This is a genomic window from Limimaricola sp. (genome assembly GCF_016125575.1).
Classification (GTDB): domain Bacteria; phylum Pseudomonadota; class Alphaproteobacteria; order Rhodobacterales; family Rhodobacteraceae; genus WGLM01.
On sequence record NZ_WGLM01000002.1, the window covers coordinates 671,321 to 727,144 of the forward strand.

Sequence of the window (55,824 nt, forward strand, 5' to 3'; positions counted from 1 at the left end):
CCGGGGGCAAAGCCCTCGCCCGCCGTATCGAGGGCGGCGCCGAGGGTCCGCCCCTCGATGAGAGCTGCGACGAAAGTGGCGGCGTCCGGTTCGATCAGGTGCAATTCCGGATCGTATCCCGGGCGCAGGATCAGCACCGCCTCGGCCCTCGGGGCGGGGGGCGGCGCGACAGGTTCGGCATGCGCGCGGTGGATGCTGCCCACGGGATGGGCCGAGCGGACCAGCCGCAGCGCCGGGGCCAGTTGCAGGCGCAGATCACCCAGACGCTCGGACGGAAGCGCGGCCAGCGCGGCGGGATCAACGGGGTCCGCATCCGCGGCGTGGTAGCTTTCGCGCAAGGCCAGTTCCAGACGAGCGACATCGGGCAGGTAGGGCAGGTGGGCCACCGGCGCGAAGCCTTCCAGAAAGCCCGGCATCTGCCCGCCGTAGAACATCATCAGCGGCGAGGCGGGCGGATGGGCGCTGACAAAGACCTGCGCCATGGCGCGAAAGAACGCCTCGCCCACCAGCGCGCGCAGGGTCGGAAAGGCCACCTCCAGCGCGTCGCAAAGGCCCACGGTCACGTTGTTGCGGTAGACGTCGTAGCGCCGGCCGGCGCGGCGGCCTTTGCCGTCGATCAGGCCGCGGGGGGCGGGGCTGTCAGGGTCCAGCAGCCCCGCGGCAAAGGCGTTGCGGCTCATGCCGTCACCCGGTCAAGGAGCGCGGCGGCGCGGGCGGCTTCGGCGGCCAGCGTGGGCCAATCGGGCACATCGTTGTCCCATTCGATCAGCACCGGGCGCGGGCCGGTCAGCGCAAGGGTGATGTCGAGCAATTCCCAGACCGGGTTGGCGACGGGCGCGCCGTGGCTGTCGATCAGCAGGGGCGCGCCATGGTCGTCGGTCTGCGTGTCATAGCCGCCCAGATGCATCTCGGCCACCGCGTTCAGCGGGAAATCGGCGATGTAATCCTGCGGCGTGAAGCCCAGGTTGGTGGCCGAGACGAAGACGTTGTTGATGTCCAGAAGCAGGCCACAGCCGGTACGCCGGGCGATCTCGCGCAGGAAATCTGGCTCGGTCATCTCGCTTTCGGAAAAGGCGAGGTAGGAGGAGGGGTTTTCCAGCAGCATCGGGCGGCCCAGCGCATCCTGCACCTGGTCGATGTGATCGGCCACGCGGGCCAGCGTTGCAGCGGTGTAGGGCAGCGGTAGCAGGTCGTTGAGAAAGGCGCCGTCATGCGTGGACCAGGCCAGGTGTTCGGAAAAGCTCGCCGGTTGCAGCCAGTCCACAAGGTGTTTCAGCCGCGAAAGGTGATCGGCATCAAGCGGCCCTTCGCCACCGATCGACAGGCCGACGCCGTGGACCGAGATGGGAAAGCGTTCGGCCAGTGCGCGCAGCTGCGCCAGCGGCCGGCCACCCGCGCCCATGTAGTTCTCGGCATGGATTTCCAGCCAGGCGACCGGGCCGGGATCGGCGATGATCGCGGCATGGTGCTGCGGCTTGTAGCCGACACCGGGCTTGGCAGGCAGGGCAGGATACGGGGCGTCGAACATGGCAGGGCCTCGATGCATCGGGGGGAAAGGTGGGCGCAGGGCAGGCGGGAGGGGGCCCGCCCCGCGCGGCCGGGCTACATGGTGACCGCGGCCAGACCGTCGGTCGAGGTGCCTGCGGGCAGATCGCGGGCGATGCCGTACTTGCCCTCGGCCTCGAGCGCGGAGGCCAGCATCCCGTGACGGCCGCCGGGCAGGTCCATCGTGGTGCAGGTGCCGGCCGGCACGAGCTTCCACGCATTGCCCTGATAGTCGACCTTGGAGGTGCCGGCGCAAGTGGTGCCGGGGCCGGCGGCGCAGTCGTTCTGGCCGGCCAGCGCCACGCCGAAACACTTTTCCTGCGCGCCGGCGGCGGCGGCGTCATGGGCCAGGCCGGCCATCGCGGTGGCCAGCGCGGAGGCGAGGATCATTGTCTTGGTCGTCATCTTGGTGTCCCTTTCGGTTGCGGACATGAGTGCAAAATCACCGGTTCGAGGTGATGTCCGCAGCCTACTGGGATCGGCCATTTTTGGCCTATTCACGCAACGGTGACTCGCAGCGGCGTGAGCGCGCGCGACCCTGCGACAGCCTGTCGCAGGGCGCGGAGGGCCGGATTCGGGGCCATTCGGGTGAAAAAGTCGCCCGGCTGTTACAGCGCGGGCGGCCTATTGTTTCAGCGCCAGGCGTCAAGGGCGCTGCGAATCGTGCATGCAGCGCCCCAGCTCACGCTTTGTTACAGCGGCCGGTCAGGCGCGCCGCAGGTCGGGCGGCGTGGCCTCAAGGGCCAGGTCTTCGACCACCTTGTCCAGCGGGGCGACATCGCTTTGCCCCTCGCCAAGGCGGCGAAGACTGACGGTGCGCGCCTCGACCTCCTTGAGCCCGATGGCGAGGATCACCGGCACCTTGGACAGCGAATGCTCGCGGACCTTGTAGTTGATCTTCTCGTTACGGGTGTCGGCCTCGGCGCGCACGCCGCGCGCAACCAGCGCCTCGACCACTTCGGTCACGTAGGCATCCGCCTCGGAGACGATGGAAGCGACGACGACCTGCCGCGGCGCCAGCCAGAACGGCAGCTTGCCCGCGTGCTCCTCGATCAGGATGCCGATAAACCGCTCGAAGCTGCCCAGCGTCGCGCGGTGCAGCATGTAGGGCCGGTGTTTCGCGCCGTCCTGCCCGATATAGGTGGCGTCCAGCCGTTCGGGCAGGTTGGGGTCTACCTGCAGCGTACCGCATTGCCAGTCGCGCCCGATCGCGTCGGTCAGTACGAATTCCAGCTTGGGCCCGTAAAAGGCGCCTTCGCCGGGGCTCACCTCGTAATCATAGCCCGCTGCCTTGGTGGCGTTCCCCAGCGCTGCTTCGACCTTGTCCCAGCTTTCGTCCGAGCCGATACGGGTTTCGGGCCGCGTCGAAAGCTTGATGCGCCAGTTGGTAAAGCCAAGATCGGCATAGATGCGCGACAGAAACTCGATGAATTTCTTCGTCTCGCCCTCGATCTGGCTTTCCTCGCAGAAGATATGGGCGTCGTCCTGGGTAAATCCGCGCACCCGCATGATGCCGTGCAGCGCGCCCGACGGTTCGTAGCGGTTACACGAGCCGAACTCGGCCATGCGCAGCGGCAGGTCGCGGTAGGATTTCAGGCCGTGGTTGAACACCTGCACGTGGCAGGGGCAGTTCATCGGTTTCAGCGCGTTGATGGTCTTTTCGCGGGCATGTTCTTCGTCGACCTCGACGATGAACATGTTCTCGCGGTAGCTCGACCAATGGCCGGAGGCTTCCCACAGCTTGCGGTTGACGACCTGTGGCGTGTTCACCTCGACATAGCCGTCACGCTTTTGCTGACGGCGCATGTAGTCTTGCAGCGTGGTGTAGATGGTCCATCCGTTGGGGTGCCAGAACACCTGTCCGGGGGCCTCTTCCTGCATGTGGAACAGGTCCATCTCGCGGCCCAGCTTGCGATGGTCGCGGCGTGCGGCCTCTTCCAACCGGTGCAGGTAGGCCTTCAACTCGTCGCGGTTCTGGAACGCCACGCCGTAGATGCGCTGCAACTGCGCGCGATCGCTGTCGCCGCGCCAGTAGGCACCGGCCACACTCATCAGCTTGAACGCGTCCGACGGCACCTGCCCGGTGTTCTGCAAGTGCGGGCCGCGGCACAGGTCCTGCCAGTGGCCGTGCCAATACATCCGGATCTTCTGATCCTCGGGGATCGCCTGCACCAGTTCCACCTTGTAGGGTTCGTTCTGCGCCTCGTAGAACCGGATCGCGCGGTCGCGGTCCCAGACCTCGGTCGTCACCGGGTCGCGCCGGGCGATGATCTCGCGCATCTTGGCCTCGATCGCACCAAGGTCCTCGGGCGTAAACGGCTCTTCGCGGTCGAAGTCGTAATACCAGCCGTTTTCGATCACCGGGCCGATGGTGACCTTCACGTCGGGCCAGACCTCCTGCACGGCGCGGGCCATGATGTGGGCCAGATCATGGCGGATCAGTTCCAGCGCGGGGCCGGGATCCTTCATCGTGTTGATGGCAATGGCCGCGTCTGCCGTGATCGGCCACTGAAGGTCCCAGTGGGCGCCGTCGACTTGCGCGGAGATGGCGCGCTTGGCCAGACTGGGCGCGATCGCTGCGGCAACTTCGGCCGGTGTCACGCCGGGGTCGAATAGCCGCGAATTGCCGTCGGGAAAGGTGAGGGAGATTTGGGCCATCTTTGGGCCTCCTCGTCGTTTTGGCGCCTACGAAACGCCCGGTTGCGGGTTTGTGGGGTGGTCTTGCCCGCGCGCGCGGGCGGCGTCAAGCCCCGGCCTTGCCATCGTCGCGCGGCGCGGCAAAGGTGCAGCGGATGACAAGAAGAGGGTCACACCATGTCGGATTTCCTGACGACGCCGCAGGGGCGGCGCATCGCCTACGAGATGACGGACGGGCAGGGGCCCGCGGTGATGTTTCTGGGCGGTTTCATGTCCGACATGACAGGCACAAAGGCGCTGGCGCTGCATGACTGGGCCCGGGCCGAGGGCCGGGCGTTTCTGCGGTTCGACTATTCCGGACATGGCGCCAGCGAGGGCGCTTTTGTCGATGGCTGCATCGGCGACTGGGCGGCGGATGCACGGGCGGCCCTTGGCCTGCTGGCAGGCAAGGTCGTGCTGGTCGGCTCTTCTATGGGGGGCTGGATCTCGCTCTTGCTGGCGCGCGAAATGCCCGAGCGTGTGGCGGGACTGGTGACGATCGCGGCCGCGCCGGATTTCATGGAAGACGGGTTCTGGGCTGAATTTGACGACGCCCAACGCATGCAGTTGATGCGTGACGGACAGGTGATGGTGCCGTCCGAATATGACGATCCTTACCCCGTGACGCGCCGCATGATCGAGGATGGCCGGCAGAACATGGTGCTGCGCAGTCCGCTGCCGCTGCCCTTCCCGGTGCGGATGCTGCAGGGCACGGCCGACGCCGATGTCAGCCGCGAGACGGCGCTGCGGCTGCTTGATCACGCGGAAGGCCCGGACATCCGCCTGACGCTGGCAAAAGGGGCCGATCACCGCTTTTCGACGCCGGCCTGTCTTGACCTGATCACGGCCAGCCTGCGCGAGGTGCTGGCGCGACCGGCGTAAGCCCCGCGCGACTCCTTGCCATGCACGCCTGAAATATCTTGTCGGCGGGCCCGTGGCGGGCCAATCTGTCTCCAAAGCATAAGAAGTCGGGCAGGAGACACGGCGTGATGACCCCAAAGTGGGCCCGGGCAGGGGCCAGATGACCTATTGCAGGTCCCTTTTTCGATGACCGAGCCAATCCTGCTTTTGCCGGGGCTGATGTGCGACTCGCGGGTTTTCTCGGCGCAGATCGCAGCGCTGTCGCGGCGTTGGCCGGTCATGGTGGCGCCGCTGGGCCCCGGTGAAAGGATCGAGGAGATGGCCTCGGCCATACTGTCGGCAGCGCCTGCGAAATTCGCGCTGGCAGGCCTGTCGATGGGCGGCATCCTTGCCATGGAAGTGCTGCGTCGTGCGCCCGAACGGGTGACCCGCGTGGCGCTGATGGATACCACGCCACTGGCCGCCACCCCTGTCGAGATCGCGGCGCGCGATGGCTGGCTGGTCCGCGCAACGGCGGGCAAACTTGACGATGCGATGGCGGGCGAATTACCCGCCGATGCGCTGGCGCCGGGACCGGGCCGGCCCGGCATCCAGGCCAAGCTGGTCGCCATGTGGCGCAACCTTGGCCAGCAGGCCTACTTGCGTCAGGCGCGCGCGCTGGCGCGGCGCAAGGACCAGCAGGCGACGTTGCGCAAGGTACGCCAGCCGGCGCTGGTGCTGTGCGGCGCGCATGATCGTCTGACGCCGCCCAAACGACACGAATTCATGGCCGAGCTAATCCCGTTCGCGCGGCTTGCGGTGATTGAGAGCGCAGGCCATTTGCCCACGCTGGAGGCGCCGGCAGAGGTCACCCGCGCGCTGATTGACTGGATGGGGCAGCCGCTGGTGCTGAGATAGGCCTCAGGACGCCGCGGCCGCCGGGGGCACGGCGCGCGGACGGGTCCGCACCGGCGCAGCTTCGGAATTGGCGTCGATGAACCGCAGCACGAAGGGGCGGATGTTATTGCGCCAGCTGCGACCGGCGAAGATGCCGTAATGGCCCGCGCCGCCCTCGAGGTGTGATGCCTTCTTCGATTGCGGCAGCCCGGTCAGCAGGTCCAGCGCGGCAAGGCACTGGCCGGGGGCCGAGATGTCGTCCTCTTCGCCTTCCACGACCATGACCGCGACAGAGGTGATCTTGCCGATATCCACCTTGTGACCCGCCACGGTGAAATCGTTCCGGGCAATCTCGCGGCCCTTGAAGATGCGCTCCACCGTCGAAAGGTAGAACTCGGCCGTCATGTCCATGACCGAAAGATATTCGTCATAGAACTGGTTGTGCTTGTCGTGGTCCGAGGCCTCGCCCCGCACGACGCGGAAAATCTGGTCCTGAAAGGCCTTTGTATGGGTCTCGGCATTCATCGAGATGAACGAGGCCAGTTGCAGAAGGCCCGGATAGACGGCGCGGCCAACGCCCTTGTACTTGAAGCCCACGCGCTGGATCATCGTCTGTTCCAGCTGGCCCATGGTGACAGAGCGGCCGAAATCGGTAACCTCGGTATGGTTCGCCTCGGGGTCGATCGGGCCGCCGATCAGCGTCATGGTGCGCGGCTGCGCCTTGGGGTCCTGTTCGGCCAGGTAGGCAGTGGCGGCCAGCGTCAGCGGTGCCGGCTGGCAGATCGCGATGACGTGTAGATCCGGGCCGAGGTGTTTCATGAAATCGACAAGGTAGAGGGTGTAATCCTCGATATCGAACTTGCCTTCGCTGACCGGAATATCGCGAGCGTTATGCCAGTCGGTCACGAAGACCTCGCAATCGGGCAGCAGGCTGATGACGGTTTTGCGCAGAAGAGTGGCATAATGGCCCGACATCGGCGCAACCAGCAGCACGCGGCGCTTGCGCGGGGTGCGGCCGGGCACCTTGAAGTGGATGAGGTTGCCGAAAGGCCGCTCGACCAGCGACATGATGCGCACGGTATGATCCTTGCCATCCTCGACGGTGACGGTGGGAATGCCCCAGTCAGGTTTCGTGACCATCCGGCTGAACGCCCGCTCTGTCACTTCGCCCCATGCCTTGACGACCTCGACCCACGGGTTCACACCCCAGGACATGGCCGGATAACTGCCCCAGGCCTGTGCCGTCGCCCCCAGCCACTGGTTGGTGTTTCGGACGCTTTCCATCAGGTCGTAGGACATCATATACTTCATGGAATAGCTCCTGACCTTCGTGCGGCGCCGTGCCGCCTACAGCGCAAAGGAGGACTCGGGGCCCCGCCAATGCTGCGGGTGCAAACTAGGCCGAAGAGGTTAACATGACAACTAGTGAATTCGACGGCCCCGCGCCCGACGGAAAGAGCCTGACCAAGCTCGAAGAGAACATGGCCGAGTTGGAGCGGCTGAATGCCCGGCTTGTGTCGGTGCTTTCGCGCAAAAAGCCAGCGCCGCCCGCGCTGGAGGGGCCGAGCCCCATGCTCTATGCCAAGGCCGCTGCGGCCTACATGGAGGAATGGGCGACCAACCCGGCCCGCCTGATCGAGCATCAGACGCAGTACTGGGGCAAGGCGATGGCGCATTTCGCGGCTGCCCAAGCGCAGCTGGCGCGCGGCCTGCTGACCCCGCCCGAGGACGAAACCCCGCCGGACCGCCGCTTTACCAACCCGCTGTGGCAGACCAATCCCTATTTCAACTTCATCAAGCAGCAGTTCCTGATCAACGCCGAAGCCGTGCGCAAGGCGATCAGCGACATGGAAGGGCTGGACGAGCGAGAGCGCAAGCGGCTGTTCTATTTCGGCGAGCAGATCATCGACATGTTCAGCCCGACAAACTTCCTTGCCACCAACCCCGACGCGCTGACCCGCGCGCTGGAGACGGACGGCCAAAGCCTTGTCGACGGGCTGAAGAACCTGATTGCCGATCTCGAAGCCAACGATGGCGACCTTGTCGTCTCGCTCTCGGACAAGAACGCCTTCAAGGTGGGCGGCAACCTTGCCACCACGCCGGGCGAGGTGGTGTTCCGCAACCGCATGTTCGAGCTGATCCAGTACGCGCCGACCACCGAGAAGGTGCACAAGACACCGCTGATCATCTTCCCGCCCTGGATCAACAAGTTCTACATCCTCGACCTCAAGGCGCAGAACAGCCTGATCAAATGGATCGTCGATCAGGGCTTTACCCTGTTCGTGGTGTCGTGGGTCAATCCCGGGCCGGAATACAGCGATGTCGGCATGGCCGATTACATCGAAGAGGGGTACCTGACTGCGATCGCACAGGCGCGCGAGATCTGCGGCGTCAAGAAGGTCAACGTGGTGGGCTACTGCATTGCCGGGACCACGCTGTCGCTGACGCTGTCGCTGATGAAGCAGCGCGGCGACAAGTCGATCAACGCGGCCACGTTCTTTACCACGCTCACTGATTTCAGCGATCAGGGCGAGGTGGGTGTGTTCCTCGACAACGATTTCGTCGACGGGATCGAGGCGGAGGTGAACGCGCGCGGCGTGCTGCGGTCCTATTTCATGTCGCGGACATTCAGCTTCCTTCGCTCGAATGACCTGCTTTATGCCCCGGCGATCCGCAACTACATGCTGGGCCAGACGCCCCCCGCGTTTGACCTGCTTTACTGGAATGGCGACGGCACCAACCTGCCGGCGAAGATGGCGGTGGAGTACCTGCGCGGGCTATGTCAGGCGAACCGTTTCGCAACGGACGGGTTCGATCTTGCGGGCACCACGCTGCACCTTTCGGAGGTGGACGTGCCGCTTTGCGCCATTGCCTGCGAGACCGACCATATCGCGCCGTGGATGGCCAGCTATGCCGGCATCCAGCAGATGGGTTCGGCGGAGAAGATGTTCATCCTGTCGGGCAGCGGCCATATCGCCGGCATCGTCAATCCGCCCAGCAAGGTGAAATACGGCCATTGGACCAACCCCGACCTGACGCTTTCGGCCGCGGACTGGAAGGCGGGGGCCGAGGCGCACGAAGGCTCGTGGTGGCCGCTCTGGGGCAACTGGCTGGCGCAGCGATCCGGCCCGATGGTCGAGGCCCGAGAGCCCGGTGATTCGCGCCATCCGCCGCTGGCACCGGCCCCCGGAACCTACGTCACATCGGTCCCCGAAAGCTGAGCGCCGGCCGGGTTTCCCCAAGGGAATGCTGCAAGTGCCTGATATTGCTGCGCCCCTGAAACTGCGCAGGAAGTTCATGCTGCAGTGCAGAAAAAACTCTTGAAATGCTGCGCTGCAGCACACATATTCTTGTCATCACACAGACGGCATCCTCCCGCCGCCGCATAAACTCGAAAGGTTACGATCATGGCCACCAAGACCCAAGACTTCACCTCGATCTTCAAGGACATGCTGGGCGCGTTCCCGGTTGACACCAAAGCCTTCGAAGGTGCCTTCAAATCGCAAACCACGATGGCTGAAAAGCTGTCGGCGACCGCGCTTGACGCCGCCACCAAATCGACCGCGCTGAGCGCCAAGTGGACCCAGGACACCCTGTCCAAGATGGCCGAAATGACCAAAGCCAAGGCCGAACCGGCCGACTATGCCAAAGCGATGACCGATTTCGCCACCGCGTCGGCCGAATCCGCTGCCGAGCACATGGCCGCCTTCGCCGAGATCGCCAAAAAGCTGCAGTCGGAAACGATGGAGCTGATGATGGCTGCCGGCAAGGACATGTCCGAGGACATGACCGCCGCTGCCAAGAAGGCCAGCGACGATGTCACCGCCGCCGCCAAGAAGGTCAGCGCCGCCGCGAAGTAAGCGGAGATATCCGACCCGGCCCCGTCCTCCCCGGGGTTGGGCCACGACTGGGGCGGGCCGCATGATGCGGTCCGCCTCTTTTCGTTTGTCGCTTTCATTTCGTGCAATGGCGGCATAGGCTTCTCTGCACCGCAACATCGCCCGAGGAGGGATGCCGTGGCCGAGACCGACAAGCCGCTTCTGATCAAGCGCTACGCCAGCCGCCGCCTCTACAATACCGAGACCAGCGACTACGTTACCCTCGAGGATATCGCGTCCTTCATCCGGGCCGGGCGGGAAGTGCAGATCGTGGATCTGAAATCGGGCGACGACCTGACGCGGCAATACCTGCTGCAGATCATCGCAGAGCACGAAAGCAAGGGCGAAAGCATGCTTCCCGTGGACGTCCTGACCGATCTGGTGCGCAGCTATACCACGCAGGCCGGCTCGATCGTGCCGCAGTTTCTGGCCGCCAGCTTCGAGATGCTGCGCGAGGGCCAGTCGACGATCATGGACAACATGAGCAAGGTGAACCCGATGGCCAAGATGCCCGGGTTCGAAGCGATGCAGGCGCAGCAGGCCGCGTTCTTCAAGGCGATGACCGGCGCGCTTGGCGCAGCGACGCCCAAGGCCCGCGAGGCCGAGGACGACGACCTTGATGCGATCAAGAAGCAACTGGCCGAGTTGCAGGCGAAACTGTCGAAAATGGGCCGCTAAGCCTCGGCCGCTTCGTGGCGGGGCAGGGCGTCGGCGATAGGCGCCCAATGCAGCCCCTCGTTCGAATAGAAATGATCGGTTGGCTGGAAATCGGCGGGATCCTCCAGCGTTGCGGCGAGGAAATGCGTCTCGCCCGGCCAGCGGGCGCTGGCAAAGCTTAGCGGCGTGCCACAGGTCGTGCAGAACGTTCGCATGACCCCGGGGGACGAGGCATAGCGGCCCGGTGCCTGCCCGTTCCACGCCCAGCCGCCATCCGTCAGGCCGATCCAGCCCACGACCGGCGCACCTGTCGACCTGCGGCAGCTTTCGCAATGACACAGGCCCTGCCAGCGCACCGCCGCCGGATCGAAGCGATACCGTGTCGCGCCGCACAGGCAATGTCCGGTCCTGTCCATGGGGCCAGAATGGCCCCATTGCGGGCCCCGCGCAATCACCCTAGCCTGACCGGCACAGGTCAGGGGACGGGACATGGCGCGCAGCGCGGGACGGATCACGCTTTGGGGTGTCGAGGTGTTTGTCGCCACCGCCGAGGAGGCGTCGATTTCGGCCGCGGCCCGGCGGCTTGGCACCTCAGTCGCCACCGTCAGCCAGCAACTGACAAACCTTGAGGGCGCGATAGGGGCGTCGCTGCTGGATCGCGGTGGACGGCCGATCACGCTGACCCCGGCGGGCACGATGTTCTTGCGCCGCGCAAACGCGATCCTGAACGAGGCCGATCAGGCCCGCGCTGAACTGGCAATGGCCGATCCCTCGCGCCTGACGCGGTTCCGCCTTGGCATGATCGAGGACTTCGATGCCGACGTCACGCCGCGCCTGCTGACCGGCATGGCCGAAAGCTGGAAGAACTGTCAGTTCCTGTTGGAAACGGGGGCGACGCACAGGCTGTTTGATCTGCTCGATGCCCGGGCACTTGATCTGGTTGTGGCGGCTGACATGGGCCTAGCGGGGGACGACCTTGAATACCACGCCCTGATGACCGAACCCTTTATCGCCGCGGTGCCCAAGGGCGCAGTAAGCGCGGCAGACACGCTGCGCCAGCTGCGGAGGATGCCGCTGATCCAGTACACCACCCGTCACTACATGGGCCGGCTGATCGCCGGGCACCTGACGCGGCATAACCTGCTGTTGTCGCACCGGTTCGAGCTGGACAGTTATCACGCGATCATGGCGATGGTCGCCGCCGGTGCGGGCTGGACCATCCTGACGCCGCTGGGCTGGCTGCGCGCGCAGCGATTTCGTGCGCAGGTCGAGGTGCTGCCCCTACCGTTTGCGCCGCTTTCGCGGTCGATCGCATTGACCGCGCGGCGAGGCATTCTGGGCGATCTGCCCAGCGACATCGCCGGACGGATCCGGCCGTTGTTGCAGGACCTGATCGTGGCACCCGCGTTGCGCGACTTGCCTTGGCTGGAAGGCGCTCTGACGGTGGCCAGCGCGCCGGAATAGTCAGGTCAGGCCGCGGCGCTTTGGTCGCGGGCCACTTCCGCGGCCGCCTCCAGCACCGCATCGGCCAGCGCATCGCACTGGGCCAATGACAGTTGCACGGGCAGCCGCAGGTCGCAGGTGCGCATCAACATGGCGCGCGTCTTGGGCAGATCGGGCACGGGGCCAAGGAATTGCCAGTTCCAGAAGGCGCGCGCATTGTCGGTGCTTTGGCCAAAGACCTGCAGGGTAACGCCACTCGCGGCCGCGGTACGTGTCAGCGCCGGCGCAAGTCCCGCGTCGAGGCCGCTCATCAGAAACTGGATGGAGTCGGGCGCGCGCACTTCCTGCGGCAGCGCGGGCGGCACCGCGAACCAGGGCGAGGCGTTGAGCCGCGACGCGACATGGTCGTGATTGCGCCGCCCGTCGGCCACGCGGCGCGCCAGCGCGGGCAGTTGCGGGCGGATCACCGCAGCCGACAGGCTGTTCATCCGCAGGTTATAAAGCGGCAGGCGGTTTTGATGCCGGGCAAAGGCCGTCTGCAGGACCGGGTGCTTCTTCCAGTTATGCTCGTAGGCGCCGGACATGATGACGGCACGCGCGATCAGGTCGGGATCGTCGGAAATCAGGATGCCGCCTTCGCCGGCGTTGACCATCTTGTAGCTCTGGAACGAGAAACAGCCGACGCGGCCCAGCGTGCCGATGTTCTGCCCGGCCCAGGTGGTGCCAAGCGAATGCGCTGCATCCTCGATCACTGGCACCCCGGCAGCGTCGCAGAGCGCCATGATCGCGTCCATGTCCGAGGTATGGCCGCGCATGTGGCTGATGATGACGGCGGCGCAGCCCGGCAGCTTGGCGCCAAAGTCACCCATGTCGAGGCGCAGGTCATCGCCGCATTCTGCCAGCACGGGCATGCAGCCGGCATGGACCACCGCCGAGGGCACCGCGGCAAAGGTGAAGGCCGGGATCAGCACGCGCGCGCCCGCGGGCAGGTCCAGCGCCTTCATCGACAGGAACAGCGCGGCAGAGCAGGACGACACGGCCAGCGCATATTTCGCCCCCAAAAGGGCTGCAAACTCGGCCTCCAGCAGGCTGACGGGCGAGGCGTCGGAGGTGTAGCGGAACAGGTCGCCCGTTTGCAGCAAGCGGGCGATCTCGTCCATCGCGGCGGCGGGGATGGCTTCGGCCTGGGTCTGGGAAGGGATCATTCTTCTGATTTCCTGAAACTTGCTTTCGGGAAATCCTAACATCAACCATTTGACATTGCCATGACAGTTGCGTGTTCAGACGCCCAGCTTGTCGCGCAGCGAGAACCAGCCCATGCCCAGCAGCATCAGCGGGCTGCGCAGCGCCGCGCCACCGGGGAAGGGGGGCGAAGGCAGGGCGGCCAGAGCATCGAACCGGCCCGCCTGACCGGCAACGGCCTCGGCCATCACCCGGCCGGCAAGGCCCGCCAGCGCCACGCCATGCCCGGAATAGCCGCCCGCGGCGACGATGTTGGCACCCACCCGCATCACCACCGGCAGGCGGGTTCGGGTGATGCCCAGCGTGCCGCCCCAACCATGAGACACCTTCGCGCCGGCCAGTTGCGGGAACATCCGCACCATGCGCTGATGCAGCTTGCTGGTGATGTCCTTGGGGAAGGTCAGCCCCCAGGCCGCGCGCCCGCCGAACAGCATCCGCCCGTCCTCGGACAGGCGGTAGTAGTTGACCACCCAGCGGCTGTCGAAAACGGCCACGTCCTCGGCCAGCACCTTGGGCGCCAGATCGCCCAGCGGTTCGGTCGCGGCGATGAAGCTGTTGAAGGGCAGGACGCGCGCGGCATAGCCGCGGTCGAGGCCCGGCAGATAGCCGTTGCCGGCAAGGATGACATGGTCGGTCACAACCTCGCCCGCTTCGGTGCGGACGCGCGCGACCTTGCCTTGCGCAATCCCGGTGACGGTGCTGCGCTCGTGGATCGTGACACCCGCCGCTTCGGCCCGCGCGGCCAGCGCCAGCACGTAGCGCAAAGGGTGGACATGGCCCGCGTCGCGGTCGATCCAGCCGCCGTGGTATAGCGGCGTCTGCACCAGCGCTCGGATTTCGTCGCGGTCCAGCGGGGCGATGTGGGGATAGGCGTAATCCTCGGCCAGGTGGGCGGCGTCGCGGTGCAGGTCGGCTGCCTCGGACGCGGAATAGGCAGCCGAGACGATGCCGGGGCGGAACCGCGCCTCGGGCGCGTGGGCGGCGCAGAAATCGCGGACCATCGCCTTGCCTTCCTCGGCCAGCGCCCACAGGGCATGGGCCCGCTCGCGCCCCACCTGCGCCTCGATCCAGCGCTGGTCGTGGTGAAAGCCTGAGCCCACCTGCCCGCCATTGCGCCCCGAGGCGCCCCAGCCCGCGCGATGCGCCTCCAGCACGATGACCTTCAGGCCCTTTTCCGCCAGCGTCAGCGCCGCATGGAGCCCGGTAAAGCCTGCGCCGACAACGCAGACATCGGCCCGCGCGGCACCCTGAAGGGGCGCACGTTCGGGCGCGATCTGGGCGGTGGCGGCGTACCAGCTGGGCGGGTAGGCGCCCGGCCGGTCGTTGCGGGTCAGCGCCGTCATACGTTCAGCAGCAGATGCTCACGCTCCCACGGGCTGATGACCTGCAGGAACTCGGAATACTCGGTCCGCTTGACGATGGAATAGACACGCGCAAATTCCGTTCCCAGCACCTCGTGCACATCCTTGGCCGCCTCGAAGAGATCGAGCGCATCCGACAGACCCTCGGGGATCGCGTCTTCGGCCTCGTAGGCGTCGCCACGATAGCGCTTGTCAGCCCAGGTCTCGTTCTTCATGCCGAGATAGCCGCAGGCAAGGCTGGCGGCGATGCAGAGGTAGGGGTTGCAGTCCATCCCGGCCAGCCGGTTTTCGATGCGCCGGGCGGAGGGATCGGAGATGGGAATGCGGATGCCCGTTGTGCGGTTGTCGCGGCCCCATTCAAGGTTGATGGGGGCGGCATGGTTGCGCACGTAGCGGCGGTAGCTGTTCACGTAGGGCGCGATCACGGCGATCACGCTGGGCATGTGTTCTTGTAACCCGCCGATGAAGTGGAAGAAGGCATCGGTCTCGCCGCCGCCGGGGCCGGTGAAAATGTTCTTGCCCTTGTCGTCCACCACCGAGTGGTGGATGTGCATCGCACTGCCGGGCTCGTCGGCGATGGGTTTGGCCATGAAGGTGGCGAAGCAATCATGCTTCAGCGCCGCCTCGCGGATCAGCCGTTTGAAATAGAACACCTCGTCGGCCAGTTTCACCGGGTCGCCGTGGCGCAAGTTGATCTCAAGCTGGCCGGCGCCGCCTTCCTGCGTGATGCCGTCGATCTCGAACCCCTGGATCTCGGCATATTCGTAAATGTCGTCGATGACGGGGCCGTATTCGTCGACCGCGGTCATCGAATAGGCCTGCCGTGCAGCGGCAGGGCGCCCGGTGCGGCCCATCATCGGCTCGATCGCCTTTGCCGGGTCCACGTTGCGGCCCACAAGGTAGAACTCCATCTCGGGCGCGACGACCGGGGTCCAGCCCTCTTTCTTGTAAAGCTCGACCACCCGCTTGAGCACGTTGCGCGGGCTGGCGCCCACGGGGCGGCCCTTCTGGTCATAGGCGTCGTGGATCACCTGCAGCGTGCCGTCGGCGGTCCAGGGCGCGGCGGTGGCCGTCGACAGGTCCGGGCGCAGCGTCATGTCGGGTTCGAGAAAGCCCTCGGGCCCCGCGGCCTCGCCCCAGTCGCCGGTGATCGTCTGGAAGAAGATCGAGTTGGGCAGGTGGAAATATTGCTGGCGTTCCCACTTGGCGGCGGGCACGGCCTTGCCGCGGGCGATGCCGGGCAGGTCGGCGATGATGCATTCGACCTCGTCGAGGCGGTTCTTATCGATATAGGCCCGCGCGGCGGCGGGGATCTTGTCGGTCCAGCTCATGGGGTGATCTCTCTTGTCTTGAAGAACGCGGCGATCTGACTGGCAAGACGCACATCGTCGATCGGCGCATGAAGTTGGTTGGCGACTTCGGCAAGCTGGGCATCGGGGACAACACCCTTGCCGCGCGCCGCGGCAAGGCCCGCGACGAAGTCGGACTTGAATTCGGGGTGGGCCTGCACGGTAAAGGCGCGGTGGCCATAGACCAGCGCGGCATTCTCGCAGAATTCGTTGCTGGCGCAGACCTGCGCCTCGGGCGGCTTGATGACGACCTGGTCCTGGTGCCAGGCGTTCAGCGCCACGGGCTGGCCCTGCCAGTCGTAAACCTGCCGGCCCACCGCCCAGCCGCCCTTGAACTTCTCGACCTTGCCACCCAGCGCCTGCGCGATGATCTGGTGGCCGAAGCAGATGCCGACCATCGGCACCTCGGCCTCGTAGGTGGCGCGGATGAACGCCTCCAGCGGCGGGATGAAGGGGTGATCCTCGTAGGCACCGTGGCGCGAGCCGGTCACCAGCCAGCCGTCACAGTCGTGCACGTCGGCCGGAAACTCCATATCGACGACATCGTAATTGACGAACGAGAACCCCTTGTCCTTCAGCAGGCGCTGGAAGAGGTCGGCATAATCGCCATGATCCGCGCGCAATTCGTCCGGGGCATGGCCGGTCGTGAGGATCCCGATTTTCATGAAGCACCCGCAGGTTTGATTTTGATCATATTATCCCGCCGCCCGCCGCTGGGCAAGCAGGCTCAGCGCAGCAGTTGCGGGCGGAAGCGCAAGCGGGGGCGGCGATCCTTGGGCAGGTGCCGGTTCAGCCGGGTGTTGATCGCGCCGAACAGCGCCGTGATCGCCAGCGTCAGCAGGATGAAATAGCCCGCCAGAATCGGGTAGGGCACGAAGGGGTTGAAGGTCTTGTCCGCGAAATACTTGGCGTAATAGAGCGCATCACCCATCTGGCCGGCCGCCGGGAAGCCCGAGAAGAAGACCAGCGTCGTGGACTGGAAGAGAAAAATCGCTTCGTTGGTATAGGCGGGCCAGGCCAGCCGCAGCAGCGTGGGCCAGATCACCCGGCGAAACCGCCGCCAGCCCGACATGCCGTAGGCATCCGCCGCTTCGACATCGCCCTTGGGGATGGACTGCAGCGCGCCGTAGAAGATCTCGCCGGCGTAACCGGCGGTGTTGAAGAACAGCACCACCAGCGCGCCCAGCCATGCCGCCGAGAAGGGCGAAAAGATGGGGTACTGGTTCTTCAGCGCCAGAAACAGGAAGTAGGCGAAGAAGAACTGCACGAATAGCGGCGAGCCGCGAAAGACGAAAATGAACCAAGAGGCGGGCTTGCGCAGCCAGATATGGCGCGAGCCCTTCGCCACCGCCAGCGCGGTGGCCAAAAAAAAGCCCAGAAACAGCGCCACCGCCCCGAAGTAGATGTTCCAGATCATGCCCGAGCCGATCAGCACGACCTGTTGGCAGATGGTGAAATCGGTGCGCGGCAAAAGGTGCTCGCCAATACCCTGACTGCGCAAGGCGTATGCGAGGAACGTCTCCCAGCAGGTCATGCGGCCCCCTTGCGTTGCCGTTCGCCTGCCGTGGTGGCCTGCCCGAAGGTCAGCCGCGCCATGATCCGGTCCAGCACCAGTTCGGATGCACGGGTGAAGAGCAGGTAGAAGATCAGCAGCCCCGCGAAGTACCAGACACGCCAGTCAGCGTGCGGATAGCTGGTGAACATCGGCGTCTTGGCACCGCCAAGTTCGCGCGCCCAATAGACGATATCCTCGACACCCAGCAGGAACAGCAGGGGCGTGGCCTTGATCAGCACCATCCACAGGTTCGACAGGCCCGGCAGCGCATAGACCCACATCTGCGGCACCAGCACCCGCCAATAGGCTTGCCGATGCGACATGCCATAGGCCTCGGCGGTTTCCATCTGTGCCCGCGGGACCGCCTGCATTGCCCCGTAAAGCACGTTGGCGGCGAAGGCGCCAAAGACGATGGCGAAGGTGATGACGGCAAGCGCAAAGCTGTAGGCGGCATGTACGAAGGCCGAGGCGGTACCGGGCGGCATCTTGGCCGCGGGGCAGACGATGAAATCGTTGCCCTGACGCACAGGCTCGTGCCAGTCGGGGCAAAGGATCAACTGGCGGGCATATTCAATGCCCTGATCCAGCGCGATCACGAAGAACAGGAAGAAGGCGATATCGGGCACGCCACGGACCAGCGCGATATAGGTTTTGCCGATCCAGCGCAGGGGCGGGATGCGGCTGCGTGCGGCCGAGGCGCCGCCAAAGCCCATCAACAACGCGGCAGGTGCGGTAATTGCCAAAAGAAGCAGGACGGTGCCCAGCGATTCCCACAGCGCCATGTGTTTGGGCGTTGTCAGGTAGCAGCCAAGCCAGGCCATCTGGCCCAAGGTGTCTGGGTTATCGCAGAAACCGAAAATGGGAACACCCGTGGGTCAGGAATATGGGGCGGCATGAACGGGCCGGGGGGCAGGGCGTGCCCGCCCCCCGGCGAGGGGTTTGATCAGGACGGGAAGGGGGCCGAATCCGGCAGCCACTTCTTGATCATCGCGTTGAGCGAACCATCGGCCTTCATCGACTGGATGGCCGCATCGAACTTGGCCTTCAGCTCGGTGTCGGACTGGCGCATGCCAAGGCCCACGCCGCCGCCGATCAGCTGATCGCCGCCTTCGATGGCGAGGTCCGGATCGGCATCCGCGATGGGCTGCAGATAGGCCTTGTCGGCCAGCACCGCGTCCGCCTCGCCATTCTTCACCGCCGCCACGGTTTCATCGGCGGTGGCAAATTCCAGCAGGCTGGCACCCGGCATGTTCGAGGTCACGTAGGCGGCCTGAATGGTGCCGGTTTGCGCGGCGATGGTGCCGGTCATGAAATCGGTATTGCCGGTCTTGGCCAGGAAGGCGCTGGGATCGGGCTGGGTGTAGGGGTCGGAGAAGGCGATGACCTGCTCACGCTCGGGCGTGATCGACATGCCCGCAATGATCACGTCATAGTTGCCCGAGACGAGGTTGGGGATGATGCTGTCCCAGGCGTTCGTCGTCCAGGTGCAGTTCAGCTCGGCGCGCTTGCACAGCTCGTCGCCCAGTTCGCGCTCGAAGCCGTCGACCTCGCCCTTGTCGTTGATGAAGTTGTACGGAGGGTAGGCGCCCTCGGTCGCCAGGCGGACGACGCTGGGGTCGGTCTGCGCCGCGGCCATGCCTGCCGACAAGGCAAGCGCGGCAAGGCTCAGTATCAGTTTCTTCATGGGTCTCTCCCGTTGGTGTCGTAGTTGTCAGGCCGGGGCAGTTGCGGAAAGGAACTGCCGCAGCCTCTCGGTTTGCGGGCTGCCGAAAAGTCGGGCTGGGTCGCCCTGCTCCTCGATGCGGCCCTTGTGCAGGAAGACGACGTGATCGCTTACGTCGGCTGCCAGTCTCATGTCATGGGTGACAAGGATCATCGTGCGGCCTTCCTCGGCCAACGCCTTGATCACCTTGACAACTTCCTGTTCCAGCTCGGGGTCCAGCGCCGAGGTGGGTTCATCGAACAACAGCGCCTGCGGCTCCATGCAGAGCGCGCGCGCGATGGCGGCACGCTGCTGCTGGCCGCCCGACAGCATCGCCGGGTAGGCGTCCGCCTTGTCGCCGATCCCGACCTTGTCGAGATAGCCGCGCGCGGCGGTTTCCACTTCGGCCTTGTCGCGCTTGAGCACCGTAACCGGTGCCTCCATCACGTTCTGCAGAATGGTCATATGGGCCCAGAGATTGAACTGCTGGAACACCATCGACAGGTTGGTGCGGATGCGGATCAGTTGCGCCCGGTCGCCGGGCCGCCGATGCGGGCCCTCGCCGCGCCACTTCACCGGCTCGCCCTGAAAGATCACCTCGCCTTGCTGGCTGTCCTCCAGCAGGTTCGCGCAGCGCAGCAGCGTGGATTTTCCCGAGCCCGACGAGCCGATCAGCGACACCACGTGGCCGGCCGGCGCGGCAATATCCACGCCCTTGAGCACTTCCAGCGCGCCATAGGCCTTGTGCAGGTTATGGATCTCGATGACGTTGGACGTCTTCGCGGCAGTCTCGGTCACGGCAGCTTCCCCGTTTCGGGACAGTTGTGCGGATTCTTCGTCCCTTGTCCATGTTCAATCTGCGAATGCGGGGCACCCCAGCGCCCGATTCGGCAGTCTGTGCTGCTCAAAGTGGCAGTGAGGCAGGGTTTGGCGGCAGGGGCAGGTCATAGGCGCTGGGAGGCAGCGCGACGATGGCCCTGAGCCCGATCTCGTCGCGGTGTTCGGCGGGCAGGGCGGCGATGGCGTCCGAGATGGCCGCGAAATAGGGGGCCGGGTTCTGGCCGGGGCGGGTGATGAAGGTCATCCCCGGCGAAGGATCGGTGCGCCCGATCACCCGCAGCCGCGCCGCGCCCGGATCGCGCCCGGCCATGTTGCGAAAGCTGATCGCGTCGACGGCGGCCCAATCGGCCCGGCCTTCGGCCACGGCGGCCACGCTGGCCCGGTGCGCGCCGGTCTGCAGCGCGGGCCGCAGCGTCATCCCGCGCGCCTGCGACCAGGCCCAGGCGGTGCCCCAGCCCGATTGCGACATCCCCTCGTTGTAGGCAAGGCGGTAGCCGTCGCAGTCCTCGGGCCGCTTGGCCGGGTCATCTTCGCGCACCACGAAAAGCGACCGGTAATGACCGGCGGGCGTGTCGGACAGGCCGTAATCGGCGCAGCCGATGGCCGTCACGCGATCACGGAAGAGGGCGCGGTAGGGCAGGTTGCAGATCTGGCCCAGCACGAGATCGGGCCGCCCCCAGCCCTCCATATGGTCGGTCGCGCGGTCCAACGCGTCAGGCGCATCAAGCCCGCGGTCGCGCAGCCCGTTACGGATGAGCGCCCAAAGCGCATCATGTGCGGCCATGTTTTCGGGCCGGTCATACATGGGCAGGCTGGCGATCATCCGCGGCGCGCCTCGACCCGCTGGCGCGCCAGCGCGCTGTCCTGATCGGCCACGCCCAGCAGCGGCGCGATCATCCGCATCAGGCTGTCTTCCTCGGCATCGCGGATGCCGTCGGCCAGCACCACGTCCCACATCGCCTCTATCACGGCAACGCGGTCTTCGTAGGCCACTGCATCCTTGATCGCGCGGGTGAAGCGGACGGTATCGGGCGCCTCCGCCTCCAGCGCCTCGCAATCGCGACGCAACGCCGCGGCCTCGAAGGGCGACAGCGCGTAACGCCCGGCCAGCACCTTGTCGATGCGCACCTGTTCGTCGGTGGCATAGTCGCCGTCGGCCCGCGCGATGCGCACCAGCAGCGCCCCAAGCGCCAGCCGCGCATCGCCCGAGGCGAGCGGCGCCGGCGCCGGTTGGGTCAATTTTCGGATCAGGTCGCCGAACATGGCATCTCTCTTGTCACGATCCGCGCCCGGCGAAAAGGGCCCGCTGCCTCACGATTGCGCCGGAAGCGCAGCAAAGAGCGGGCTGAGACGCGCCGCCTCCTGCGCAAGACCATAGGGCGGATTGACGATGAAAAGGCCCGACCCGGTCATCCGGTGACCGGGCCGGGCAGGGGCAAAGCGCACCGCGTGCGACAAGGCGTCGGGAAAGGCCGCCATCAGGGTCCGCAGCATCGGGGCATGCGGTGCGCCCTCCAGGATTGGATACCACAGCATCAGGACGCCGACCGGCCAGCGCCGTGCGACCTGGACCAGAAGCTTCGGGATTGTCTCGTAATCGGCTTTCACCTCCCACGAGGGATCGATCAGCATCAGCCCCCGTCGCGGCGTAGGCGGCACCGTGGCAAGCGCCATTTCCAGCCCGTCGCGCTGTTCGATCACCGCATCATGCCCTGCAAAGGTTTCGCGCAGCGCCGCCACTTCCTGCGGGTGCAGTTCGGCCAGCCGCATCCGGTCCGTGGCTCGCAGACTCATCGCCGCCACAAGGGGCGAGCCGGGATAGGCCATGCCCCCGTGCGCCGCGCGCACCGCGGTCAGAACGCGCGTGTAAGGGTGATCTGCGTCGAACCAGCCCTCGGCCCGGCCTATCCCCTGTGCCGCCTCGCCGGTCTTCAGCGCCATCGCGTCGTCCAGCCGATAAAGGCCCCGGCCGGCATGCGTCTCGATATAGCTCAGCGGCTTGTCCTTGGCGGTCATGTAGGCCAGCGCCCATGCCAGCAACGCATGCTTGTGCACGTCGGCCAGGTTGCCCGCGTGAAAGCCGTGTTGATAGGACAGCATCCCCCAAACCCTCTTCTTCTAGCACCAAATACTCTCGGGGGGAGGCCCCGAAACGGGGCCCGGGGGGCAGACAGCCCCCCGCCATCGGCAGCCGTCGTCAGACCAGCCGGCTGGTCTCGACCGCGGCGCGCACGAAATCGGCAAAGAGCGGATGCGGCGCAAAGGGCTTGGATTTCAGCTCGGGATGGAACTGCACGCCGATGAACCACGGATGGCCCTGCCATTCGACGATTTCGGGCAGGCGGCCGTCGGGCGACATGCCCGAGAATTTCAGCCCCGCCTTTTCCAGCCGGTCGCGGTACTTGGTATCCACCTCGTAGCGGTGGCGGTGGCGCTCCTCGATCTGCGTGGCGCCATAGATCTCGGCCACTTTCGAACTGGCATCGAGCACCGCCGAATAGGCGCCCAGCCGCATCGTGCCGCCCTTGTCGTCATCGCTCTTGCGGGCGATGACGTGGTTGCCTTGGATCCATTCCTTGAGGTGATAGACCACCGGCTCGAACCGCTTTTCGCCCGCCTCGTGGTCGAACTCCTCCGAACCCGCCTTGGCCACGCCGGCCACGTTGCGCGCGGCCTCGATAACCGCCATCTGCATGCCAAGGCAGATGCCGAGATAGGGCACGTTATGGGTGCGGGCGAATTCGGCCGCCTTGATCTTGCCCTCGGTGCCGCGCTCGCCAAAGCCGCCGGGCACAAGGATAGCGTGAAAGCCTTCCAGATGTGGCGCGGCGTCCTCGCGGTCGAAGATCTCGGCATCGATCCATTGGGCGCGGACCCTGACGCGGTTGGCCATGCCGCCATGGGTCAGCGCTTCGGCAATGGATTTGTAGGCGTCTTCCAGCTGCGTGTACTTGCCCACGATGGCCACGCGCACTTCGCCCTCGGCATGGGTCAGGCGGTCCATCACGTCTTCCCAGCGGGCGAGGTTGGGGCGCGGCGCGGGCGAAATGCCGAAGGCGTCGAGCACCGCCTGGTCCAGCCCCTGCGCGTGGTAGGCCAGCGGCGCCTCGTAGATCGACGTCAGGTCATAGGCCGCGATCACCGCATCCTTGCGGACGTTACAAAAGAGCGCGATCTTTTCCCGCTCGCGCTCCGGGATGGGATGTTCCGAGCGGCAGACCAGCACATCGGGCGCGATGCCGATGGCGCGCAGTTCCTTCACGCTGTGCTGGGTGGGCTTGGTCTTCAACTCGCCGCTGGCGGCAAGGTAGGGCAGCAGCGTGAGGTGCATGTAGATGCATTGGCCGCGCGGCATGTCCTGCCCGAACTGGCGGATCGCCTCGAAGAAGGGCAGCCCCTCGATGTCGCCGACCGTGCCGCCGATCTCGCACAGCATGAAATCGACCTCGTCGGCGCCCACCTTGAGGAAGTCCTTGATCTCGTTGGTGACGTGCGGGATCACCTGGATCGTGCGGCCCAGGTAGTCGCCGCGCCGCTCCTTCTCCAGCACGTTGGAATAGATCCGGCCCGACGATACGCTGTCTGTCTTGCGTGCGGCGACGCCGGTGAAGCGTTCGTAATGGCCGAGGTCGAGGTCGGTTTCCGCGCCGTCGTCGGTCACGAAAACCTCGCCATGCTCGAAGGGCGACATCGTGCCGGGATCGACGTTGAGATATGGGTCAAGCTTGCGCAGCCGCACCGAGAACCCGCGCGCCTGCAGCAGCGCCCCCAGCGCCGCAGAGGCAAGGCCCTTGCCCAGCGATGACACGACGCCGCCGGTAATGAAGATATAGCGCGCCATGGGCTGGGATCCCCCGTGAATGGTCCGAATCTGTGGGCGTCCGATCCGGTTGGGATCGCAGCATCACGGGATTTGACTATACCCCGACTCGCCCCGCCCCCGCAACCGCTCAGGCTAGATGATGTTGGAGAAGGCAGCGCTCCTCCAACAAATTGTGGTCAGTTTGCCGCAGGTGCGCTGGGCGCGGTGGTGTTTGTGTCCGTCGCGGGGGCCGTCGCCGGGGCCGGCGCGGTGGTATCGGTCGAGGTCGTCGCGGGCGCAGTCGTTGTCGTGTCAGGTGCCGTCGTGGTTGGCTGTGTGCTGCCGCTGTCCTGTGCTGGCGCCGGGGCGGGCGGCACCAAGGGCGAGTCGGAATTAGCGGGTGCTGGCGGCAACAGGTCCGCGGGCGACGGCGTCGTGCCGGTTGTGCCGCCCGTGTCGGTGGCCGGTGCCTGCGTCGTGGTCGGCAGGCTGCGGTCGACGACCGAGGACCCGGCCGATTTCTGCGCCGCGATCACCGTCAGCGCCATCGACGTGGCGATGAAACCGATCGCGAGAATCCATGTGGCTTTGCCCAGCGCGGTGGCTGCGCCACGGGCCGACATCACCCCGCCGCCGCCACCCATGCCTAATCCGCCACCTTCGGAGCGCTGCAGCAGAACGATGCCAATCAGGCAGAGCGCCAGCACGAGATGAATGACGAGGACGACGTTTTCCATGTGGCTCGGCCTTTGGCTTGCGGACCGGGCGGGTTCTAGAAGCAGACCGCCCGCGCCGCAAGCCCTGTTTGCCCCAAGCGGGCGATGATCCGGCCTCGGCGGGCCGGCAATTGCGGCGCAAGAACGGAAGGGCAGGCACGAAGCGGGCGCGGACTGCGCGCTCTTGTCGCTTGCAGGCGGCGCGCGGGCGGGTCACAAGATCGTCATGACCGCCGCCTTGCGCCAGTTTGTCGTCAATCTCGTTCTCGTCGCGGTCCTGGGCCTTGGCGGGGCGCTGGGGCTGGCCGCCCGCGGGGCGCCAAGCACCGCCGATCTGGCGGTGGCCGAGGCTCTGGCGATGGGCGCGACGGCGGCCGATTTTTGCGGCAAGAACGGCCAGGCGCTGATCGACCGGGTGATGACGCAGGCTTGCGCCGTCGATACCGGCACCGACCTGCCCGCTGCCTGGGTGGCGCGGCCCGACCTTGCGCCGCGGGCGCTGACGGTGGCTGCGACGGCCCGTGCCATCCCGGTTCGCTTGCCGCTGGCCTTGCAGCCGCCACCTCGCGCGCCCCCTCTGACGACGCTCTGATCCGTCGCGGCCAGCCGGTTCCGGCGGCCGCCTTGCCCGCCCGGCCCTGCCGTGGCGGTGCGATCTGCAACGTCGAACATCCTCAGAGGACCAACAACATGAAGTTCTTTCACGCCGTCGCCGTCAGCCTTGCGCTGGCCGGCCTTCCTGCCCTTGCCACCGCCCAAGACGCGCCTGCAGAGATGGCGCAGGGCGCGCCGATCACTCTTGGACCGCTGGTCCTGACCGGCGGCTTTGCCCGCGCCACGCTGCCCGGCGCCCCCGTCGCGGGCGGCTTCGTCACCATCCAGAACACCGGCACCGAAGACGATACGCTGATCGGCGCCGCCTCGGACCTTGCCGGGCACATGGAGGTGCACGAGATGAAGATGGACGGGCAGGTGATGAAGATGCGCCAGCTCGAGGGCGGGTTGCCGATCCCGGCGGGCCAGACCGTGGTGCTCAAACCCGGCGGCTTTCACGTCATGTTCATGGACCTCAAGGGGCCGCTGGTCGAAGGGCAGATGGTCGACGTGACGCTGACATTCGCCAAGGCGGGCAGCGTCGTCGTGCCGTTGATGATCGGCGCCCCCAACGCCACCGCGCCCGGCGCGATGCCCGGCATGCAAGGCATGGGGACGATGGACGGCAACGCGGGCATGGCCGCCCCGGCGTCGAGCGCGAACTGATGCCGCGCGCCCTGCGCCTTGCCCTGGTCGGTCTCAGCCTCCTGCTGGTTATCCTCGTCGGGGCGCGGCTGCTGCTGTTTCCGGCGCTCAACACCTCGATCGCCGATACCTTCGGGCAGGGCGACTACCGGCTGGAGACGACCGACGGCAAGCCCTTCACCTTCGACAGCCTGAAGGGGGCACCTTCGGCGGTCTATTTCGGCTATACCCATTGCCCCGATGTCTGCCCGACCACGCTGGGCGATATCCTGACCTGGCAGGAGGCGCTGGGTGAAAATGGCAAGCAGTTGCGGGTCTTCTTCATCACCGTCGATCCCGAGCGGGATTCGCTTGCGATGCTGAAAAGCTACGTCAGCTGGGTGCCGGGCGTGGTGGGCGTGTCGGGCAGCAGCGAGGAGATTGCCAAGGCGATCAGGGCGTTCCGCGTCTATGCCCAGAAGGTGCCCGGCACGGGGGGCGACTATGGCATGGACCATACCGCCACGCTGTTCCTGTTCGACGCGCAGGGCCGCCTGTTCGAGCCCATAGGCTATGGCGAGGGCGACACGCGCGCCCTTGCGAAACTGAAGCGGCTGCTGGGCTAGCTGCCATGGCCCGGGGGCCTCGCGCGGGGCCCCCGGTTGCCGTGATCAGGTATCGTCGTGGTCGTCGACGTCCAGCTGGCCGCTGAGCTTGCGCCGCACGATGCTCCAGGACAGGCCGATGGCAAGCACCACCGACAGCGCAAAAAGCGCAATCCATGTGTTGGCGGTGGGGTCAGAAAGGCTGATCACCCCGCGATCGTAAAGCACCCAAACCGCGGTGCCGATCACTGCCATGGTCAGCAACACCCCGAAGATGCCGATCGAGCGGACGGTAGCGCGAAGGTAGACGATATAACCCACCAACAGCAAAAGCCCGGCAAGCGCCACGAGTGGCAGTTGCGCCTGATATTGTGCCTGGGCCCAACGGATGTAGTTCACTTGCGTCGGGTTGTAGGTCACCGCAAGCAGCGCGAAGGCGAATATCCAGCGCCAGACAAATCCCATGTGCCGTGTCTCCCCGCCCCCGGTCCACCTGAAACCAGCGCCAGAATGCGAAAGCCTGATGCCGCTGTCCAGCCTGACCGGCCCCGGTACTGCCCCAGATTGCGGTTTCGTCTGCCCGGCAGGGGCGGTATAGGGGCGCGGGGTTTTCGCAAGGCAAGGACAGGCAATGGCGAACGTGGTGGTTGTCGGCACCCAATGGGGTGACGAGGGCAAGGGCAAAATCGTCGACTGGCTGAGCGAGCGGGCCGACGTCATCGCCAGGTTCCAGGGCGGCCACAATGCCGGCCACACGCTGGTGATCGACGGCGTTGTCTACAAGCTGTCGCTGCTGCCCTCGGGCATCCTGCGGGCGGGCAAGCTGAGCGTCATCGGCAATGGCGTGGTGCTGGACCCGTGGGCGCTGCTCTCTGAAATTGACAAGATCGCGATGCAGGGCGTGCAGGTCAGCCCGCAAAACCTAATGATCGCCGAGAACGCGCCGCTGATCCTGCCGCTGCATGGCGAACTGGACCGGGCGCGCGAAAGCTCCAACGCCGTGGCCAAGATCGGCACAACCGGGCGCGGCATCGGCCCGGCCTACGAGGACAAGGTGGGGCGCCGCGCGATCCGTGTGGCCGATCTTGGGGACAGCGCGACACTCGACAGCCGCATCGCGCGTCTGCTTACCCATCACAACGCACTTCGTCGCGGACTTGACCTGCCGGAAATCGATGGCGATGCGCTCAAGGCCGCGCTTCTCGAGATCGCGCCTAAGATCCTGCCCTATGCCGCGCCGGTCTGGAAGGTGCTGAACGAAGAGCGCAAGGCGGGCAAGCGCATCCTGTTCGAAGGCGCGCAGGGCTCGCTGCTGGACGTGGATTTCGGCACTTATCCTTTCGTTACATCCTCGACGACGCTGTCGGGCATGGCTGCCAGCGGCACCGGCATGGGGCCGGGATCGGTGGGGTTCGTGCTGGGTATCGTCAAGGCCTACTCAACGCGCGTTGGCGAGGGGCCGTTTCCTTGCGAACTGTTCGACGACGTGGGCGAGCATCTGGCCCGCGTAGGCCACGAGAAGGGCACCGTCACGGGTCGCGCGCGCCGCTGTGGCTGGTTCGACGCGGTACTGGTGCGCCAGACCTGCGCGCTGTCGGGGGTCAAGGGGATCGCGCTGACCAAGATGGATGTGCTGGACGGATTGCCGGAGCTGAAGATCTGCGTGGGCTATTCGCTCGACGGTGAAGTGCTGGACTACCTGCCGACCGCGTCGGACCGGCAGGCCCGGGTCACGCCGATCTACGAAACGATCGAGGGTTGGCAGGGCTCGACCGCGGGCGCGCGCAGCTGGGCCGACCTGCCGGCACAGGCCATCAAGTATGTGCGCCGAATCGAGGAACTGATCCAGTGCCCGGTCGCACTGGTATCAACCTCGCCCGAGCGTGAGGACACGATCCTGGTGACCGATCCCTTCGCCGACTAAGGAGGCCCCGATGGCTCTAAGCTACAAGGCCCGCAAACGCTGGGCGCTGGTGATCCTGATCGTGGGTTTGCCAGCCTACGTGATTGCGGCGGTCACGATCCTCAACGCGCTGGGCCGGCCGCCTTTCTGGATGGAACTGGCGGTTTACGTGTTGCTGGGAATCCTCTGGGCGCTGCCGTTCCGCGCGGTGTTCCGTGGCATCGGCCAACCCGATCCCGACGCGCCGCAAACCGACGATTGATCCGCTGATCCCAAGGCGGATGGGTTTGGCGAGCCGACGTGACGCCTGGAGAAATGCCAGTTCCGAAATGAACAACGCCCGGCCGTTTGACGGGCCGGGCGTTTTCCTTGCTAGGGGTCGTCCTTAGCCGCGCGCGGCGCGGGGTTCGGGGCGAAAGCGGGTATCGGCGGCCACCTCGAACCGGCCATTGCCGGTGCGGGCGATGCGGCCCTGACGCAAGAGCGTGCCAAAAGCCCGCAGCCCGTCTTCGCGGCTCAGCGGTTCGGGGATGGCCTGCTGCACGCGCTTGAGGATCTGCGGACGCGAGAACTCGCCCGTTCCTTCCACGAATGACGTGTAGGCGGCCGCGGCCTCAAGCAGGTCTTGCAGGCTGACGGCGCCGGCCTGTGCGGCAAATTCGGCAAAGCTGTCGGCCATCGGGCCCCGCGGCGTGGCGATTGCGGGTTCCACGGTGACGCGGCGCGGTGTGACCGGGGCAGCGGGGCGCGCCGGGGCGGCGTCAGCAGGTTGATCGACGCGCTGAGAGGCCACCAGTTTCAGGGGCGCCGGGCGCGGCCGCTCCGTGCGGGGGCGGTCCGGGCGGTTCTGCGAACGCTCGGGGTCGGCGGCGACCGGTTGCGGCCGAACAACCTTGCGCAGATCCTCGCGGAAGGGGCTTTCGTCCGTGCGCCCGTCATGTGCGGCCTCGCCCATGCGGCGGGCAGCCTCGGTCGCGGCGACGGCGGCCTTGAGCTGGGCAATCGCGTCACGACGGCGGCTGGATTCGGGGGTATTCAGCTCGGCATCGGTCTGCGTCATGATCCGGTCAACTGCGACCTCGTCGACCGCCGGCTCGGCCTCCAGCCGGGTACGGCCCGGGCCAGTCGCAGCGGCGGCGTCATCGGCGTCATCTGCGGCTTCGTCAGCCGGCTCATCGGTGGCTTCGGGTGCCGGGGCGGCAGTGGCCGCGGTCTGGTCTTCGGGCGTGTCGTCGCTGACCGGCTCGTCCGTCTCCGAGGCATGGTCGGTTTCCAGCGCGGCCAGTTCACGCAGCAACTCTTCCTCGTCCTCGGGGGCGAGGGTTTGGGTGCCCGTGGCCTGCGAGGCAAGGTCGGAATACTCGTCGATACCGTCAAGATCGGCGCGCGCGGCGGCGGGGATGTCTTCGTGATCGTCCTCGTCGGCCACGGTGTCGTTTTCATCAACAAATTCGCCAACAAGGAGTTCGACCTCTGCATCATCGTCGTCAGACGTGGCGACTTCGGCGTCGGCAATGTCGGCCCCGACAGCATCGATTTCCTCGTCAGTCTCGGCCTGCGCCGCGACTGCGTCATCCTCTTCCGCATCGTCCTCGACCGGTACATCGTCGGCCGTGGTGTCGTCGGCGACCGTATCCTCGGCAACGGTGTCCTCAGCGACCGTATCCTCGGCGACGACATCGTCGGTCGAAGCTTCTTCCGGCGCGGTGTCTTCGGCGGCAGTTTCCTCCGCGGGGGTGTTGTCGGTTGCGACCTCGTCATCGACAAAGGCAGGGGCGTCGGCCACCGCATCGATGGCGGCAACCGTCTCGTCCGCAGCGTCCTCGTCGACCGGTTCGGGATCTGCCCCGGTCGCAGTATCGTCGTCCTCGTCCTCGTCCATCGGAGCAAGGCGGCCGGCCGCGACGGCCATTTCGAAGTCGGTCTGCTTCATGCGCACAAGCCGGGCCAAACGGGCGGCCGGTGTCGGTTCCTCGTCAGCCGAATCGTCCTCTGCCTTATCGGCAGGCTCGTCGCTGTCATCGGCCTTCTGGTCCACGTCCTCGGCGATGACCGCCTCAGGTGTCTGCTCAGGCGCCACTTCGGGGGCGGCTGCAGGAGCCTCGTCAACGGTCTCTTCGGCGGGCCGGTCAGCGGCCGGCGCGACGATCGGTTCCGGCGAAGCCTCGGCGACGGCCGGCACGGCAAGGTCTTCGGTGTAACCGTCAGGCGCCATCTCTTGTCCGGACTTGCCCACGACGGCCTGGATACGGCGCAGCTTGGCCAGCACGCTGTCATCACTTGCGGGCTCGGGCGCGGCAAAGGCGGGCGGCACGATCTTGCGGGTGGCCGCCGCGGTGGGCGGGACGGCGGCGGGCGGCATGATCGGGGCGGCCGGTGCGGCGGTCTCGGGCGCGACGGCCTCCGGTTCGGCGTCGGCCTCGGGTGCAACGAAGGCGGCGATCTCGTCCTCGGTGTCGGCAACCTCGGGCGCGGCCTCGGCGATGGGGTCGGCCATCGGTTCGGGCGCGGGCGTCTCGACATCGCTCTTGGCAGGGGCAGTGGCAGCGGCAGGAGCAGCGGCAGGCGCCGCGCGCTGTGTCGTGTCCTGGCCGACGCGCAAAACGATACCTTCGGCCCCGCTGCGTGCCTCGACCCGGCGGTCGATCTCGCGTTCGGCGATGCGGGCCAGCATTTCGGCATCGGGGGTGGGCGGTTCTGCGCCGAAGTAACGGTCATCCGCGGCAAGGTCTCGGAAGTATTCGGCGATCGCCTTCATCGTTCCGAACGAGTCGTCGAAACCCTCAAGCGTGCACGAGAACGTGCCGTAGGAAACCGTGAGAATCTTGTTCGAACCGACCATCTTTCGCTCGCTTTCTGCCGAACCCACCGACACTGTGTCTAACAGCAATTGGTTCGCAAACCGGCACAGGAACAAGATTGACGGGGTATTATTTCATGGCCGTTTCAGGGCAAGTTTCCTGTAGATTGGCAATCCGGTCATGATTCACGCCATTGTTCACAGCTTGGAACCGGTTTTACTCGTCGGCGGGGCCGGAGTCGATTCTTCGGCGCTGCGCGAACTGGCCGTTCCGGGGCGCAAGGTGGTGGCCGCCGATGCCGGGGCGGACGCGGTGCTGGCCGCGGGCCTGAGCCCGGAAGCGGTGATCGGTGATCTTGACAGTATCTCCACCAAGGCGGCCGATCAGCTGTCAGACCGGTTGCACCGGGTAGAGGAACAGGTGACGACCGACTTCGACAAGGCCCTGCGCCATGTCGCGGCGCCGCTGGTCATTGCAGCAGGCTTTACCGGTGGCCGGATCGACCATGAACTTGCGGTGTTGCACGGTCTTGTCTGCCATCCAGACCGTCCTTGCGTGGTGGTGGGAGCCGAGACGCTGGTCTTTCTCGCGCCGCCTTCGCTGGAACTGAGCCTGCCCGAAGGCTCGGCATTCTCGCTCTTTCCCTTTGGTGCAGTCATGGCCGCCTCGGAAGGGTTGCGCTGGCCCACCGACGGGCTTGCAATGGCACCTGACCGGGCGATCGGCACCTCGAACGCGGTCTGCGGTCCGGTGCGCCTGCGCCCGGATGCGCCCTGCCTGCTGGTGATCCTGCCGCGCTCTGCGTTGCCCGTTGTGGTGGCGGCCATGCCCGTGGCGGCACGCTGGCCCGCGCGCGGCGAATGATCGGCCGTCAGTCGGCGGTTGGGCCCGCCACAAGGTCGCGCACGATCCCGCGACGTTCCCGCTGGATAATGTAGAGACCCGAGGCGGTGATGACGCCGATCCCCGTCCATGTCAGAGGGCCGGGGAAATTGCCGAAGACAAGGTACCCCAAAGTCGCCGCGCTGACGATCTCGAGATAGTGGAGCGGCGCGAGAGTGGCCGAGGGCGCGAAACGCAGGGCATAGGTGACCAGCATATGCGCCACTGCCGAGGCGACGCCGACGCCGCCTAGCCAGATCCACGCAATGCCCTGTGGCGTCGCCGGCGCCAGCGTTGGCCACTGGGTGAAGTGGGCCGCCGCGATGACCGGCGCGCAGATCAGGGTGCCGATCAACGCGGTATGATACTGCATCGGGACCGGGTGCATGCCCCGCAGCGCGCGCGTGACCAGCATATAGAGTGCAAAGAAAAGCGCCGTGCCCAGCGGGAAGAGAGCCACGGGGCCGAACGTATCGAGGCTGGGCTGGATCACCAGAAGCGCGCCGCCAAAGCCCACCACGCAAGCTCCGATCCGGCGCGGCCCGACCGCATCGCCGAAAAGCGCCCAGCCGAGCAGCAGGATCAGGAAAGGCTCGACGAAAACGATGGCCAGCGCATCAGCCAGCGGCATCACCGAGATGGCCGCGACGAAGCAATAGGTTGACGCGATGAGGAAGACCGCGCGCAGGGTCAGCCGCCCCAGTACGCCCGGCCCCATCCGCAGGCCATGACCGCCAAGGATGCAGAGCGGCAGCATCAGTGCTGCCTGCACGACGAAGCGCGCGCCGGTCACCTCGCCCACCGGCAGGGTCTGCGCGGCAAGTTTCGAGAAGACGTCGATCAGCGGGCCGGTGACGCAGAAGCCCAGCATCAGGACGACGCCGGCAAGAACGCGGTCCTGTGTCATGCGTGGCCCCGTTGTGCTGCCTTGCGGCAACGCGTCTCTGGCGGGAGAGCGATAGGGGCAAGATGAAGCGGGACGATCAGCAATTTGGCACGTTCACGGCAAGGCCCCCTAGGGCGGTTTCCTTGTATTTCTCGCTCATGTCGGCGCCGGTCTGGCGCATGGTCTCGATGGCGGCATCGAGCGGCACGAGGTGCGTGCCGTCGCCCCTGAGCGAGAGCGAGGCGGCGCTGACCGCCTTGATCGCGCCGAGGCCGTTGCGTTCGATGCAAGGCACCTGCACCAGTCCGCGCACCGGGTCGCAGGTCATGCCGAGGTGGTGTTCAAGGGCGATCTCGGCCGCGTTTTCCACCTGTTCCGGCGTGCCGCCCATCACGGCGCACAGGCCCGCGGCGGCCATCGCGGCGGCGCTGCCCACCTCGGCCTGGCAGCCGCATTCGGCGCCGCTGATCGAGGCGTTGAACTTGATCAGCCCGCCGATGGCTGCGGCTGTCAGCAGGAAATCGGGGATACGGGCGGGCGTGGCGCCGGGCACGTGATCCAGCCAGTAGCGGATGGTGGCGGGCACGACGCCCGCGGCCCCGTTGGTGGGGGCGGTCACCACCTGTCCGCCGGCGGCGTTTTCCTCGTTCACGGCCATCGCGTAGGTCGACATATAGTCGTTGATGGTATGCGGGGCGGTGAGGTTCATGCCCCGCTCGCGCTGGAGAGCGTCCCAGATCCCCTTGGCGCGACGCCGGACCTTCAGCCCGCCGGGCAGGATGCCGGTGGCGGTCAGCCCGCGCTCGATACAGCCGTTCATCACCTCCCAGATCCGCGCAAGGCCCGCGTCCAGATGGGCGGCGGGATGGCGGCTGAGCTCGTTGGCGCGTTTCATCTGGGCGATTGTCTTGCCCGAGCGGGTGGCCATATCGAGCATCTCGGCGGCCGAACGGAACGGGTAGGGCACGGGCGGGCCGGTATCGACGTCACGGCCCTGCGCCAGCTCCGCCTCGGTCAGCACGAAGCCGCCACCGATGGAATAGTAGGTGACCGAGGTGATCACGTCGCCCTGCGCGTCGGTGCCGCGCAGGATCAGACCGTTGGCATGGCCGGGCAGCGCCGGGCCGAAATCGAAGACCAGATCGTCATGTGGCAGGAAGCGCAGGCGGGGCAGGCCGGGCGGGGCGACATCGCCCTCTTCGCGGATGCGCTCCAGCTCGGTCTCGGCCCTGTCGGCGTCGTAGGTATCGGGGACAAATCCGGCGAGGCCAAGGATCACCGCGCGGTCGCTGGCATGGCCCACGCCGGTAAAGGCAAGACTGCCATGCAGCGACGCCTTGAGCCCGCTCACGCTGAAGGGTTGGGCGCGCAGGTGGTCGAGAAAACGCGCGGCAGCCACCATCGGCCCCATCGTGTGCGATGAGGAGGGGCCGACGCCGACCTTGAACATGTCGAAGACCGATAGAAACATCGCGACCTTTGTCTGGGGCGCGCCAGAAGGCACACCCGGGTATCGGCGCAGAGCCTAAGCAAACGCGGGCCATACGCCAGCCGGAAAGCGACGTTTGGCGTGTGGGCGCCGAAGAAGGGATGGGGCGCGGGCCGCAGTAGAGCGGGAAAAGCGCGCATGCCCCCTCGCGCGGGGCCAGCTTCCTTTCTATAACAGTTACCAAGACCGAGCCGGAGCTTTTGCCATGCCGTCAGACCTGTCCCCGATCGACAAGGCCAAGTTCGTCGCAGCCAAGCGCGCGGCGCGATTCGTGGAGCCGGGGATGCGGGTGGGCCTCGGCACTGGTTCGACCGCGGCATGGCTTGTGCGTTGCCTTGGCGAGTTGGTGCGCGACGAGGGGCTGCGTTTTACCGGGGTACCGACGTCGACACGCACCGCGCAACTGGCGCGCGAGGAGGGGATCAAGGTCATTGGACTGGACGAGGCGCGCTGGCTGGACCTGACCATCGACGGCGCGGACGAGTTTGACGGTGATCTGAACCTGATCAAGGGTGGCGGCGGCGCGCTGCTGCAGGAAAAGATCGTGGCAACGGCCAGTGATCGGATGGTGGTGATCGCCGATATATCCAAGCAGGTCGAGGCGCTGGGGGCCTTTCCGCTGCCGGTCGAGGTGATCCCGTTCGGCTGGCAGACGACCAAGACACTGGTGGAGGAATCGCTGGTGGGTCTTGATGTGCTGGGCCGATCGAGCACGCTGAGGATGAACGGCGAGGCGCCCTTCATCACAGACGAAGGCAACTATATCCTCGACCTGCACCTTCACCGGATCGCCAACCCGCGGCAGCTGAGCCTTGTCCTCAACCAGGTGCCGGGGGTGGTGGAGAACGGCCTGTTCCTCGACATCTGCGATCACGTGATCGTGGGCCATGGCGATGGCAGGGTCGAGGTGCGCAACATCAACGAGGGCATTGTCAGCACCGAACGGTTCGATTTCCTCGAAGAAGAGAACCTTTTCACCGATCTGGGCGACTAGGGCGGCGCGGCGGAGACTGGCCATTTGCCGGTGCCCGTGCGACAACCTCGCCCGACGCTGCCAAGCCATCGCGGAGCCCCCGGCCATGCCTTCTTTCGACTACGACCTTTTCGTCATCGGCGGCGGCTCTGGCGGGGTGCGGGCGGCGCGGATGGCGGCGGCGACCGGAGCCCGGGTGGCCTTGGCCGAGGAAAGCCGGATGGGTGGCACTTGCGTGATCCGTGGCTGCGTGCCCAAGAAATTGATGGTCTTTGCCAGCGGCTATGCCGAGATGATGTCGGACGCGCGCGCCTACGGTTGGGATCTGGCCGATGGCACCTTCGACTGGGGCGTGTTCCGGGGCAAGTTGCATGCGGAACTGGACCGGCTGGAAGGCGTCTATCGCAAGCTGCTGGGCAATTCCGGGGTCGAGATCTTCGACACCCGTGCGCGGCTGACAGGCCCGCATGACATTGCGCTGGCCGATGGGCGCGCGGTATCGGCCAAGCACATCCTGATCGCAACCGGTGGACGCCCGCAGCGACCCGAGATGACAAATGCCGAGGTCGGGCTGGTCAGCGATGACATCTTCGATCTTGACCAGTTGCCGGGCTCGATCCTGATCGTCGGCGGCGGATATATCGCCTGCGAGTTCGCGGGCATCCTCAATGGCTTGGGCGTGAACGTCACGCAGTATTACCGTGGCGCCCAGATCCTGCGCGGTTTCGACGACGAGGCGCGGGGACTTGTGGCCGAGGCGATGCGAGCGCGCGGCGTGGACCTGCATTGTGGCACCAACATTCTGGAAATCGCCCGCGTGGACGATGGCATCCGGGTGAAATCGACCAATGGTACGGAACGCAACTTCGATCAGGTTCTGTTCGCAACGGGGCGCGTGCCCAATACCGAGGGCCTTGGCCTGGACGCGATCGGGTTGGTGCCCGGCCGGCGCGGCGAGGTGGTTGTGGACAGCTATTCGCAAACCTCCGTGCCATCGATCTTTGCCATTGGCGACGTGACCCACCGGGTGCAGCTGACGCCGGTGGCGATCCGCGAGGGCATGGCCTTTGTCGAAACGGTGTTCAACGGCAACCCGACGCCGGTCGATCATGAGCTGATCCCCTCGGCCGTCTTTACCCAGCCCGAACTGGGCACGGTGGGCCTGACCGAGGAAGAAGCGCGCGAGCGCGAGCCGGTGGAGATTTACGCTACCAGCTTCCGCCCGATGCAGCACGCCTTTGCCGGCCGCAGTGACCGGGTGCTGATGAAGCTGATCGTCGCGCGCGACAGCCGCAAGGTGCTGGGGTGTCATATCGTCGCGGACAATGCCGGCGAGATGATCCAGTTGGCCGGGATCGCGGTGAAAATGGGCGCGACCAAAGAGGATTTCGACCGGACGGTGGCGGTTCACCCCACGATGGCAGAAGAACTCGTGACGATGCGCGAACCGGTCCGGACCGCTTGAATTCGCGAGATCAGCGCACAAGTTGGTCTGTAACGGCTCCGTGAAGGGGCGCGACAGGAAGGAAGATTGACGCAACATGGCTGGTAACAATGGTGGTCCCTGGGGCGGCGGCGGTGGCGGCAAGGGGCCGGACGACGATGATCGTGGCCGTGGCGGACGGCGTCCGGGCGAAGGCCCCCAGATCCCCGAGATCGACGATCTGGTGAACCGCGGGCGCGAGCAGCTGCGCGTGTTGATGGGCGGCCGGAATGGCCGCAGCGGCATGGGCGGTGGCGGCGGTGGCCCGTCGTTCAGTCGTGGGACGATCGGACTTGGCGTGCTTGCGCTGGTGGTGGTCTGGGGCTTTGCCTCTTTCTACACCGTCAAGCCGGATGAACGTTCGGTCGAACTGTTCTTGGGCAAATACTACAAGACCGGCGAGCCGGGGCTGAACTTCGCGCCGTGGCCGCTTGTCCATGCCGAGGTTCTGCCTGTCACGACCGAACGCACCATCGAGATCGGAACCGCGACCTCGGGACAAAATTCCGGGCTGATGCTGACCGGGGACCAGAACATCGTCGATATCGACTTCCAGGTTGTCTGGAACATCTCGGACCCGACGAAATACCTCTTCAATCTTGCCAACCCGCCGCTGACGATCGAGGCGGTAGCGGAATCGGCCATGCGCGAGATCATCGCGCAATCCGACCTTGCGCCGATTCTGAACCGCGACCGTGGCATTATTGCCGACAAGCTGACCACCGCGATCCAGACCACGCTCGACAGCTATGACAGCGGCGTCAACGTCGTGCGCGTCAACTTCGACAAGGCCGACCCGCCCGAGCCGGTGATCGCAAGCTTCCGCAAGGTGCAGGATGCCGCGCAAGAGCGTGACCGGCTGCAGAACGTGGCCGACGCCTACGCCAACCAAGTGCTTGCGGGCGCCCGCGGTGAAGCCGCGCAGGTGCTGGAACAGGCCGAAGGCTATCGTGCGAAGGTCGTCAACGAGGCCGAGGGCGAGGCCAGCCGCTTCAGTGCGGTGCTGGCCGAATACCTCAAGGCGCCGGAAGTGACGCGCAAGCGCATCTATCTTGAAACCATGCAGCAGGTACTAAGCGGGGTGAATATCACCCTGATCGACGATAAGGCATTGGGCGGGACCGGCGTGGTGCCCTACCTGCCGCTGAATGAATTGAACCGGGGAATGCCCAGTGGCAGTTCGTCGTCTTCCTCTACATCCAGCAGCGGGTCGACGGCGTCCTCCAACACCGGCACATCTTCGAGTACCATGAATTCGTCCGGGGGGAATAACTGATGCGGCTCTGGACAATTCTTGGTGGCACTGCAGCCTTGCTGCTGTTTCTCGCCCTCAATGCCATCTACATCGTCGATCCGCGCCAGAAGGTGCTGGTTCTGCAATTCGGCGAAATCGTTTCGGTCAAGGAAGACCCCGGGCTGGGCTTCAAGATTCCGCTGATTCAGGAAGTGGTGCGCTATGACAGCCGCATCCTGAGCCGCGAGATGGACAGCCTTGAGGTGACGCCATCGGACGACCGGCGTCTGGTTGTCGATGCCTTCGCGCGCTACCGGATCGCCGACGTGCGCAAGTTCCGGCAGGCCGTCGGCACCGGCGGACAGGATTTTGCGGCCTCGCGCCTTGACGGCATCTTGCGGGCCAAGACCCGCGATATCCTTGGCAGCGTGTCGTCCAATGACATCCTGTCAACGGATCGTGCCGCCTTGATGTTGCGCATCCGCAATGCCGCGATCCCCGAGGCCGAAGCGTTGGGGCTGCAAGTGATCGACGTGCGGCTGAAGCGGACCGACCTGCCGCCAGCCAACCTCAACGCCACTTACGAGCGGATGAAGGCCGAGCGTGAACGCGAGGCGGCTGACGAGATCGCCCGCGGCAACGAAGCGGCGCAAAGGGTCCGTGCGCAGGCCGACCGCACGGTGGTCGAGCTTGTCTCGGACGCCAAGCGGCAGGCCGAGATCGCCCGCGGCGAGGCTGATGCGCAGCGTGCGGCAATCTTCGCCAAGGCCTATGGTGCCGATCCCGAGTTCTTCGCCTTCTACCGGTCGATGACGGCCTATGGCGATGCGCTCAAGGGCGGCAATACCGCGATGGTGCTGGGGCCGAATTCGGAATTCTTCAACTACCTGAATTCCGACACCGGCATTGCCGGCCCGATCGACGGGATGCCCGCGCCGCCGCCCGCGCCCTCTGCTGCTGCCGCCGACGCGGTACCGGCGGATGCCGCGCCTGCGCCAGCCACGGCACCGGCGACGCCACCTGCACCGGCAACCGCGCCGGCACCGGCGCCGGCTCCGGCCAACTGACATGGGCCTTTTGCTGCTGGGGCTGGGCCTGGTCCTCGTGATCGAGGGGCTGGTCTATGCTCTGGCGCCGGGGCTGGTCGAGCAGATGCTGGCCGTGCTGCGGGGGGTGCCCGTTGAACAGCGGCGGCTGATCGGGTTGGCGGCGTTGGCGCTGGGTGTGGCACTGATGTGGCTGGCCCGGCTGGCGGGAATGTGATCCGCACGACCACGCCCGATCAGGGTTTGCAACAATTCGACGCTTTGCGTTCCGGTCTTGCCGTTCTAGCCTGTTGCCACATTTCAAGGGGTGCCCGCGACTTGCGCCGGGCTGCCCGATAGATCGTGATCCTTAGGAGTTGACCCTATGCGCCATTCCCTTCCGCCCCGTCCGGCCGCTCGTGCCATTGCCGCCTCGCCCGCCATCGCGACGGGACGACTTCTGGCGGGGCTGGTGCTGGCCCTGCTGACGGCCTTGGCACTGGTTATGGCGCAGCCGCAGCGCGGCGCGGCACAGGACCGCCCGGTGTCGTTTGCCGATCTGGTTGCAAGGGTCAGCCCCGCGGTGGTGGACATCACCTCGACCACGATGGTGGCGGGCAATGCCGGGCCTCCGGGCATGGCGCCGCAAGGTTCGCCCTTCGGAGACCTGTTCAAGAACATGCCCAACGGCCCTGATGCGCCGCGACGGTCCACTGCGCTGGGGTCCGGCTTTGTCATCTCGTCGGATGGCTACATCGTCACCAACAACCACGTCATCGAGGGCGCTGACGAGATCCAGATCGAGTTTCTGGACGGCAAGAAGATGCCCGCGACACTGGTCGGCACCGACCCCAAGACTGACATTGCGCTGTTGAAAGTCGATGCGACCGATCTGCCCTTCGTCAAGTTTGGTGACAGCAACGGGCCGGGTGCGCGCGTGGGCGAATGGGTTCTGGCGGTGGGCAACCCGCTGGGTCAGGGCTTTTCGGTTTCGGCCGGTATCGTCTCGGCCCGCAACCGCGAGCTGTCGGGGACCTATGACGACTACATCCAGACCGACGCCGCGATCAACCGCGGCAACTCGGGCGGGCCGCTCTTCAACATGGACGGCGACGTCATCGGCGTGAACACGGCGATCCTGTCGCCCAATGGTGGTTCGATCGGGATCGGCTTCTCGATGGCCTCCAACGTGGTCAGCAACGTCGTCGATCAGCTGCGTCAATATGGCGAGACACGGCGCGGCTGGCTGGGTGTCAAGATTCAAGACATCACGCCCGACATGGTTGATGCCATCACCGGGCTGGGCAGCGTGCGTGGCGCGATGATCACCGATGTGCCGACCGGGCCGGCCGCCGATGCCGGACTGAAGGCGGGCGATGTGATCCTGACCTTCGACGGCAAACTGGTGACCGATACCCGCGAACTGGTGCGGATGGTCGGCAACGCGCCGGTGGGAAAATCGGTGGACGTGCAGGTGTTGCGCGATGGCCAGACGGTTGACGCAACCGTGGTGCTGGGCCGCCGCGAAACCGCCGAGGGCGACATGGCGCCCACCGCGCCGGAAAAACCCGTGGCCCCTGCCAAGGCTGATATCCTTGGCCTGACGGTGGTCGAGGTGACGCCCGAGCTTGCCACCCAGTTCAATCTTGGCGATGCGACGGGGCTTGTCATTACCTCGGTCGATCCCGCGTCGGATGCCGCGCGCAAGGGGCTTCAGCCGGGTGACCTGATCACCCAGGCCGGGCAACAGCCGGTCGCCAACGCCGATGACCTGCGCGCGCGGATCAGCGAGGCCAAGGATGCCGGGCGTCGTTCGCTGCTGCTGTTGATCCGGCGCGGTGGCGATCCGCGATTTGTCGGCCTTGCGCTGGACAAGTAGGGCCGCGCTGCAATTCCCGCCGTCAGCCCCGGTCGAGCTGTTCCTGCGAAAGAACGGTCAGGCCGAGGGCGCGCGCGGTCTTGATGTCGATCAGGGTGCTGTCATGGCCCGAAACGCGCTGGAACGCCCGGATCGCCGCGTTGGTTTCAGGGTCCAGCGCGCCGGTAATCGGGCCGAGGTAATACCCCCGCGTTTTCAGCGCGCGTTGCAGTGATTGCACGAAATCCACCGTTTGGTCGGGTGGGCAGATTGTCTGGAACAGCACCTCTTGCCGCTCTCTGGTGATCTCTTGCCGGGTTTCGGTGCGATAGGTGGCGGGGCGGATTACGGTGCCGTCAGGTGCGGTGACAGCGGGCTGGTCGGGCACCTGCACGGTGACGGTCTGTAACACTGCGGGTGTCACATCGCGGCCAAAGCAACGGCCTTGCGCGTCATAGGTGACCTCGGGCGTGGCAAAGGCAGGTGGTGCGCTTTGCGGGGTCGCCTGCGCGCAGGCTGAAAGCATAACCGCGCCCAGTGCCGCAAGGCGGGGCACCGACCTGAAAGGGGCGGGTGGGGTCATCTGCTCTGCCACGGGGCCTGTCGGCGCCTTCTGTTTCTCGGCCGCAACCTTAGCGCGGATGATGCTGGTCGCCAATCGCCGACGCCCATTTTGCAGGCGTGGTGTCGCAGCTAGCCAACATGCTGGCGATTTTCGGGCTGGAAGGCCCGGGCCCGCTGACCTAGATAGGCGGGGACCGAGGCAACAGAAAAACAGGGCGCTGCAATGGCACGTATCACCTATGTCGAGTTTGGCGGGAAGGAGCACACGCTGGAGGTGCCCAACGGCCTGACTGTGATGGAAGGCGCCCGCGACAACGGCATTCCCGGCATCGAGGCCGATTGCGGCGGCGCCTGCGCCTGTTCGACCTGCCACGTCTATGTCGACCCGGCCTGGGTGGACAAGCTGCCGCCCAAGGACGCGATGGAAGAGGACATGCTCGATTTCGCGTTCAAGCCCGACCCCGTCCGCTCGCGCCTGACCTGCCAGCTGAAAGTGTCGGACGCGCTGGACGGCTTGCGCGTCGAGATGCCCGAAAAACAGATCTGATGCGCGCGCTGCTGGCGGCGCTGCTGCTGGCATGGCCCGTGGCGACGTCGGCGCAGGTTGTCGGCGCGGCCTATGATGCGCCGTCGCACCGCTACGGCCACAACGTGCTGGGCACGCAGGGCGAATGGGACGCGCTGGTGCTGACACTGGCCGACGGGCGGCAGGTTCGGATCGTGCCTCCTGATGCCGGCATCTTCGAGGATACAGCGCCGCGCCTGGCCGATCTTGACGGCGATGGCGCGCCGGAGGTGGTGACGGTGCGCACATCGCTGACGCGCGGCGCGGCGCTGGTGGTCTATGGCCCCGAGGGCGAGATTGCCGCGACCCCGCCGATTGGTGCGCCGCATCGCTGGATTGCGGTGGTGGGCATTGCCGATCTGGATGGCGACGGGCGGCCCGAGATCGCGGTGGTCGACCGGCCTCACCTTGCGAAGGTGCTGCGCCTCTATGGCCTGCGTGACGGGCGGCTGGTGGAACTGGCCGCGGCGGGTGGCCTGACCAACCATCATTTCGGCGAGGCCACGCCAGAGGGCGGCATCCGCACCTGCGGCGGCCTGCCCGAGGTCGTAGTGGCCGATGGCCAGTGGCAGCGCATCCTTGCCGCGCGGCTGGTCGCGGGGCGGATCCTCGGGCGCGACCTGGGGCGCTATCGCGGCCCGGCTTCGCTGGCGGCGGCGCTGCGCTGCTAGGGCAGCAGCGCCACGAGTGTCAGCAGGACGGCTGTTTCGGCCAGTTGTTCCGCCGCGCCAAGGATGTCGCCGGTCTGGCCGCCGATCCGTGCGCGTGCGACGCCACCGACCAGCACCGCCGCCACCGCCATCGCCAGCAGCGCCGGCACCGTCTGCAAGCCGATCAGGCCCAGCGAGAGCGCCAGCGCCAGCAGCGCACCTGCCGCGGCGGTTGCCGCGCGTGGCCGCCCCACCTGCGCGCTCAACCCGCCTGCACGGGCATTGGGCAGGGCCGCCATCAAGGCCGCCATCGGGACGCGCGCCAGCAGCGCCGCCGCCATCACCGGGGCCCATAGCGCCCCGGCCGCGATCAGCGCGTTCAGCGCCTGCCAGCGCAGCAGGGCCGACAGGACCAGCGCCAGAACGCCGTAGGTGCCGATCCGGCTGTCCTTCATGATCTCCAGCCGCCGCTCGGGCGTCCAGCCGCCCCACAGGCCGTCCGCGGTGTCGGCCAGCCCGTCCTCGTGCATTGCGCCGGTCAGGATCACGCTCGCGGCCAGCACCACTGTCGCGGCGATGGCGGCGGGCAGGCCAAGGACAAGCGTGACCCGGCCTGCCAGGGCTGCAAGCGCGCCCACCACCAGCCCGGCCAGCGGCCAGGCCCAAGCGGCAGCGGCGCCGCGGGCCTGCGCGCGGGCGATGTCGACGCGCACCGGCAGGCGGCTGAGCAGGCCCAGCGCGGCGGGGATATCCTCGGGCCGCAGAAGCGGGGCGGTGTCGTCTTCGTGCACGTCGATGCCCTTTCCGGCCTTTCGCTCGCCGCCACGAGGGTTAGACAGGCAGGGCCGATCTTGCAACGAGGACTGCCATGACCGCCCCCTTTTCCACCCTCGACCAGTTCCGCATGACCCTTGCCGCCCAGCTGGGGCCCGACGAGGCCGCGACCGAGGCCGCGCGCACACGCAACGGCCAACTGACCAAGCCGCCCGGCGCGCTGGGCCGGCTTGAGGACCTTGCGATCTGGTATGCCGGATGGCGCGGCACCGGGCGACCCGAGCTGGCGCACCCGCAGGTCATCATCTTCGCCGGCAATCACGGGGTGACGGCGCGCGGCGTTTCCGCCTTTCCGGCCGAGGTGACGGCGCAGATGGTGATGAACTTCCAGCACGGCGGCGCTGCGATCAACCAGTTGGCGCGGACCTTCGGCGCGCGGATGGATGTCCATGCGCTCGACCTCGACACCCCGACGGCCGATTTCACCCAAGGCCCCGCGATGACCGAGGCCGAGGTCGTGGCTGCGATTGCCACCGGGTGGGAGGCAGTCGATGCCGAGGCCGACCTGCTGGTCACGGGCGAGATGGGCATCGGCAATACCACCGCTGCCGCGGCGCTGGCGGCGGCCATCTTCGGCGGCGCGCCCGCCGATTGGACGGGGCGGGGCACCGGCGTTGATGACGCGGGCCTGGAGCGCAAGACGACCGTCGTTTCCGAAGGACTGGCCGCCAATCCCGGCGCCTTCGGCCACCCGCTCGAGGCGCTGCGCTGCCTTGGCGGGCGCGAGATCGCCGCGATGGCGGGGGCGATTGCCGCGGCGCGGGCCAATCGCATTCCGGTGATCCTCGACGGGTTCATCTGCACCGCGGCCGCAGCTGTTCTGGAACGCGAGGTGCCCGGCGCGCTGGATCACGCGGTGGCGGGACATCTCAGCGCCGAGAGCGCGCATGCCCAGCTTCTGGCGGCATTGGAAAAAGAGCCGCTCTTGCAACTGGGCTTGCGGCTGGGTGAGGGCTCGGGCGCGGCGCTGGCCATCGGCGTGCTGCAAGGCGCCATCGCCTGTCATTCCGGCATGGCGTCTTTTGCCGAAGCCGGGGTGGCCGACGGCTGATTACCGGTGGCATTTTCGTCCGGTGCGGTGGTGTCCTCGGATGACGAACCTGTCTGCGGGCGGCTGAGCAGTGCCGTTTCCAGCGCGTTGTTCAGCTCGGCCGCGCGTTTGACATAGGCCGGGATGTTCGACACCGGCACGCCCGGAATCCACAGGTCCGCCAGTTCGCGCAGCGCCTTGCGATCATGGTGATAGAACATCGATTCGGCCTCGGCGGCCTCGTATTCGCTGAGGCCGAGGTTCTCCAGCGCGTAGCGCCCCGCGCGCAAGGAGCTGTCGAACATCTCGCGCACGATGTCGTCGGCGCCCGCGGCGTGCAATTCGTAGACATGCACGCGGTCATGCGCGCGGGCGATGATGTGCAGGTCCGGCCGGGTCTTGCGGGCATAGGCGGTCAGGCGCACCGCCGCGGCCTTGTCGTCGATCGCGATGACCAGCACCGTGGCGCGCTCGAGTCCCGCGGCCTTCAGCAGATCGGGGCGCGTAGGATCGCCGAAAAAGCCTTTGAAGCCGAAGGTGCGCATCGCCTGCACGGTTGCAAGGTCCTTGTCGATGACCACCGTGGAAAAGCCCGCGCTTTGCACCAGCCGGTTGACGATCTGGCCGAAGCGCCCGATCCCCGCGATGATGACCTGGCCCGTCTTGTCCACGGCGTCGGCCTCGGCTTCGGCCTCGGGCCGTTCGCGCCGGGCCAGCCAGTCGTAAAGGATGAAAAGCAGCGGCGAAATCAGCATCGACAGCGCGATGATCATCAGCAGAAGCTGGCCCAGACGCGGCAGCAACACGCCGGTGGCGAGCGAGAACGAGATCAGCACGAAGCCGAACTCGCTCGATTGGCTCAGGCCGAGGGTGAAGAGGCGACGGTCACGCGGTCGCAGTCGCCATGCCCGCGCCAGCACCGTCAGGACCGTGCCCTTGAGCAGGATCAGCAGCAACGTCAGGCCAAGGATGCGCAGCGGATCGTCGAAGAAGGCGCCAAGGTTGAAGCCCGCGCCGACCGTGATGAAGAACAGCCCCAGCAGCAGGCCCTTGAAAGGCTCAAGGTCGCTTTCGAGCTCGTGCCGGAACTCGGACGTGGCCAGCACCACGCCGGCAAGGAAGGTGCCAAGCGCGGGCGAGAGGCCCACCATCTCCATCAGCACGGCGATGGATACGACCATCAAGAGGGCCAGCGCGGTATACATCTCGCGCAGTCGGGCCTGATGGATGTAGCGAAACACCGGGCGGGTCAGGAAGATGCCGGCAAGGACCACCACGGCGACAGCGCCCAGCGTGACCAACGTCACCCCCCAGCCCGGCAGCCCTTCGACAAGGTTGGGCACCGAGTGACTGGTCATCGCGGCGGTGTCGCCCGGGCGGCTGATAGAGCCGTCGGGGGCCAGTGTCGTCGGACCTACCAGCGCCAGAAGCGGCAGGAAGGCCAGCATCGGGATGACGGCGATGTCTTGCGCCAGCAATACGGCGAACACGTTACGCCCGCCTGCCGTCTGGACCAGCCCGCGTTCCGACAGCGTCTGCAGGACAATGGCAGTCGACGAGAGCGACAGGATCAGCCCGATGGCCAGCGCATGCTGCCACGTCTCTTTCATCGCCAGCGCCGCACCCATCACCACCACCGTCGTTCCCACGATCTGCAGACCACCCAGCCCGAAAAGCCGCATCCGCATGGCCCAAAGCGCGCGTGGGTCCAGTTCCAGCCCGATCAGGAACAGCATCATCACGACGCCGAATTCTGCAAAATGCTGCAAATCCTGCGTCTCGGTTCCGACAAGCCCGGTCAGCGGGCCAACGACGATGCCGGCAGCCAGGTAGCCCAGGACGGAGCCGAGGCCAAGGCGCGCGGCCAGTGGCACCGCAATGACCGCGGCACCAAGGTAGATGGTGGCCTGAAAGAGAAAATGCTCCATCCCCGCAGGCTATCACGCCACGGTGTCGGCTTGGCAATGACGCGTTGCGGCGCGTGGCAGAAATCGCGCGCGGCTGCCTACTGAACCGGCGGCATCTGCAGGCTGATGGTGCGCCCGCCCTTGACGTAGTTCACAAGGTTCTCGCCGATCGCCACGACTTGCCCGCCGTCCAGCGCATCGCCGACCTTGACCTGCATCACGCTGCCGGATGGCAGGCGGATGAGCGCGGCGCGATTGCTGGATGTGCCAGTCACGCCCAGCAGGCTGATCTGGCGCAGCCTGATCGCATTGCTGTCGGTTGCAGCGCGGGCGACGCCGCCGGGCACCGGGCCGGTGGGCATGCCCGTCACTTCCATTCGTGGGGCATTGGGGGGTATCGCAGGTGCCGAGGAGGCCGCGGCGGCCTGCTGCACCGCCGCATCCACCGCTGCCTGGTCCTGCGCGGGACGCGCCGCGGCGACGATGCTGTCGAAATTGGCGGGCCGCGCGTCCGGCGGGGCCGAAACGGCAACGGCCAGCGCGGTGGCCGAGGCGAAGGCGTCGGGCGCTGGAGCAGCAATACTGGCCCCGTCATTGCCGGGCGCGCTGGCCGGGACAAGGTTATCAGGTCGCGGCTTGGGCGGAAGTGCCTGCACATCGGCCCGCGTGGCATTGCCGAAGACGGCCGGAAGGGGGGCCGTGTCCGGGGCCGCCGAGGTAGCCGTCGTAGCGGTGTCGGGGCGTGCCAGCGGTTGGATATCCACGCCGCCCGCGGTCACCACGGTGACGGGCGGAGCCGCCTCGGCGGGTAAGGGTTCGGTTGACGCCGCTGGGGCACTGTCTGTCGCGGCGGCACTCGGAGAGGCCGTTGCGGGCGGGGCTGTCAGGTCCGGTGCGGGAGGCACGGGGCCGGTCGCCACGGCATCGGCGCGTGGCGGCAGCGGCGGAATGACCGTTGGTTTGCCCGCTATGACAAGGGCGCCGCTTGGGGTGACGGCGCCGTCTGGCGTGGCAGGAACAAGGCGGGCTGCGTCAGCCGCTGCAACTGCCGCGGTGGCGGGGGCGGCGGGCTGTGGTGGCGGCAGGGGTGGCACGTTTGCCGGCACGTCAGAGGCCAGATTGCCAAGGTTGGGCAGGGGCACGGGGCCAGCGCGAACCATCGGCGCGGCACCCGCATCGGCGCCAACACCGGTGCCGGGATCGGCCTGCAGCGAGGTTGGCAGGGAAGGTGTGCGTTGCCAGACACCGGTTGCGGCATAGGCCTGGCTGGCCTGATCAGGCGTCAGCGGCTGGCCGGTCGGTGCGGCACTGGCCACCGTATCCGGCGCGGCGCCGGGGCTGGCGGCGCCGGTGTCAGAACTGGCGGTGTCGGCCGCGCTTGCATCAGCTGTGGCCGTTGCGCCCGCATCCGCCGCGCCGGTCCCGAGATCGGCCAGATCGGCGCTCGCCTCTTCCTCGGGCGTCGGGGTGTCGGTGATGACGTTGCCGGTCGCGCTTGCCATCGTCTGGCTGTCAGTCAGCGCCGGGGCAGGCGGCACAGTGCCGGAAACCGCGGCATCGGGCGCGGTTGCATCTGCCTGCGTGGCGGTGGGCCTTGCCACGGGCTTGATGCCGGGCACAACGGGGTCAGACGCGGTGCTGTCGGCCGAGGCCACGGCGGTGTCGCGCGAAAGGCCCAGCCAGCGCATCACCACCTGTGGCGACGTGACCGAGGCCCATGCCGCTGCGATGGCGAGAAAGAGCAGCAGCAGCACCGTCAGGATCAGCCCGAGATAGCGCGGCTTGCCGCCGATCCGCTGGCGATGCGCGCTCTTGCGCGCGCCGAAGACGGTCATCTGAGCGGCGGTTTCGGCCTGCTCGGCGGCGGTTTCCTTTTGCACCTTGCGGCTGGCGGCCGAGATCGCCAGCGCGCGGCGCAGCCCGTCAGGAGGAAGCGAGGGCGCGGCCACCTTTGCAGTCGAGGGTGAGGCAGCCTCGCTCTTGGGGCTCGCGGCCTTTCCTGCGGAAAGCAGTGGCGCGATACCGGGCGGCGGCGCAACCGACGGGGCGGGTTTGTTTGGTGCCGTAACCGGCGCGCTGTTCAGGCGCTGGTCATTCTGCGGGCCATTCCGCGGGGCGGCCATCGGTGACGGCATTGCGCGCGGCGCGGGGGCCCCGGTTGATGCCGCGCCAAGACGCGGGCCTGCAGCCGGTGGCACATCGGTTGCCACGCCAAGGGGCCGGGCGGAGGCTGCCGGTGGTTTGTCCAGCGTCACGGCTGCTTTCGGGGGCGTGTCGGCGGCTTTGCTGCCGGGCAGAGGCGGCGGGATCGCCGTTCCGGCCGAGGGTGTTTGCCACGGCATCGGGCCGCGCGGGGCGTTGCGGGTTGCAAATTTCGGCTCGCCCCCGCGCGGATCGGCGGCGGGCGCCGGCGGGATCGGTGAAGGGCGCGTCGCCGCTGGGGCTACCGGGCCCGAAGAGGGCTCGGATGTTTTGCGCAGGGCCTGCAGCGGACGGGTGCGCGAGACGAAGACCGGCTCGGGCTCGGCAGGTTTTGGCGCCGGGGCTTTGGGCGCTTCATCCTTGGGCGGCGTCACTTCAGGGGCTTCGGTCTTGGCAGGGGCTGCTGCTGCTTTCTCGGCCGGTGGTGTCGCCTTGGGCACTTCGGCCTTTGCCGGGGTCGCGGCTGCGGTTTCTGCGCGGGGCGTCACAACGGGCGCCGGGCGGCTGGCCGGCGGAACGTCGCGCGACGGGATGGAAAGGCGCGCGGCCGCTGCGGCCTTGTCGGCAGGCTTTTCGGCCGGGGGCGTGGCAGGGCTGGCTGCCTTGGCCGGTTCTGCGGCAGGGCTTTCATCCTGCGGCTCAGCTTTTTCGGGCTCGGCATCGGCAGGCGAAGGCGCCGCCGTTGCCGTCTCGGCCGCGTCGGGGCCAGCCTTCTGAGGGTCCTCCTCGGGCGTCTTCTGCTGAACCTTCCGCTCGACTGCCGCGGCGGCCATGGCCACGGGTGTCGACCCTGCGGGTGGTGGCGGGGGCGGTTCGGCCACGCGCGCCTTGCCAAGCACCCTAACCGGTTCGCGGTCGCGCTCAGGCGACTCGCCCGGGCCGAGAAGGTTGGGCGCCGCGGCCGTTGCACCAAAGAAGACCTCGCCAGCAAACGCCCCGGGCGGGGCGATCGCCACGAAAGAGACCGGCGCGAATTTATGCGTCACCGCAAAGCTTTCCGCTTCGGTCAGCGTTTCGCGCGCAACGGCGGCCACGAAGACGCCCGCCGGCGTGCGTGCAAGGTCATAGACAAGGTCATCGACCTTGTAGGGGGTCGCGCCGTCAAGCGCGGCGCGCACCTCGGCCTCGCCGCCCTTCGTCGCGGGCAGCGTCATGTAGCGGATCTGGTCGTTGGGCAGGATCAGCTTGGTCCGCAGGCCCCGCGGATCGAGGGCCACAGCGTTGCGCCGCATCAGCGCAAGCCGCGCGTCAAGATCGGCGATGTCAAAGCTGACCTCGTCGATCACATGCCAGCCGCCGGTAACCCGGTGCAGGAGGCTGATCCCGTCGGAGGAAAGGGAAAGAGCGAAGTTTGGTTGCATGGGCCGGCTTTAGAACTCTCGACAAGGGGGAGGAATGGTCACCCGCCGTTTGCGGGAACCTACAGCAGATTCCTGCCAAGGCCAAGGCGGCGGGCACCGAGGCGGGGAGTTGACGGCTTGCACGACAGGCGGTCGGCTGCGACGCTGCAAGGGGGTGGATTAGGCCCCCTTGTGTGGCGAAGGAGGAACGAGATGGGCAGGTCGGTCTGGAGAAAGGGCCTCGTGCTGGCGTTGGTGTTGGGAACGGCATGGTTTGCGGGGATTGAACCCGTGCAGGCGCAGGCGGCGCGCACGATCAGCGTAACGGGCGAAGGGCAAAGCGCCGCAAAACCTGACATGGCCGCGATTCGTCTTGGCGTCAGCAAGGATGCCCCCTCTGCCAGTGATGCGGTTGCCGCAATGAGCGCGGACATGGCGCAGGTTCTGGCCGCATTGAAAGAAGCCGGTATCGCCGACATCGATCTGCAAACCAGCGGCCTGTCGCTGAACGAGCGCTACTCGCGGCCCGACGAGAACGGCAACACCACGCTGGTGGGGTTCACCGCGTCCACGGACCTGACGGTCCGCGTGCGTGATCTGGACAAGCTGGGCAGCATCCTCGACACCGTGGTGCGGACCGGCGCCAACCGGCTGAACGGCATCAGCTTTGACTTGCAGGATCCCGGTCCGGCGACCGACGCCGCGCGCCGGGCCGCGGTTGCCGATGGCATCGCGCGCGCCCGGCTTTACGCCGCTGCCGCGGGCGTGACACTCGGCCCATTGTTGACGCTGGACGAGGCCGGAGGAGGCAGCCCGACGCCGGTGATGATGGAGGCGCGCTTTGCCGCGGCGCCCGTGCCGGTCGCGGCGGGCGAGGTCAGCGTCAGCGCCTCGGTGCAGATGACCTTCGCTATCGGCGACTAGGGCTCGGGTCAGGGGCCGGGGAGGGCACATGCCGCCCCCGGCCCGCGATATCCTATGCCGTCGCGGCGGCCAGCGCCTGGTCAAGATCGGCGATCAGGTCTTCGGCATCCTCGATCCCGATCGACAGGCGCACCACGTTGGGCGCGGCACCTGCCGCCACCTGCTGTTCTTCGTTCAGCTGGCGGTGCGTGGTCGAGGCGGAATGGATGATCAGGCTGCGCGTATCGCCAAGGTTGGCGACGTGGCTGAAGAGCTTGACGTTATCCACCAGCTTGACGCAGGCGTCGTATCCACCCTTGACCGCGAAGGTAAAGAGCGCGCCCGCGCCCTTCGGACAGATCTTTTTCGCGCGGTCGAAATAGGGCGAACTTTCAAGGCCCGGATAGGTCACGAAATCGACCCGGCTGTCAGCCTCCAGCCACTTGGCGACCTTCACCGCGTTCTCGACATGGCGTTGCATCCGCAATGACAGGGTTTCGATGCCCATCAGCGTGTAATGCGCGCCCTGCGGGTTCATCGTCATCCCGAGGTCACGCAGCCCCACCGCGATGGAGTGGAAGGTGAAGGCCATCGCGCCCAATGCGGCATGGAAGGTCAGTCCGTGATAGGCGGGCTCGGGCTCCGAGAGCGAGGGGAATTTGCCCGAGGCGGACCAGTCGAACTTGCCCGAATCCACAACCGCACCGCCGGTGACCGTACCGTTGCCGGTCAGGTATTTCGTGGTCGAATGCACGACCAGCGTCGCACCGTGCTCGATCGGGCGGCAGAGGTAGGGCGTGGCCGAGGTGTTGTCGACGATCAGCGGGAGGCCCGCGGCGTCGGCCACCTTGGCAATGGCGGGCAGGTCGGTGACATAGCCGCCGGGGTTCGCGATCGTCTCGCAGAAAACGGCGCGGGTATTGTCGTCAATCGCGGCGGCAATGGCATCGGGATCGTCGAAATCGACGAATTTGGCCGACCAGCCGAACTTGCGGATCGTATTGGTGAATTGCTGGATCGTACCGCCGTAGAGCCGGGTCGAGGCCACCACGTTGCAGCCGGGGCTCATCAGCGGGAACAGCGCCATTATCTGCGCCGCATGGCCCGAAGAACAGCAGATCGCCCCCGCGCCGCCTTCCAGCGCCGCGATCCTGTCGGCCAGGGCCGAGACGGTCGGGTTGGTCAGGCGCGAATAGATGTAGCCCACTTCCTGCAGGTTGAAGAGCGCTGCCGCGTGATCGGCATCGCGAAAGACGTAGGCCGTCGTCTGGTAGATCGGCACCTGCCGCGCGCCTGTGGCGGGGTCGGGGCTGCTTCCGGCATGCACTTGCAGCGTGTCGAAGCCGAGGGGCTTGGTCATGGGATCCTCCCGTTGGTCATGATCGCGGCGACGTTAGGGGAAGCGCCCCCGCCGCACAACTGCGAAGGGGGCATCACGAAATCCTTATATTCTTGGGCTTCGGCGCGGTCCGGGGCCTAGTAACCGCGCAGGCGGATCATCGCGCGCTGGGTGCCGCGCTGCACCTCGATCTGCCATGACCGGCCACCGCTGCGCAGCACGGCCTTGAGGTCATCCGGCGTTTGCAGGCTGCGGCCGTTGACCGAAAGCAACAGGTCGCCCGGCTGCAGCCCGGTGCGCAGGACCGGTCCCTGCACATCCGTCACCGCCAGCCCCGTCGCATCGAGCGGCAGACCCAGAGCGTCGATGACAGCCGGCGAGACTTGCTGAACGCTCAGCCCGTCCAGCACAGTGCCGCCATTGATCGCAACCGGGCTTGCATCGCTGCCCGGGGCCGCGCCCAGTTGCACCTGCGCATCGTGTAACGCGCCGGCCCGCCAGTAGCTGACATCCGCGCTGTTGCCCGCGCCCGTGACGGCGAGCCGATAGGCCAGTTCGCTGGGGGCGTTGACCGGCTGACCTGCAACCGAGACGATGACATCGCCGGTGGCAAGGCCCGCCTTGCTGAACGGGCTTTGCGGGTGCAGGCGGTTGATGACCACGCCATGCGGCGGTGACAGGCCCAGCGCATCGGCCATCGTGGCATCGACCGTCTGGGCATCGAGCCCCGACCACGGGTGCACGACCGATTTCTGCCCCGCTTCGGCCGCGGCAACGTAGCGCGCCACGAGGTCCGCCGGAATGGCAAAGCCGATCCCGTTCGAGCCGCCCGACTGGCTGAGGATCGACGTGTTGATGCCTAGCAAATGTCCGTTGAGATCCACCAGCGCGCCGCCCGAATTGCCGGGATTGATCGCCGCGTCGGTCTGGACGTAGTAGCCTTGCGAACTGTCTGAGGCGCCCGAACGCGCCAGACCAGAGACGATGCCGCTGGTGACCGTCTGACCGATACCGAAGGGGTTGCCGATGGCGATGACGAAATCGCCAACCTGCGCCAGATCGCTGTCGGCCAGCGTCAGCGCCGGCAGGCCCTTTGCGCCATCGAGCTTGATCACGGCGAGGTCCGCTGCCTTGTCGGCCAAAAGAACCTTGCCCGCGAATTCACGCCGGTCGGCCAGCACCACCCGGATGTCGGTCGCATCGCCCACGACGTGGTAGTTTGATACCACGATGCCATCGCTGCGCAGGATCACGCCCGAGCCAAGCGAGTTCTGCACCCGTGGCGCGGCCAGCCCACCGCCGAAGAACTGCGAAAAGATCGGGTCGTTCGCAAACGGGCTTTGCCGCTGCGCCACGACGCGGGTTGCGTAGATGTTGACGACCGCCGGGGTCGCCGCGCGCACCACCGGCGACAGCGACATCTGCACCTCGGCGCGGCTGAGCGGTACCTGTGGCTCGGCCAGCGCGGCAGTCGCGAGCAGTAGGGGGACAAGCGCGATCGCGAAACGGTGCATCGAGGAACCTCCGGCTGAAACCTTGTCGCGGATGATTTCCGCGCCCCGGCCCGGATTTCAAGGCAAAGCCCCGCCGCCTCGCGGATTAGTGTGGGCCGCGCGACCGCGCGACTGCCCAGGGGGCGCTGCCCCCGACCCCGCCCTGCGGGCGCGGTCTCCCCCGGGATATTTGCAAGGCAAAGGCGGGCAGGGCGCACCCCCGGCCGGAACCCCGAGGGTCCGGCGCCCGGCCGGGGACGGCGCGCGGTGGCGCCTTCGCCTGCGGTCATCGGCGTCCCCGCCTGTACCGCGCCGCCAGAAGGCCCAGACATGATGAAGATTTCCTTAACGGCCGCCTTTGCCTGTCAAATATCCTCGGGGGTGAGCCCGGAACGGGCGAGGGGGCAGACAGCCCCCTTGCGGCGCTGGCCAGTCGGGTGCTTCAGCGAAACCAGAGCCCGTCGGCCTTCAGCCGTGACCGGATCTGCTGTTCGCGTGGCGGCAGGTTGGCCCTGTCGAAAAGTGCGCGCGCCTTGGCGCCCCGGCCCTGATAGACCATCTTCTTGACGGCCTCGGATTCGCGCAGAAGGCGTTTCAGCGGTTGGATGTTGGCGATGGTGTCGAGCTCTTCCACCGCCCTGTCGCTCTCGCGGGCATAGAGAAGTGGCAGCGCGCGGTAATGGCAGGTGATGCCACCGTCCATGCCGTCCAGTTCCGGCCCCGGCCGTCCGCCGCCCAGCCCGTGGATGACCAGCGGCAGCACCACCTGGTCGAGCCAGGGGTCGAGCGGCTGGATCACCAGTTCGGGCGGAGGATCGTCGCGAACCGAAACGGCATAGCGGGTGAAGCGGGCGCCAAACTCGGCCGGGTCCGCGCCGCAGAACCAGCCTGCGTTGAAATAAAGATAGCGCTGCCAGTATTCATCGGGTTGGGAGAGATCGAGCGACGAGGCGAAATCCAGCCCGAAGCGGTCGTAGAGCGATTTCCAGATCGCCGTGTAGCCCGGCCAATACAGCTCTTCCTTCGGCCATGTCCCCTCGCGCCGCATCGAGGCGGTGGGGCGGGCGAAGTCGAAAGGCACCTCGCCAATCTCGCCAAGGATCAGCGTATCGGTGTCGAGAAAAAGAAATGGCTCTCCCGCGGGCAGGCAGCTCAGCCCTTCGATCTTGTTGCCGTAGGGATAGCTTGCGCCGAAATGCGCGGACGTGAAGGGAACAATTTCGGCGCCGAAGCCTTCGAGTGCTGTGCGGAACGAGGGGTCGATGCGCGGATCGGCGGGCCAGAGCGGGCCGGGCTGCGGTTCGGCCACCACCAGCCGTCCGGCAAAGCCGGGCGCATTGCGTCGCAGCGAGGCTGCCAGAAACAGCGCCTCGATCTGCAGACGCCCGGCTTGTGCGACGATCATGATGTTGAAAGGGATTTTCGCCTTCGTCCTTGCCATGTCCGGCCCTTCTGACCCGCCTTCAAGGGGGTCCAAGAACGATCATCGCGGCGGAGCGGGGCCGAAGTCAAACCGATTTCCTGATCGGCGGTAAAGCGAATCGGATTGACAGGCAGCCTTGCCCACGCGTACTGACATCGGTGTCATGACATCGGTGTCATAGCCGGACATGACAGGGGCGGGATTGGCCGGGGAGGGGCAATGTCTACCATATACGATGTTGCGCGTGTCGCAGGCGTATCGCCCAAGACGGTCAGCCGGGTGCTGAACGGCGATGCACCCGTTGGCAAGAAGACGCGCGAAGCGGTCGAGGCCGCGATGGCGGAGTTGGGCTTTGTGCGCTCTTCCGCGGCGCGGATGATGCGGGCCTCGAAATCGGGGCTGATCGGGCTGATCACCGGCGCAATCTCGCATTCGCCCGAGCCGAGCGAACCGGCAGGGTTGCCAGACCTTTTCATCGTTCAGGGTATCCAGCGGGCGATCGCGGCCGAGGGCAAGACACTGATGATTGCCGATACCGGCGGTCACAGCGACAAGGTCGCGCACCTGATGCACACCTTCCTCGAACATCGGGTCGAAGGGCTGATCTACGTCGCCGACTATCACCAGGAGGTGTCGCTGCCGCCTGTCGGGCGCGATACGCCGCTGGTGCTGGCCAATTGCTTTGATGCCGCAGGCACGCCCGCCGTGGTGCCC

At 66.6% G+C, this 55,824-nt stretch carries 53 protein-coding genes (2 of these 53 only partly in view); 23 read left to right on the forward strand and 30 right to left on the reverse strand.

Annotated elements, in window-relative coordinates:
- The 4 genes from GC146_RS04770 to thrS form a co-directional block, all read right to left on the reverse strand.
- A protein-coding gene (locus GC146_RS04770) for a DNA-binding domain-containing protein (protein ID WP_291835069.1) crosses the window boundary here: on the reverse strand, positions 1-680 show its 5' portion. The gene continues 67 nt to the left of window position 1, outside the view; only the first 680 of its 747 coding nucleotides appear in the window; the start codon lies at positions 678-680; the stop codon falls past the left edge of the window.
- The gene (locus tag GC146_RS04775; protein WP_291835071.1) at positions 677-1,528 is read right to left on the reverse strand and encodes a DUF692 domain-containing protein; all 852 of its coding nucleotides are present in this window, start codon (positions 1,526-1,528) and stop codon (positions 677-679) included. Before GC146_RS04775 ends, GC146_RS04770 begins: the two co-directional genes overlap by 4 nt.
- Positions 1,529-1,602: 74 nt before the next feature.
- Positions 1,603-1,950: a DUF2282 domain-containing protein gene (locus GC146_RS04780; RefSeq protein WP_291835075.1), complete on the reverse strand. Its 348-nt coding sequence runs from the start codon at positions 1,948-1,950 to the stop codon at positions 1,603-1,605.
- A 300-nt stretch (positions 1,951-2,250) separates the two neighbouring features.
- Entirely contained in the window at positions 2,251-4,203 is a 1,953-nt protein-coding gene (gene thrS / locus GC146_RS04785) for a threonine--tRNA ligase (RefSeq protein ID WP_291835078.1), read from the reverse strand.
- A 156-nt stretch (positions 4,204-4,359) separates the two neighbouring features.
- Here thrS and GC146_RS04790 point away from each other — a divergent pair, with 156 nt between their 5' ends.
- Together GC146_RS04790 and GC146_RS04795 are read left to right on the forward strand one after the other, a co-directional pair.
- Positions 4,360-5,103 (forward strand): alpha/beta fold hydrolase, encoded by a 744-nt coding sequence (locus GC146_RS04790; protein ID WP_291835081.1) that lies wholly within the window; start codon positions 4,360-4,362, stop codon positions 5,101-5,103.
- Between the two features lie 165 nt (positions 5,104-5,268).
- Positions 5,269-5,979 carry an alpha/beta fold hydrolase gene (locus tag GC146_RS04795; protein ID WP_291835084.1) on the forward strand — a complete coding sequence of 237 codons (711 nt, stop codon included), beginning with the start codon at positions 5,269-5,271 and terminating at the stop codon, positions 5,977-5,979.
- Between the two features lie 3 nt (positions 5,980-5,982).
- Here GC146_RS04795 and phaZ read toward each other — a convergent pair whose 3' ends face one another.
- Complete coding sequence (phaZ, locus tag GC146_RS04800; RefSeq protein WP_291835087.1) at positions 5,983-7,269, reverse strand: polyhydroxyalkanoate depolymerase; 1,287 nt, start codon at positions 7,267-7,269, stop codon at positions 5,983-5,985.
- Between the two features lie 104 nt (positions 7,270-7,373).
- On the opposite strand from phaZ, the gene phaC reads away from it, so the two are divergent.
- The 3 genes from phaC (at position 7,374) to phaR (ending at position 10,514) form a co-directional block, all read left to right on the forward strand.
- Positions 7,374-9,179, forward strand: a complete 1,806-nt coding sequence (gene phaC / locus GC146_RS04805; RefSeq protein ID WP_291835089.1) for a class I poly(R)-hydroxyalkanoic acid synthase — start codon at positions 7,374-7,376, stop codon at positions 9,177-9,179.
- A gap of 186 nt (positions 9,180-9,365) precedes the next feature.
- Positions 9,366-9,818, forward strand: coding sequence for a Phasin (locus GC146_RS04810; RefSeq protein WP_291835091.1), 453 nt, complete (start codon positions 9,366-9,368; stop codon positions 9,816-9,818).
- A 156-nt stretch (positions 9,819-9,974) separates the two neighbouring features.
- Positions 9,975-10,514 carry a polyhydroxyalkanoate synthesis repressor PhaR gene (phaR, locus tag GC146_RS04815; protein WP_291835093.1) on the forward strand — a complete coding sequence of 180 codons (540 nt, stop codon included), beginning with the start codon at positions 9,975-9,977 and terminating at the stop codon, positions 10,512-10,514.
- On the opposite strand, the gene GC146_RS04820 is transcribed toward phaR, so the two are convergent.
- Positions 10,511-10,909 carry a GFA family protein gene (locus GC146_RS04820; protein WP_291835095.1) on the reverse strand — a complete coding sequence of 133 codons (399 nt, stop codon included), beginning with the start codon at positions 10,907-10,909 and terminating at the stop codon, positions 10,511-10,513. The two genes, phaR and GC146_RS04820, sit on opposite strands and share 4 nt — an antisense overlap.
- A gap of 73 nt (positions 10,910-10,982) precedes the next feature.
- On the opposite strand from GC146_RS04820, the gene GC146_RS04825 reads away from it, so the two are divergent.
- Positions 10,983-11,957, forward strand: coding sequence for a LysR family transcriptional regulator (locus GC146_RS04825; RefSeq protein ID WP_291835098.1), 975 nt, complete (start codon positions 10,983-10,985; stop codon positions 11,955-11,957).
- Between the two features lie 5 nt (positions 11,958-11,962).
- On the opposite strand, the gene GC146_RS04830 is transcribed toward GC146_RS04825, so the two are convergent.
- From GC146_RS04830 to secG, 13 genes are all read right to left on the reverse strand, one after another.
- A complete protein-coding gene (locus GC146_RS04830; RefSeq protein WP_291835101.1) occupies positions 11,963-13,141 on the reverse strand; it encodes an aminotransferase class I/II-fold pyridoxal phosphate-dependent enzyme in 1,179 nt (392 codons plus the stop codon).
- Positions 13,142-13,216: 75 nt separating this feature from the next.
- On the reverse strand, positions 13,217-14,521 hold the full coding sequence (locus GC146_RS04835; RefSeq protein WP_291835104.1) for an FAD-binding oxidoreductase: 1,305 nt from the start codon (positions 14,519-14,521) through the stop codon (positions 13,217-13,219).
- Entirely contained in the window at positions 14,518-15,870 is a 1,353-nt protein-coding gene (locus tag GC146_RS04840) for a glutamine synthetase family protein (RefSeq protein WP_291835107.1), read from the reverse strand. The genes GC146_RS04835 and GC146_RS04840 overlap by 4 nt, the downstream gene beginning before the upstream one ends.
- The gene (locus GC146_RS04845) at positions 15,867-16,553 is read right to left on the reverse strand and encodes a type 1 glutamine amidotransferase (RefSeq protein WP_291835109.1); all 687 of its coding nucleotides are present in this window, start codon (positions 16,551-16,553) and stop codon (positions 15,867-15,869) included. Before GC146_RS04845 ends, GC146_RS04840 begins: the two co-directional genes overlap by 4 nt.
- A gap of 62 nt (positions 16,554-16,615) precedes the next feature.
- Positions 16,616-17,422 (reverse strand): ABC transporter permease subunit, encoded by an 807-nt coding sequence (locus tag GC146_RS04850; protein ID WP_291835112.1) that lies wholly within the window; start codon positions 17,420-17,422, stop codon positions 16,616-16,618.
- Positions 17,419-18,264, reverse strand: coding sequence for an ABC transporter permease subunit (locus GC146_RS04855; RefSeq protein ID WP_291835757.1), 846 nt, complete (start codon positions 18,262-18,264; stop codon positions 17,419-17,421). The genes GC146_RS04850 and GC146_RS04855 overlap by 4 nt, the downstream gene beginning before the upstream one ends.
- A gap of 122 nt (positions 18,265-18,386) precedes the next feature.
- Positions 18,387-19,127, reverse strand: coding sequence for a transporter substrate-binding domain-containing protein (locus tag GC146_RS04860; RefSeq protein ID WP_291835115.1), 741 nt, complete (start codon positions 19,125-19,127; stop codon positions 18,387-18,389).
- Positions 19,128-19,154: 27 nt separating this feature from the next.
- Positions 19,155-19,943, reverse strand: a complete 789-nt coding sequence (locus tag GC146_RS04865) for an amino acid ABC transporter ATP-binding protein (protein ID WP_291835118.1) — start codon at positions 19,941-19,943, stop codon at positions 19,155-19,157.
- Between the two features lie 106 nt (positions 19,944-20,049).
- Entirely contained in the window at positions 20,050-20,808 is a 759-nt protein-coding gene (locus GC146_RS04870) for a PhnD/SsuA/transferrin family substrate-binding protein (protein WP_291835120.1), read from the reverse strand.
- Entirely contained in the window at positions 20,805-21,248 is a 444-nt protein-coding gene (locus GC146_RS04875; protein WP_291835123.1) for a TerB family tellurite resistance protein, read from the reverse strand. The genes GC146_RS04870 and GC146_RS04875 overlap by 4 nt, the downstream gene beginning before the upstream one ends.
- Before the next feature lie 48 nt (positions 21,249-21,296).
- On the reverse strand, positions 21,297-22,085 hold the full coding sequence (gene rlmJ / locus GC146_RS04880) for a 23S rRNA (adenine(2030)-N(6))-methyltransferase RlmJ (protein WP_291835125.1): 789 nt from the start codon (positions 22,083-22,085) through the stop codon (positions 21,297-21,299).
- A gap of 97 nt (positions 22,086-22,182) precedes the next feature.
- Complete coding sequence (locus GC146_RS04885; RefSeq protein ID WP_291835128.1) at positions 22,183-23,826, reverse strand: CTP synthase; 1,644 nt, start codon at positions 23,824-23,826, stop codon at positions 22,183-22,185.
- 158 nt (positions 23,827-23,984) lie between these two features.
- Positions 23,985-24,524 (reverse strand): preprotein translocase subunit SecG, encoded by a 540-nt coding sequence (secG, locus tag GC146_RS04890; protein ID WP_291835131.1) that lies wholly within the window; start codon positions 24,522-24,524, stop codon positions 23,985-23,987.
- Between the two features lie 205 nt (positions 24,525-24,729).
- On the opposite strand from secG, the gene GC146_RS04895 reads away from it, so the two are divergent.
- The 3 genes from GC146_RS04895 (at position 24,730) to GC146_RS04905 (ending at position 26,347) form a co-directional block, all read left to right on the forward strand.
- Complete coding sequence (locus GC146_RS04895) at positions 24,730-25,095, forward strand: hypothetical protein (RefSeq protein WP_291835134.1); 366 nt, start codon at positions 24,730-24,732, stop codon at positions 25,093-25,095.
- A gap of 98 nt (positions 25,096-25,193) precedes the next feature.
- Positions 25,194-25,763 carry a copper chaperone PCu(A)C gene (locus tag GC146_RS04900; protein WP_291835137.1) on the forward strand — a complete coding sequence of 190 codons (570 nt, stop codon included), beginning with the start codon at positions 25,194-25,196 and terminating at the stop codon, positions 25,761-25,763.
- Positions 25,763-26,347, forward strand: a complete 585-nt coding sequence (locus GC146_RS04905) for an SCO family protein (protein WP_291835138.1) — start codon at positions 25,763-25,765, stop codon at positions 26,345-26,347. The genes GC146_RS04900 and GC146_RS04905 overlap by 1 nt, the downstream gene beginning before the upstream one ends.
- 45 nt (positions 26,348-26,392) lie before the next feature.
- Here the strand turns inward: GC146_RS04905 and GC146_RS04910 are convergent, their stop codons facing one another.
- Positions 26,393-26,791: a DUF6524 family protein gene (locus GC146_RS04910; protein WP_291835141.1), complete on the reverse strand. Its 399-nt coding sequence runs from the start codon at positions 26,789-26,791 to the stop codon at positions 26,393-26,395.
- Between the two features lie 166 nt (positions 26,792-26,957).
- Between GC146_RS04910 and GC146_RS04915 the strand changes: the two genes are divergently transcribed.
- Positions 26,958-28,250 (forward strand): adenylosuccinate synthase, encoded by a 1,293-nt coding sequence (locus GC146_RS04915; protein WP_291835143.1) that lies wholly within the window; start codon positions 26,958-26,960, stop codon positions 28,248-28,250.
- Between the two features lie 10 nt (positions 28,251-28,260).
- Positions 28,261-28,491, forward strand: coding sequence for a DUF2842 domain-containing protein (locus GC146_RS04920; protein WP_291835145.1), 231 nt, complete (start codon positions 28,261-28,263; stop codon positions 28,489-28,491).
- Positions 28,492-28,614: 123 nt separating this feature from the next.
- On the opposite strand, the gene GC146_RS04925 is transcribed toward GC146_RS04920, so the two are convergent.
- Positions 28,615-31,071, reverse strand: coding sequence for a hypothetical protein (locus GC146_RS04925; RefSeq protein ID WP_291835146.1), 2,457 nt, complete (start codon positions 31,069-31,071; stop codon positions 28,615-28,617).
- Between the two features lie 163 nt (positions 31,072-31,234).
- Between GC146_RS04925 and GC146_RS04930 the strand changes: the two genes are divergently transcribed.
- On the forward strand, positions 31,235-31,894 hold the full coding sequence (locus GC146_RS04930) for a thiamine diphosphokinase (RefSeq protein WP_363241076.1): 660 nt from the start codon (positions 31,235-31,237) through the stop codon (positions 31,892-31,894).
- 7 nt (positions 31,895-31,901) lie between these two features.
- On the opposite strand, the gene GC146_RS04935 is transcribed toward GC146_RS04930, so the two are convergent.
- Together GC146_RS04935 and GC146_RS04940 are read right to left on the reverse strand one after the other, a co-directional pair.
- Positions 31,902-32,819 (reverse strand): DMT family transporter, encoded by a 918-nt coding sequence (locus tag GC146_RS04935; protein ID WP_291835152.1) that lies wholly within the window; start codon positions 32,817-32,819, stop codon positions 31,902-31,904.
- Between the two features lie 76 nt (positions 32,820-32,895).
- A complete protein-coding gene (locus GC146_RS04940; protein WP_291835155.1) occupies positions 32,896-34,269 on the reverse strand; it encodes an L-serine ammonia-lyase in 1,374 nt (457 codons plus the stop codon).
- Between the two features lie 223 nt (positions 34,270-34,492).
- Here GC146_RS04940 and rpiA point away from each other — a divergent pair, with 223 nt between their 5' ends.
- The 6 genes from rpiA (at position 34,493) to GC146_RS04970 (ending at position 40,881) form a co-directional block, all read left to right on the forward strand.
- A complete protein-coding gene (gene rpiA / locus GC146_RS04945; RefSeq protein WP_291835157.1) occupies positions 34,493-35,281 on the forward strand; it encodes a ribose-5-phosphate isomerase RpiA in 789 nt (262 codons plus the stop codon).
- Positions 35,282-35,366: 85 nt separating this feature from the next.
- Positions 35,367-36,725 carry a glutathione-disulfide reductase gene (gor, locus tag GC146_RS04950; protein WP_291835159.1) on the forward strand — a complete coding sequence of 453 codons (1,359 nt, stop codon included), beginning with the start codon at positions 35,367-35,369 and terminating at the stop codon, positions 36,723-36,725.
- A 76-nt stretch (positions 36,726-36,801) separates the two neighbouring features.
- On the forward strand, positions 36,802-38,019 hold the full coding sequence (gene hflK, locus GC146_RS04955; RefSeq protein WP_291835162.1) for an FtsH protease activity modulator HflK: 1,218 nt from the start codon (positions 36,802-36,804) through the stop codon (positions 38,017-38,019).
- Positions 38,019-39,044: a protease modulator HflC gene (locus GC146_RS04960; RefSeq protein ID WP_291835165.1), complete on the forward strand. Its 1,026-nt coding sequence runs from the start codon at positions 38,019-38,021 to the stop codon at positions 39,042-39,044. Before hflK ends, GC146_RS04960 begins: the two co-directional genes overlap by 1 nt.
- Before the next feature lies 1 nt (position 39,045).
- Positions 39,046-39,240: a DUF2065 family protein gene (locus GC146_RS04965; RefSeq protein WP_291835168.1), complete on the forward strand. Its 195-nt coding sequence runs from the start codon at positions 39,046-39,048 to the stop codon at positions 39,238-39,240.
- A gap of 267 nt (positions 39,241-39,507) precedes the next feature.
- A complete protein-coding gene (locus GC146_RS04970) occupies positions 39,508-40,881 on the forward strand; it encodes a Do family serine endopeptidase (protein WP_291835761.1) in 1,374 nt (457 codons plus the stop codon).
- Positions 40,882-40,903: 22 nt separating this feature from the next.
- Here GC146_RS04970 and GC146_RS04975 read toward each other — a convergent pair whose 3' ends face one another.
- A complete protein-coding gene (locus GC146_RS04975; protein ID WP_291835171.1) occupies positions 40,904-41,386 on the reverse strand; it encodes a peptidoglycan-binding domain-containing protein in 483 nt (160 codons plus the stop codon).
- A gap of 261 nt (positions 41,387-41,647) precedes the next feature.
- Between GC146_RS04975 and GC146_RS04980 the strand changes: the two genes are divergently transcribed.
- Both GC146_RS04980 and GC146_RS04985 read left to right on the forward strand, forming a co-directional pair.
- Positions 41,648-41,971, forward strand: coding sequence for a 2Fe-2S iron-sulfur cluster-binding protein (locus GC146_RS04980; RefSeq protein WP_291835174.1), 324 nt, complete (start codon positions 41,648-41,650; stop codon positions 41,969-41,971).
- Positions 41,971-42,660, forward strand: coding sequence for a VCBS repeat-containing protein (locus GC146_RS04985; protein ID WP_291835177.1), 690 nt, complete (start codon positions 41,971-41,973; stop codon positions 42,658-42,660). The genes GC146_RS04980 and GC146_RS04985 overlap by 1 nt, the downstream gene beginning before the upstream one ends.
- On the opposite strand, the gene cobS is transcribed toward GC146_RS04985, so the two are convergent.
- Positions 42,657-43,430 carry an adenosylcobinamide-GDP ribazoletransferase gene (gene cobS / locus GC146_RS04990; protein WP_291835179.1) on the reverse strand — a complete coding sequence of 258 codons (774 nt, stop codon included), beginning with the start codon at positions 43,428-43,430 and terminating at the stop codon, positions 42,657-42,659. The genes GC146_RS04985 and cobS overlap by 4 nt on opposite strands.
- Positions 43,431-43,507: 77 nt before the next feature.
- Between cobS and cobT the strand changes: the two genes are divergently transcribed.
- A complete protein-coding gene (gene cobT / locus GC146_RS04995; protein ID WP_291835182.1) occupies positions 43,508-44,524 on the forward strand; it encodes a nicotinate-nucleotide--dimethylbenzimidazole phosphoribosyltransferase in 1,017 nt (338 codons plus the stop codon).
- On the opposite strand, the gene GC146_RS05000 is transcribed toward cobT, so the two are convergent.
- The gene (locus GC146_RS05000; RefSeq protein ID WP_291835185.1) at positions 44,476-46,431 is read right to left on the reverse strand and encodes a cation:proton antiporter; all 1,956 of its coding nucleotides are present in this window, start codon (positions 46,429-46,431) and stop codon (positions 44,476-44,478) included. The two genes, cobT and GC146_RS05000, sit on opposite strands and share 49 nt — an antisense overlap.
- 77 nt (positions 46,432-46,508) lie before the next feature.
- A complete protein-coding gene (locus GC146_RS05005; protein WP_291835187.1) occupies positions 46,509-49,973 on the reverse strand; it encodes a hypothetical protein in 3,465 nt (1,154 codons plus the stop codon).
- A 192-nt stretch (positions 49,974-50,165) separates the two neighbouring features.
- Between GC146_RS05005 and GC146_RS05010 the strand changes: the two genes are divergently transcribed.
- Complete coding sequence (locus tag GC146_RS05010) at positions 50,166-50,876, forward strand: SIMPL domain-containing protein (protein WP_291835190.1); 711 nt, start codon at positions 50,166-50,168, stop codon at positions 50,874-50,876.
- 52 nt (positions 50,877-50,928) lie between these two features.
- Here the strand turns inward: GC146_RS05010 and GC146_RS05015 are convergent, their stop codons facing one another.
- The 3 genes from GC146_RS05015 to GC146_RS05025 all read right to left on the reverse strand — a co-directional run bounded on the left by GC146_RS05015 (position 50,929) and on the right by GC146_RS05025 (position 55,128).
- Positions 50,929-52,215, reverse strand: coding sequence for an O-acetylhomoserine aminocarboxypropyltransferase/cysteine synthase family protein (locus tag GC146_RS05015; RefSeq protein WP_291835193.1), 1,287 nt, complete (start codon positions 52,213-52,215; stop codon positions 50,929-50,931).
- 116 nt (positions 52,216-52,331) lie between these two features.
- On the reverse strand, positions 52,332-53,708 hold the full coding sequence (locus tag GC146_RS05020) for a trypsin-like peptidase domain-containing protein (RefSeq protein WP_291835195.1): 1,377 nt from the start codon (positions 53,706-53,708) through the stop codon (positions 52,332-52,334).
- 421 nt (positions 53,709-54,129) lie between these two features.
- Positions 54,130-55,128, reverse strand: a complete 999-nt coding sequence (locus GC146_RS05025; RefSeq protein ID WP_291835197.1) for a hypothetical protein — start codon at positions 55,126-55,128, stop codon at positions 54,130-54,132.
- A 201-nt stretch (positions 55,129-55,329) separates the two neighbouring features.
- Here GC146_RS05025 and GC146_RS05030 point away from each other — a divergent pair, with 201 nt between their 5' ends.
- Positions 55,330-55,824, forward strand: the 5' portion of a protein-coding gene (locus GC146_RS05030; protein WP_291835200.1) for a LacI family DNA-binding transcriptional regulator. Its footprint extends 585 nt past the window's final position; the window shows 495 of its 1,080 coding nt (coding positions 1-495); its start codon is at positions 55,330-55,332; the stop codon falls past the right edge of the window.

Bases quoted from the DNA above. Each gene is read 5' to 3' on its own strand.
- GC146_RS04775 (WP_291835071.1), bottom strand. From the start codon at position 1,528: ATGTTCGACGCCCCGTATCCTGCCCTGCCTGCCAAGCCCGGTGTCGGC.
- GC146_RS04780 (WP_291835075.1), bottom strand. From the start codon at position 1,950: ATGACGACCAAGACAATGATCCTCGCCTCCGCGCTGGCCACCGCGATG.
- thrS (WP_291835078.1), bottom strand. From the start codon at position 4,203: ATGGCCCAAATCTCCCTCACCTTTCCCGACGGCAATTCGCGGCTATTC.
- GC146_RS04790 (WP_291835081.1), top strand. From the start codon at position 4,360: ATGTCGGATTTCCTGACGACGCCGCAGGGGCGGCGCATCGCCTACGAG.
- GC146_RS04795 (WP_291835084.1), top strand. From the start codon at position 5,269: ATGACCGAGCCAATCCTGCTTTTGCCGGGGCTGATGTGCGACTCGCGG.
- phaZ (WP_291835087.1), bottom strand. From the start codon at position 7,269: ATGAAGTATATGATGTCCTACGACCTGATGGAAAGCGTCCGAAACACC.
- phaC (WP_291835089.1), top strand. From the start codon at position 7,374: ATGACAACTAGTGAATTCGACGGCCCCGCGCCCGACGGAAAGAGCCTG.
- GC146_RS04810 (WP_291835091.1), top strand. From the start codon at position 9,366: ATGGCCACCAAGACCCAAGACTTCACCTCGATCTTCAAGGACATGCTG.
- GC146_RS04820 (WP_291835095.1), bottom strand. From the start codon at position 10,909: ATGGACAGGACCGGACATTGCCTGTGCGGCGCGACACGGTATCGCTTC.
- GC146_RS04825 (WP_291835098.1), top strand. From the start codon at position 10,983: ATGGCGCGCAGCGCGGGACGGATCACGCTTTGGGGTGTCGAGGTGTTT.
- GC146_RS04830 (WP_291835101.1), bottom strand. From the start codon at position 13,141: ATGATCCCTTCCCAGACCCAGGCCGAAGCCATCCCCGCCGCCGCGATG.
- GC146_RS04835 (WP_291835104.1), bottom strand. From the start codon at position 14,521: ATGACGGCGCTGACCCGCAACGACCGGCCGGGCGCCTACCCGCCCAGC.
- GC146_RS04840 (WP_291835107.1), bottom strand. From the start codon at position 15,870: ATGAGCTGGACCGACAAGATCCCCGCCGCCGCGCGGGCCTATATCGAT.
- GC146_RS04845 (WP_291835109.1), bottom strand. From the start codon at position 16,553: ATGAAAATCGGGATCCTCACGACCGGCCATGCCCCGGACGAATTGCGC.
- GC146_RS04850 (WP_291835112.1), bottom strand. From the start codon at position 17,422: ATGACCTGCTGGGAGACGTTCCTCGCATACGCCTTGCGCAGTCAGGGT.
- GC146_RS04855 (WP_291835757.1), bottom strand. From the start codon at position 18,264: ATGGCCTGGCTTGGCTGCTACCTGACAACGCCCAAACACATGGCGCTG.
- GC146_RS04860 (WP_291835115.1), bottom strand. From the start codon at position 19,127: ATGAAGAAACTGATACTGAGCCTTGCCGCGCTTGCCTTGTCGGCAGGC.
- GC146_RS04870 (WP_291835120.1), bottom strand. From the start codon at position 20,808: ATGATCGCCAGCCTGCCCATGTATGACCGGCCCGAAAACATGGCCGCA.
- GC146_RS04875 (WP_291835123.1), bottom strand. From the start codon at position 21,248: ATGTTCGGCGACCTGATCCGAAAATTGACCCAACCGGCGCCGGCGCCG.
- rlmJ (WP_291835125.1), bottom strand. From the start codon at position 22,085: ATGCTGTCCTATCAACACGGCTTTCACGCGGGCAACCTGGCCGACGTG.
- GC146_RS04885 (WP_291835128.1), bottom strand. From the start codon at position 23,826: ATGGCGCGCTATATCTTCATTACCGGCGGCGTCGTGTCATCGCTGGGC.
- secG (WP_291835131.1), bottom strand. From the start codon at position 24,524: ATGGAAAACGTCGTCCTCGTCATTCATCTCGTGCTGGCGCTCTGCCTG.
- GC146_RS04895 (WP_291835134.1), top strand. From the start codon at position 24,730: ATGACCGCCGCCTTGCGCCAGTTTGTCGTCAATCTCGTTCTCGTCGCG.
- GC146_RS04900 (WP_291835137.1), top strand. From the start codon at position 25,194: ATGAAGTTCTTTCACGCCGTCGCCGTCAGCCTTGCGCTGGCCGGCCTT.
- GC146_RS04905 (WP_291835138.1), top strand. From the start codon at position 25,763: ATGCCGCGCGCCCTGCGCCTTGCCCTGGTCGGTCTCAGCCTCCTGCTG.
- GC146_RS04910 (WP_291835141.1), bottom strand. From the start codon at position 26,791: ATGGGATTTGTCTGGCGCTGGATATTCGCCTTCGCGCTGCTTGCGGTG.
- GC146_RS04915 (WP_291835143.1), top strand. From the start codon at position 26,958: ATGGCGAACGTGGTGGTTGTCGGCACCCAATGGGGTGACGAGGGCAAG.
- GC146_RS04920 (WP_291835145.1), top strand. From the start codon at position 28,261: ATGGCTCTAAGCTACAAGGCCCGCAAACGCTGGGCGCTGGTGATCCTG.
- GC146_RS04925 (WP_291835146.1), bottom strand. From the start codon at position 31,071: ATGGTCGGTTCGAACAAGATTCTCACGGTTTCCTACGGCACGTTCTCG.
- GC146_RS04935 (WP_291835152.1), bottom strand. From the start codon at position 32,819: ATGACACAGGACCGCGTTCTTGCCGGCGTCGTCCTGATGCTGGGCTTC.
- GC146_RS04940 (WP_291835155.1), bottom strand. From the start codon at position 34,269: ATGTTTCTATCGGTCTTCGACATGTTCAAGGTCGGCGTCGGCCCCTCC.
- rpiA (WP_291835157.1), top strand. From the start codon at position 34,493: ATGCCGTCAGACCTGTCCCCGATCGACAAGGCCAAGTTCGTCGCAGCC.
- gor (WP_291835159.1), top strand. From the start codon at position 35,367: ATGCCTTCTTTCGACTACGACCTTTTCGTCATCGGCGGCGGCTCTGGC.
- hflK (WP_291835162.1), top strand. From the start codon at position 36,802: ATGGCTGGTAACAATGGTGGTCCCTGGGGCGGCGGCGGTGGCGGCAAG.
- GC146_RS04960 (WP_291835165.1), top strand. From the start codon at position 38,019: ATGCGGCTCTGGACAATTCTTGGTGGCACTGCAGCCTTGCTGCTGTTT.
- GC146_RS04965 (WP_291835168.1), top strand. From the start codon at position 39,046: ATGGGCCTTTTGCTGCTGGGGCTGGGCCTGGTCCTCGTGATCGAGGGG.
- GC146_RS04970 (WP_291835761.1), top strand. From the start codon at position 39,508: ATGGCGCAGCCGCAGCGCGGCGCGGCACAGGACCGCCCGGTGTCGTTT.
- GC146_RS04975 (WP_291835171.1), bottom strand. From the start codon at position 41,386: ATGCTTTCAGCCTGCGCGCAGGCGACCCCGCAAAGCGCACCACCTGCC.
- GC146_RS04980 (WP_291835174.1), top strand. From the start codon at position 41,648: ATGGCACGTATCACCTATGTCGAGTTTGGCGGGAAGGAGCACACGCTG.
- GC146_RS04985 (WP_291835177.1), top strand. From the start codon at position 41,971: ATGCGCGCGCTGCTGGCGGCGCTGCTGCTGGCATGGCCCGTGGCGACG.
- cobT (WP_291835182.1), top strand. From the start codon at position 43,508: ATGACCGCCCCCTTTTCCACCCTCGACCAGTTCCGCATGACCCTTGCC.
- GC146_RS05000 (WP_291835185.1), bottom strand. From the start codon at position 46,431: ATGGAGCATTTTCTCTTTCAGGCCACCATCTACCTTGGTGCCGCGGTC.
- GC146_RS05005 (WP_291835187.1), bottom strand. From the start codon at position 49,973: ATGCAACCAAACTTCGCTCTTTCCCTTTCCTCCGACGGGATCAGCCTC.
- GC146_RS05010 (WP_291835190.1), top strand. From the start codon at position 50,166: ATGGGCAGGTCGGTCTGGAGAAAGGGCCTCGTGCTGGCGTTGGTGTTG.
- GC146_RS05015 (WP_291835193.1), bottom strand. From the start codon at position 52,215: ATGACCAAGCCCCTCGGCTTCGACACGCTGCAAGTGCATGCCGGAAGC.
- GC146_RS05020 (WP_291835195.1), bottom strand. From the start codon at position 53,708: ATGCACCGTTTCGCGATCGCGCTTGTCCCCCTACTGCTCGCGACTGCC.
- GC146_RS05025 (WP_291835197.1), bottom strand. From the start codon at position 55,128: ATGGCAAGGACGAAGGCGAAAATCCCTTTCAACATCATGATCGTCGCA.